Raw genomic sequence first — 57,671 nt, forward strand, 5'->3', positions numbered from 1 at the left:
GAAGAGCCGCAGCCGAAGTTTTCGCGCGCCAACAGGATGCTGGCGCCTTTATAGCGCGGTTTGTTCAGCACGAACGCCGGGTTGGGTTGCTGGCCGGCATCGTCGAGGAAGCGCCAGTCGTTGAACAGGTGCTGGCCGAAACCGGTGCGGGTCACCTTCTGTAAAAACTGCTTGGGAATAATGGCGTCGGTGTCGACGTTGGCCGCATCCAAAGGCACCACTAAGCCGGTATGTTGAGTAAATTTAGCCACGTTAGCCCCTTAGTGAATATCACGGATGTCAGCGAAGTGACCGGCGACGGCGGCCGCGGCGGCCATCGCCGGGCTGACCAGGTGGGTGCGCCCACCGCGGCCCTGGCGCCCTTCGAAGTTACGGTTGCTGGTGGACGCGCAGCGCTCGCCTGGATTCAGACGGTCGTTGTTCATCGCCAGACACATTGAGCAACCCGGCAAGCGCCATTCGAAACCGGCTTCGATAAAGATTTTGTCCAACCCTTCGGCTTCCGCCTGGGCCTTCACCGGGCCGGATCCCGGCACCACGATGGCCTGCACGCCGCTGGCGACCTTGCGCCCCTTGGCGATCGCCGCCGCCGCGCGCAGATCTTCGATGCGCGAGTTGGTGCAGGAGCCGATGAACACTTTGTCGATCGGCACGTCGGTCAATTTGATGCCCGGCTTTAAATCCATGTACGCCAGCGCTTTCTCGGCAGAGGCGCGCTCGACAGGATCGCTGAACGATTCCGGCGCCGGGATCGCCTGATTGACGGCGATCACCTGGCCGGGGTTGGTGCCCCAGGTGACCTGCGGCGCGATCTCTTCGGCGTGCAGCGTCACTACGGTATCGAATTGGGCGTCGGCGTCGGACTTCAGCGTGCGCCAGTAAGCGACCGCCTGCTCCCAGTTTTCACCGGTCGGTGCGAACTGACGCCCCTTCAGGTAGGCGAAGGTGGTGTCGTCCGGCGCGACCAACCCGGCTTTGGCGCCCATTTCGATCGCCATGTTGCACAGGGTCATACGGCCTTCCATGCTCAATGCCTCGATCGCCTTGCCGCAGAACTCCACCACGTGGCCGGTGCCGCCGGCGCTGCCGGTTTTGCCGATCACCGCCAGCACGATGTCTTTGGCGGTAATGCCCTCGGCGGCGTCGCCGGTGACTTCAATCTTCATGGTTTTGGCCCGGCCCTGTTTCAGGGTCTGGGTCGCCAGCACGTGTTCCACTTCGGAGGTGCCGATGCCGAACGCCAACGAGCCGAAAGCGCCGTGGGTGGCGGTGTGTGAGTCGCCGCAGACGATGGTCATGCCCGGCAGCGTCATGCCTTGCTCAGGCCCGATCACGTGCACGATGCCCTGGAACGGGTGATTCAGGTCATACAGCGAAACGCCGAATTCCGCGCAGTTCTTGATCAGCTCCTGCATCTGGATGCGTGCCATTTCGCCGCTGGCGTTGATGTCTTTGGTCTGGGTCGACACGTTGTGATCCATGGTGGCGAAGGTTTTGCCGGGTTGGCGCACCTTACGGCCCATGGCGCGCAGGCCGTCGAACGCCTGCGGCGAGGTGACTTCGTGCACCAGGTGACGGTCGATATACAGCAACGGCGTTTCGTTCGGCGCTTCGTGCACCACGTGGGCGTCGTACAGCTTCTGGTATAAGGTCTTGGCCATGTTATGCCCCCTGAGCTACAAAGCGGGCGATGATGTCGCCCATTTCATCGGTGCTGACGGCTTTGCCGTCACCGGCCAGATCGGCGGTGCGGTAGCCCTGTTCCAACGCCTGGTTGATGGCGCGCTCCACGGCGTCGGCCGCTTCATCGGCGCCCAGGCTGTAACGCAGCAGCAGAGTGGCGGACAGGATCTGCGCAATCGGGTTGGCGATGCCTTTGCCGGCAATATCCGGCGCGGAACCGCCCGCCGGTTCGTACAGGCCGAAGCCTTGCTCATTCAGGCTGGCGGACGGCAGCATGCCCATCGAACCGGTGATCATCGCGCACTCGTCGGACAGGATGTCGCCGAACAGATTGGAGCACAGCAGCACGTCGAACTGGGACGGATCCTTGATCAACTGCATGGTGGCGTTGTCGATATACATGTGCGACAGCGACACGTCCGGGTAATCCCTGGCGACCTGATTGACCACTTCACGCCACAGGATGGAGCTTTGCAGCACGTTGGCCTTGTCGATCGACGTCACCTTGTGGCGGCGCTTGCGGGCGGATTCGAAGGCGATGCGCGCGATGCGTTCAATCTCGAAACGGTGATACACCTCGGTATCGAAGGCGCGTTCCTGCATGCCCTGGCCTTCGCGGCCCTTCGGCTGGCCGAAGTAGATGCCGCCGGTCAGTTCGCGCACGCACAGAATGTCGAAGCCGCGGGCGGCGATATCGGCGCGCAGCGGGCAAAATGCCTCCAACCCTTGATACAGGCGCGCTGGGCGCAGGTTGCTGAACAGTTTGAAGTGCTTGCGCAGCGGCAACAGCGCGCCGCGTTCCGGCTGCTCGGCCGGCGGCAGATGTTCCCATTTCGGGCCGCCCACCGATCCGAACAGGATGGCGTCGGCCTGCTCGCAGCCGGCGACGGTCGCCGCCGGCAGCGGGCTGCCGTGGCGATCGATGGCGATGCCGCCGACGTCGTATTCGGCGGTGGTGATGCGAATGTCAAAGCGTTGACGCACCGCGTCCAACACTTTGCGCGCCTGAGCCATTACTTCCGGGCCGATGCCGTCTCCGGGCAAGACGGCAATGTGATAAGTCTTCGTCATGTTCACACCGTTTCCTGATTATTTTGATGTTTGTTTTGCTGCAGGCGCTGCTTTTCTTTTTCTACCTGCTGTGAGCGCCAAATATTGTTCAACACGTGCACCATCGCCTTGGCGGAGGATTCGACGATGTCGGTCGCCAGACCCACGCCGTGGAAGCGGCGGCCGTTGTAAGAGACCACGATATCCACCTGGCCCAGCGCGTCGCGGCCATGGCCTTTGGCGGTCAACTGGTACTTCACCAGCTCGATCGGGTAATCGGTGATGCGATTGATCGCCTGATAGACCGCATCGACCGGGCCGTTGCCGGTGGCGGCTTCGGCTTTCTCTTCGCCGCCGCAGATCAGTTTCACCGAGGCGGTGGCCATGATGCTGCTGCCGGACTGTACGCTGAAGTAACCCAGGCTGAAGTGCTCCGGCTCTTCCTGCTGTTTGTTGATGAAGGCCAGCGCCTCCAGATCGTAGTCGAACACCTGGCCCTTTTTGTCGGCCAGCTTCAGGAAGGCGGCGTACAGGGTATCCAGGTTGTAGTCCTGCTCCTGGTAGCCCATCTCTTCCATGCGGTGTTTCACCGCCGCGCGGCCGGAGCGGGAGGTCAGGTTTAACTGCACGTCTTTCAGGCCGATCGACTGCGGGGTCATGATTTCGTAGTTTTCGCGGTTCTTCAGCACGCCGTCCTGGTGAATGCCGGAGGAGTGGGCGAAGGCGTTGGAGCCGACGATCGCCTTGTTGGCCGGGATCGGCATGTTGCACAGCTGGCTGACGATCTGACTGGTGCGGAATATTTCCTGGTGGTTGATGTTGGTGTGCACGTTCATGATGTCTTGGCGCACTTTAATCGCCATGATCACTTCTTCCAGCGAACAGTTGCCGGCGCGTTCACCAATGCCGTTCAGGGTGCCTTCCACCTGGCGGGCACCGGCCTGCACTGCGGCGATGGAGTTGCCGACCGCCATGCCCAAATCGTCGTGGCAGTGCACGGAGATGATGGCTTTGTCGATGTTCGGCACGCGGTCATACAGGGTAGTGATGATGCCGCCGAACTGGTTCGGCGTGGTGTAGCCGACGGTGTCCGGGATATTGATGGTGGTAGCGCCGGCGTTGATGGCGGCTTCAACCACGCGACACAGATTGTCGATCGGCGTGCGGCCGGCGTCTTCACAGGAGAACTCCACGTCGTCGGTGTAGTTGCGGGCGCGTTTTACCGAGCGCACCGCCATCTCCAGCACTTCGTCGAACGAGCGCTTCAGCTTCGATTCGATGTGCAGGGTTGAGGTGGCCAGGAACACGTGGATGCGGAACGCTTCGGCGACGCGCAGCGCTTCGGCGGCCACGTCGATGTCTTTGTCCACGCAGCGGGCCAGGCCACAGACGCGGCTGTTCTTGATCTGGCGCGCGATGGTTTGCACCGACTCGAAGTCGCCCGGCGAAGAGACCGGGAAGCCGACTTCCATCACGTCAACGCCCATTCTTTCCAGCGCCAGCGCAATCTGAATCTTCTCTTTTACGCTCAGGCTGGCCTGCAGCGCCTGCTCGCCATCACGCAGCGTGGTATCGAAAATAATGACTTGTTGGCTCATCGGTGCATTCCTTATCGTGTTGATTTCACGCTAAGCGGGCAAAAAAAAACCCGCGCAGTAGCGCGGGTTTCTTATGGGTGATCGGCTGAGTCAGCTCCGAACGTCGTCCACAGGCATACCGCGCAAACAAGATGCGTTGAGTAGTAGGCCTAGTAGACGGTGAGTACGGATCATAAGGGTTCAGCTTCTCTTAAATTGGGTGTCTGCCTAATTTGATACGTGATTGGCCTGGCGATGTCAACACCTGATTGAATGCGGGGACAATGCATCAGTCCATTAGCTAAACAGAGGATCATTCGGCAAAAAAACGACGCCTTAGAGAAAAAAACGGGACCAGTTTGCGTGCTGCTTAGCATAAACGAATCGAATATATACTGCGCTAATTGCTTCTGGATTTCGTTGCGTTAAGATTTGTGATGAAAAAAACAAGGGGATTAATCACGGGGAGCAATAAAATAACATTTTCAATGCAAATGGTTTAAATTGAACTCATATGAATAATTGATTGTTTTAGTCATAATATAACAAAATAATGCGTTTTTATACAAAGTGAGTGGTGTTTTTAGATGGTTTGATTGCTTATGATGTGTTTTTATAGTTTGTCTCATACAGTGCGGCGACGTTGTTCAATTGTATTAATCATTGTTGATACCTAATTATTAGTACTACCCAGGTGACATTCTTCTCGCTGACGGGAAAGCTGCTGACATGTATTCCATATACGACTTATATCGTGTCGATAACACGAGGTTTTTTATCGATTGATGACGGTAATGGCAGGATTTGTCGTGCAAAGATAAGACAATGCGGCGTTTCATTGTTTGTCGAGCATAAGGATTAGATTATCTACACAGGATTTAGTGGAGTGAAATATGGCTGAATATGATTCAGAAATCGCCATGGTCAAAGAGCCGGCGGACATCCATTTGCGCAGCGTCGATCTTAATTTACTGACGGTGTTTGACGCCGTGATGCAAATGCAAAATATTACGCGAGCCGCTAATTCGTTAGGGATGTCGCAGCCGGCGGTGAGCAACGCGGTAGCGCGCCTGAAGGTGATGTTCAACGACGAACTGTTCGTGCGCTGCGGCCGCGGGATCCAGCCCACCATGCGGGCCAGGCAGCTGTTCGGGCCGGTGCGGCAAGCGCTGCAGCTGGTGCAGAATGAGTTGCCGGGATCTGAGTTTGAGCCGCTGACCAGCACGCGAGCGTTCTCCCTGTCGCTGTGCAGCCCGCTCGATTTGCGTCTGGGCGCCGGGATAATCAATCACGTCAAACAGATAGCGCCGCAGCTTAACCTGCAAATAAAGTCATACATTAACAATAATATTGAACGTCAATTGCGTTATCAGGACGTAGAGTTTGTCATCGGCTACAGCCGTTTCGAGTCGGCGGAGTTTCGCAGCCTGGCGATGTTCGACGACGAATTAGTGCTGGCGGTTGCGCAGGCGCACCCGAGAATAGGCGAGGAGGTGACGCCGGAGCATATGCTGGCCGAGCAGCATGCTGCGGTTTCCCTGGAAAGCTTTGGATCGTTCAGTAAACCTTTTTATTTAGACGAGCCGATGCTGCGCGCCGTGACGCAGCAGTGCACGGATCTTTACAGCGTGTTGAATATGGTGTCGCAAACGGAAATGGTAGCGATTGCGCCCGCCTGGTTGGTGCGACAGCAGACGGAGGCGTTGAAAATAAAGGCGGTTCCTTTATGTGGCAATGATAATAAAGCCACCTGCTACCTCTCCTGGCATGAATCCTCAGAGCGGGATAAAGGCCACCAGTGGATGAAATCTGTCCTGATTGAGGCGGGTAACCCAAAGTAAAGCGATAAAGATGGGAGCCATATAAAGATAATATTCAACTGAGCGTTTTTTTCTCATGATAAAAACTAAGAACTATCTGTGTTTTTATTAAGATGTTTCTTGGTTTTGCGGCGATAGAATAACTTATTCTCAGGATAAATTTATTCATTTAGCGAAAACAATTAATATAAATTAATATTCTGATTTTTACTTTCCAGCTGGAATTTTAAACTAACTCGATGTGGCGGCCCGAATGGGCCGCGTTTTATGGCCGCCATCAAACCTTTTCCTTCCCGTTTTGTCCAACCCATGAAAGCGCGAAAGCCGGCCTGAGTTTTGGCTCACACTTCTACGCTGAAATTGCTTTTCCCCCTGCCTGAGAGTAGGTAGACTGCGCGGAAAAAAGTAAACACGTGTAAGCTGAGATGAGGGCCGCAAGGCATCGTTCAGGCTTAACTGTATGATTCATTTCAGGCTTAGAGCACTATGATCACTAATCTGCTGCAATACCATTTGATCCATCGTATACAGCATCAAATCACCCACCGAGCCGATCGCACAGCATTTCGCCAATGGTCGCCCAACGGCGAGCTTCAACTGACCTGGGGAGCAGCGGCTGCCCGCATTGATCGCATTGCTGCCGGGCTGCTGGCGCTGGGCGCCGAAGTGCAAGAACGTATCGGTATCTTCGCCAATAACACGATGGCCTGGTCGTTGACCGATCTCGCGATCCTGCACCTGCGTGGCGTCAGCGTACCGCTCTATTCCACCAATACGCCGGCGCAGGCGGCCTTCGTCATCAACGACGCTGACATTCGCATTCTGTTCGTCGGCGAGCAGGCGCAGCTGGATGCCGCCATCGCACTGCGTGGCGTCTGCCCACAGCTGAGTCATATCATCGTGTTCGACGAGGGCGCCGATCTGCGCGGCTGCGAGATCGCACAACACCTGAGCGCCTTCGAGCGCGCTGCCGATCCGGCGGCTTTTATCGCTCAACGTCGGCAGCGCATTGAAGAGTGCGACCTGCAGGATCTCTTTACCCTGATCTATACCTCGGGCACCACCGGCGAACCGAAAGGGGTAATGCTGGACTACCGCAACCTGGCGGCGCAGCTCTACCTGCATGATGAGAGACTGACGGTCGGCGATGAGGATGTGTCGCTCAGTTTCCTGCCGCTGTCGCACGTGTTCGAGCGTGCCTGGAGCTTCTTTGTCATGCATTCCGGCGCGCAGAATGTTTTCCTGCCGAACACCGACTGGGTACGGGAAGCGATGGGGCAGGTGCGGCCGACGTTAATGTGCGCGGTACCGCGTTTCTACGAGAAGATTTTCAGCGCGGTGCATGAAAAAGTGGCGCGTGCCCCTTGGCTGCGCCGTGCGCTGTTCCACTGGGCGATCGTCTGCGGGGAGCGCAAGTTCCTGCAAGAGCGGGCCGGCAAACCGTTGGGCAAACTGTTCGAACTCTCTCACCGCTGGGCCGACAAGCTGGTATTGAGCAAGCTGCGCGGCATTCTCGGTGGCCGGGTGCGTTTCTTGCCGGCGGCGGGCGCCAAGCTGGATGACAATGTGATCCTGTTTTTCCAGGCGATGGGCGTCAACATCAAGTACGGCTACGGCATGACCGAAACCTGTGCGACCGTGTCCTGCTGGGAAGAGGGGCATTTCCGCTTCGGCTCTATCGGTAAACCGCTGCCGGAGGTCGAGGTGCGCATCGGTGAAGAAAATGAAATTCAGGTGCGCGGGCCGATCGTGATGCGCGGCTATTTCAACAAACCGTTGGAAACCGCCGCGACCTTTACCGCCGACGGCTGGCTGAAAACCGGCGACGCCGGGGCGATCGATGAAGAGGGCAATCTGTTCATCACCGAGCGCCTGAAAGATTTGATGAAAACCTCCGGCGGCAAATACATAGCGCCGCAGATGCTGGAAGGCACGCTGGCGCAGGACCGCTTTATCGAGCAGGTGGCGATCATCGCCGATGCGCGCAAGTTCGTTTCCGCGCTGATCGTGCCGTGCTTTGAGTCGCTGGAAGAGTACGCGAAGTCAGTCAACCTGAAATACCAGGATCGCCTGGAGCTGCTGCGCAACGGCGAGATCCTCGCGATGTTCGAAAAGCGTCTGCGCGAGATGCAAAAGGAGCTGGCGCGCTTCGAACAGGTGAAGAAGTTCACGCTGCTGCCGGCGGCTTTTTCCATGGAGTTGGGGGAGCTGACGCCCACGCTGAAGCTGCGCCGCAAAGTGATCCTGCAGCGCTATCAGCGCGAAATCGACTCGATGTACCAGGAACAGGCCTGACGCCGCCGCCGGGCCATGTGCCCGGCGAAAAAAGCGGCATATCCATCACCTGATTTAGTTCTGTAATTTCCCTCCTGTTCGAAACAATGCCTAGCCTGATTCCCCAGGGGCTAGCGCATTGTTTTTATAAAGCTGCGATCTCCAGCTGCTTGGCAATAACCCCGCCACCGCTAAGCCATTTTGCCGTTTGCCTGCCCCAAATTCTGACGTTATGTTAATTCGATAGCCACAACCCATAAGAACTTTGGGGCATTGCCCCGCAGCAGGCGCTACGTTCCGGCGCCAGAGAAGAATAAGCAAGCCTGGAGGCAAACCCATGGAGATGTTGTCAGGAGCCGAGATGGTCGTCCGATCGTTGATCGATCAGGGCGTTAAACATGTATTCGGCTACCCCGGCGGGGCGGTGCTCGATATCTACGACGCCCTGCATACGGTTGGAGGGATCGATCATATTCTGGTGCGCCACGAGCAAGGTGCGGTGCACATGGCCGACGGTTATGCGCGCGCCACCGGTGAAGTGGGCGTGGTGCTGGTGACCTCCGGCCCCGGCGCCACCAACGCCATTACCGGTATCGCTACCGCTTATATGGACTCGATCCCGATGGTCGTCCTGTCGGGGCAGGTGCCCAGCTCGCTGATCGGCTACGACGCCTTCCAGGAGTGCGATATGGTGGGGATTTCTCGGCCGGTGGTGAAACACAGTTTCCTGGTGAAACGTACCGAAGACATCCCGGCGGTGTTGAAGAAGGCCTTTTACCTGGCTTCCAGCGGCCGCCCCGGCCCGGTGGTGATCGATCTGCCGAAAGACATCGTCGGCCCGGCGGTGCGGATGCCTTATGCCTATCCGCAGGACGTGAGCATGCGTTCTTACAACCCGACGGTGCAGGGCCACCGCGGGCAAATCAAGCGCGCGTTGCAAACTATCCTGGCGGCCAAAAAGCCGGTGATGTACGTCGGCGGCGGCGCGATCAATGCCGGTTGCGAAGCCGAACTGCTGGCGTTGGCAGAGCAGCTGAACCTGCCGGTGACCAGCAGCCTGATGGGACTGGGCGCTTTCCCCGGCACCCATCGCCAGAGTGTCGGCATGCTCGGCATGCACGGCACCTATGAAGCCAATAAAACCATGCACCATGCCGACGTGATCTTCGCCGTCGGCGTGCGTTTCGACGATCGTACGACCAACAATCTGGCCAAATACTGCCCGGACGCCACCGTGCTGCACATCGATATCGATCCGACCTCGATCTCCAAAACGGTGGACGCCGATATCCCGATCGTCGGCGATGCCAAACAGGTGCTGGTGCAGATGCTGGAGCTGTTGGCGCAGGATGACAAGGTGCAGGATCACGATGCGCTGCGCGACTGGTGGCAGTCTATCGAACAGTGGCGCGCCCGCGACTGTTTGGGGTACGACAAAAACAGCGGCACCATCAAGCCGCAGGCGGTGATTGAAACCCTGCATCGCCTGACCAAAGGCGACGCCTATGTGACCTCCGACGTGGGGCAGCACCAGATGTTCGCCGCGCTCTATTATCCGTTCGACAAACCGCGCCGTTGGATCAACTCCGGCGGCCTCGGCACCATGGGCTTCGGCCTGCCGGCGGCATTGGGCGTCAAGCTGGCGCTGCCGGAGGAAACCGTGGTGTGCGTGACCGGCGATGGCAGCATTCAGATGAACATTCAGGAGCTGTCCACCGCGCTGCAATATAACCTGCCGGTGGTGGTGGTGAACCTCAACAACCGCTATCTGGGCATGGTCAAGCAGTGGCAGGACATGATTTATTCCGGCCGTCATTCGCAGTCTTACATGGATTCGCTGCCGGACTTCGTCAAGCTGGCCGAGGCTTACGGCCATGTCGGCATCGCCATCCGCACGCCGGATGAGCTGGAAAGCAAGCTGGCGCAGGCGCTGGCGGAAAAAGAGCGGCTGGTGTTCGTCGATGTGACCGTCGATGAAACCGAACATGTCTACCCGATGCAGATCCGCGGCGGAAGCATGGACGAAATGTGGCTTAGCAAAACGGAGAGGACCTGATCATGCGCCGTATTTTATCTGTCTTGCTGGAAAACGAATCCGGCGCCCTGTCGCGCGTGGTGGGGCTGTTCTCCCAGCGCGGTTACAACATCGAGAGCCTGACGGTGGCGCCGACCGACGATCCGACGCTGTCGCGCATGACGATCCAGACCGTCGGCGACGAGAAAGTGCTGGAGCAGATTGAGAAGCAGTTGCACAAGCTGGTGGACGTGCTGCGCGTCAGCGAACTGGTGCAGGGCGCCCACGTCGAGCGCGAGATCATGCTGGTGAAGCTGCAGGCCAGCGGCTACGGCCGTGAAGAGGTGAAGCGCTGCGCCGACATTTTCCGCGGCCAGATCGTCGATGTGACGGCGACGCTGTATACGGTGCAGCTGGCCGGCACCAGCGACAAGCTCGACGCCTTCCTGAGCGCGGTGCGTGAAGTGGCGGAGATCGTGGAAGTGGCGCGTTCCGGCGTGGTCGGCGTGTCACGCGGCGACAAAATCATGCGCTGAGCGTGGTTTGGCGGCGAATAATCGGGGCGCGGCGTGGCTGCGCCCTTTGTTTTTCGGTATTTTTTGCCCGATTGCTGGCACCTTTCGGCAAAAGCGGTTGCTAGGTAGTGTTTTCTGCTGTTAGATCGCAGAGGCTGGATTGAATAACCGTACGGGATGCCATGGTTAATCCGAGCACAGCCTTCACTTCTATTTTCAGCGTCATTAAGGGGTTAATGTGAAACTGGATGAAATCGCGCGTCTCGCGGGCGTTTCGCGCACGACGGCCAGTTATGTCATCAACGGCAAGGCGAAGCAGTATCGTGTCAGCGATAAAACCGTCGAGAAAGTGATGGCCGTGGTCAGGGAGCATAACTATCACCCGAATGCCGTCGCGGCGGGGCTGCGCGCCGGGCGCACCCGTTCTATCGGCCTGGTGATCCCGGATCTGGAAAATACCAGCTATACCCGCATCGCCAACTACCTGGAGCGCCAGGCGCGCCAGCGGGGTTATCAATTGCTGATCGCCTGTTCCGAAGATCAGCCGGACAACGAAATGCGCTGCATTGAGCACCTGCTGCAGCGTCAGGTGGATGCCATTATCGTCTCCACCGCCTTGCCGCCGGAACATCCTTTCTATCAACGCTGGGCCAACGATCCGCTGCCGATCATCGCGCTGGACCGCGCGCTGGATCGCGAGCATTTCATCAGCGTTGTGGGAGCCGATCAGGAAGATGCCTTTGCGTTGGCGCAGGAGCTGCGCACCTTCCCGGCTGAATCGGTGCTGTATCTGGGCGCCTTGCCGGAGCTTTCGGTGAGCTTCCTGCGTGAGCAGGGCTTCCGTCAGGCCTGGCAAGAGGATCCCCGCCACGTCGATTACCTGTACGCCAACAGCTATGAACGCGAAGCCGCCGGCGCGCTGTTTGCCGAATGGCTGAAAACGCACCCGATGCCGCAGGCGCTGTTTACCACGTCGTTCTCTTTATTGCAGGGCGTGATGGACGTGACGCTGAAGCAACGCGGCCGCTTGCCGACCGAGCTGGCGATCGCCACCTTCGGCGATCATGAACTGTTGGATTTCCTGGAGTGCCCGGTATTGGCGGTAGCGCAGCGCCATCGCGACGTGGCCGAGCGCGTGCTGGAACTGGTGCTGGCCAGCCTGGACGAACCGCGTAAACCCAAACCGGGGCTGACGCGCATTCGCCGCAATCTGTTCCGCCGCGGCAGCCTGAGCCGCAAGTAGTTTGCCTGACAGGGGCCCGCGTTGGCGGGCTCCTGCTTTAGACGTAGTCCGCCACCCGGAACAGCCGCCGGCAGTATTCCAGGAAATAGCCATACACCACGCCCATCGCCATGGAGACCAGCGCATTGCTGGTTACCGCCGCCAGCATTTGTTGGCCGTCGGCGCCTACGCTCCATAGAATGGCGGCATAAACCGGCGACTGGAAGCTGACGTAGGCCAGCAGATCGGCGAGGTTGCGCAGCAGGAACTGGCCGCGCGGGCAGCGGCGCGCCGTGCGGATAAACAGATCGCGATAGCGGCCGTAAGGCCAGGCGATCAGGATGTTGACCGGGATCGACAACAGGCGTGAAGAGAGGGATTGCTGGAAGCTCATGCCTGAGATCAACACTTCTATCGCCATGCCGGCGATAAAGCAATACACCACCAGTGCGAACGTATCGGCAGCGGCGCTACGCCAGTGAGTAGCGGGCGAAAGCATGTGTCACCCCTTCTGGTTAAAATTCTGTTAAATCATTCATTGTTGGATGTTAAGGCTGGTTTTTTGCCTTTTTTATAGTGTACTAATCTGGATTGTGTTTTTTAACTAGGTTTATATTTTTATTTTTAACATTTGTTCGCTTTTTGTCCCGCAGAACAGGGGGGTAGGATGGGGCGGAGAGATTAAAATCGGCGTTTTTAAATAAATCGATTAAAAACATAAGGTTGCGATTTTTCGTTTTTGAAGGGGATTTTTTCCGGCAAAAATTGTGGAAATAAAGGTGTAAGAAAATGAAACCATAATTGTAAACAGGTATTTTGGGAATAATCTTACCAAGTTGATTTGAATCGAAATTACTTCTGCTCGTAATATCCGAGCCATTTATTTTTATCGCGGCCTCATCACGGCGGTGCAAATTGAAGTAAAATAGCGCCCGGTTTTACGGTGAATAACGATTGAGCGTTATTAACTCAAGGAGTTATGGCCTTATTCCGCGATCGGTTCGCCTGGCGCCGAGCCTTGGCGGGCGCGGCTCGCCAGCGGTTACCGCACTGAGATTGCCGAGCTGAAAAATGAGACATGGCTTGCAGAAGGAAGTAATGAGTTAATTAATCGCCAGTTCGTCAGGTTTTTAATCAGATTCTTTCCGCTTAGAAAATTCTCTCCGTTTATCATGGTGTTAATTTTTAATCGTCGAATAATCAGAGTTTCTTTCGCGAGTCAGCTCCCAAAATGACCAGAGAAATATTGCCAAAGCGCTGGCGCTCTGGCTTGACAAGGTTTTCATACCCTCCGTAAACTCCATTGTGTGGGAATTTGTGGGGTAAAGTGGTGAAAACGGTCACTAAGGGGTAGCTCAGGAATGTTCCGTGGAGCGACGATGGTCAACCTCGACAGCAAAGGGCGGCTCGCCGTACCTACCCGATATCGGGAATTGCTCAACGAGGAATCGCAAGGCCAAATGGTCTGTACCATTGACCTCCATCAGCCCTGTCTGCTGCTTTATCCTTTGCCCGAATGGGAAATTATTGAACAAAAATTATCACGTCTGTCGAGCATGAATCCCGCCGAGCGCCGCGTTCAGCGCCTGCTGTTGGGGCATGCCAGTGAGTGTCAGATGGATAGTGCCGGTCGTTTGCTGTTAGCCAGTACGCTGCGGCAACACGCCGGGCTCACGAAAGAAGTGATGCTGGTCGGTCAGTTCAACAAGTTTGAACTGTGGGATGAACAGACCTGGTATCAACAAGTCAAGGATGATATTGACGCTGAACAGTCGACTCAGGAACCGTTGTCTGAGCGGCTACAGGACTTGTCGCTATAAGCATGTTGGAAAACTATAAACACACCACCGTCCTGCTGGACGAAGCCGTCAACGGCCTCAATATCCGCAGCAACGGCATATATATCGACGGTACTTTTGGTCGCGGTGGCCATTCTCGTCTGATTCTGTCCCAGCTGGGGCCGGAAGGGCGCTTGCTGGCGATTGACCGTGACCCTCAGGCGATTGCAGCCGCCAAATCTATTGAAGATCCTCGTTTTACCATCGTACACGGCCCATTTTCCGAGTTGTCGCACTATGTGCGGGAGCGCGAGCTGGTGGGCAAGATCGACGGCGTTCTGCTCGATCTGGGCGTTTCCTCGCCGCAGCTTGACGACGCGGAGCGCGGCTTCTCCTTCATGCGCGACGGCCCGCTGGACATGCGCATGGATCCGTCCACCGGCCTGTCCGCCGCGGAATGGCTGATGAAGGCCGAAGCGGACGACATCGCCTGGGTGCTGAAAACCTTCGGCGAAGAGCGTTTCGCCAAGCGCATCGCGCGCGCCATTGTGGAAAGAAACCGCGTGGAGCCGATGACGCGCACCAAAGAGCTGGCGGATCTGATCGCCGATGCCAGCCCGTTCCGGGAAAAGCACAAGCACCCGGCGACGCGCAGCTTCCAGGCGATCCGCATCTATATCAACAGCGAGCTGGAAGAGATCGAGCGTGCGCTCGACGGCGCGCTGGAAGTACTGGCCCCACAGGGCCGTTTGTCGATCATCAGCTTCCACTCGCTGGAAGACCGCATCGTCAAACGTTTTATGCGTCACCACAGCCGCGGCGCCCAGGTGCCGGCCGGCATTCCGTTGACCGAAGAGCAGCTGCGCGGCATGGGCGGCCGGACGCTGAAAGCGCTGGGCAAAATGATGCCGTCGGAAGCGGAAGTAGCGGACAACCCGCGTGCGCGCAGCTCGGTGCTGCGTATTGCTGAGAGGATGCCCGCGTGATCGGCAACGAACGTCACGGTCTGGTTGGGGTCATTGGCGGCGATCTGCTGCGCAACGCCAAGATCCCCCTGATTTTACTGATTGCGTCACTGGTCTCCGCGATTTTCGTGGTGACTACCGCGCACCGCACCCGCCTGCTGACCGCCGAGCGTGAACAGCTGGTTCTGGAGCGCGATGCGCTGGATATCGAGTGGCGCAACCTGATTTTAGAAGAGAACGCCCTCGGCGATCACAGCCGGGTTGAACGTATCGCGACAGAAAAACTGCAGATGCAACACGTTGATCCATCGCAGGAAAATATCATCGTTAAACAATGAATGGTTTAACCGGAATAATGACACGGAGTAGAAAGGAAACGCATGAAAGCAGCGCGCCCCGGTAAGTTGAGACGCCAGGAAGATCAGGCCAGCTTTGTCAGCTGGCGTTTTGCGTTGCTGTGCGGCTGCATTTTGCTGGCGATGGTTGGCCTGATGTTGCGCGTCGCGTACCTGCAGGTCATCAACCCCGATCGTCTGGTGAAAGAAGGCGACATGCGTTCGCTGCGCGTACAGGAAGTGCCGACCGCGCGCGGCATGATCAGCGATCGCGCCGGCCGTCCGTTGGCGGTCAGCGTGCCGGTGAATGCGGTGTGGGCCGATCCGAAAGAGCTGAACGAGCGCGGCGGCATCACGCTGGATAGCCGCTGGAAAGCGCTTTCCGATGCGCTGAACATCCCGCTGGACCAACTCTCCAACCGCATCAACGCCAACCCGAAAGGGCGCTTTGTTTATCTGGCGCGCCAGGTTAACCCGGCGATCGGCGACTACATCCACAAACTCAAGCTGCCGGGGATCTACCTGCGGCAGGAGTCGCGCCGTTACTATCCGGCGGGGCAGGTGACGTCGCACATCATCGGCGTGACCAACATCGACGGGCAAGGCATCGAAGGCGTCGAGAAGAGCTTCGACCGCTGGCTGACCGGGCAACCGGGCGAGAGAACGGTGCGTAAGGATCGCTTCGGCCGGGTGATCGAAGACATCTCCTCCGTCGACAGCCAGGCGGCGCACAACCTGGTGCTGAGCGTCGATGAGCGCCTGCAGGCGCTGGTGTATCGCGAGCTGAACAATGCGGTGGCGTTCAACAAGGCCGAATCGGGCACTGCGGTGCTGATCGACGTGAACACCGGCGAAGTGCTGGCGATGGCCAACAGCCCGTCTTACAACCCGAACAACATGGCCGGTACGCCGAAAGAAACCATGCGTAACCGCGCCATCACCGATATTTTTGAACCCGGTTCAACCGTGAAGCCAATGGTGGTGATGACCGCGCTGCAAAACGGCGTGGTGAGAGAAAACAGCGTGCTGAACACCATCCCGTATCGCATTCAGGGCCACGAGATCAAAGACGTGGCGCGGTACTCGGAGCTGTCATTGACCGGGATCTTGCAGAAGTCGAGTAACGTCGGTGTTTCAAAGCTGGCGTTAGCGATGCCGTCCTCAGCGTTAGTAGATACTTACTCTCGTTTTGGGCTGGGAAAAGCGACCAATTTGGGGCTGGTCGGAGAAAGCAGTGGCATATACCCAAAAAAACAACGGTGGTCTGACATAGAGAGGGCCACCTTCTCTTTCGGCTACGGGCTGATGGTAACTCCGTTACAGTTGGCGCGAGTCTATGCAACGATCGGCAGTCTGGGCGTGTATCGCCCATTGTCGATCACCAAGGTTGACCCTCCGGTCGCCGGCGAACGCGTTTTCCCTGAACCTCTGGTGCGCACCGTGGTGCACATGATGGAAAGCGTGGCCTTGCCGGGCGGCGGCGGCGTGAAAGCCGCCATCAAGGGATATCGTATCGCCATCAAAACCGGTACCGCGAAAAAAGTGGGCCCGGACGGCAAATACGTCAACCGATACATCGCTTATACCGCCGGCGTCGCGCCGGCAAGTAACCCCCGTTTTGCCCTGGTGGTCGTCATCAACGACCCGCAGGGTGGGAAATACTATGGTGGCGCAATCTCCGCGCCGGTGTTCGGCGCCATCATGGGCGGCGTATTGCGTACCATGAACGTCGAGCCTGACGCGTTGCCCACCGGTGACAAAAGCGAATTAGTGATTAACAAGAAAGAGGGTTCAGGTGGCAGATCGTAATTTGCGCGACTTACTCGCCCCGTGGGTGCCGACGGCACCCGGGCGCGCGCTGCGGGAAATGACATTAGACAGCCGTGTGGCGGCTGCCGGGGATCTGTTTGTCGCCGTGGTCGGCCATCAAACGGATGGGCGCCGCTATATTCCGCAGGCCATCGCGCAGGGCGTCGCCGCTGTGATCGCCGAGGCTGACGGTCAGGCCGAAGACGGCGCCATCGTTGAGATGCACGGCGTGCCGGTGATCTACCTGAGCCAACTGAACCAGCGCCTTTCCGCGCTGGCCGGGCGTTTTTACCATCAGCCGGGCGAGCGCTTGCGCCTGGTCGGCGTGACCGGTACCAACGGCAAAACCACCACCACGCAGCTGCTGGCGCAGTGGAGCCAACTGCTGGGCGAAACCAGCGCGGTGATGGGCACCGTCGGCAACGGCCTGCTGGGCCAGGTGTGTCCGACCGAGAATACCACCGGTTCCGCGGTGGATGTTCAACACGTATTAAACGATTTGGCGGAACAGGGCGCGACCTTCGCCGCCATGGAAGTTTCTTCCCACGGTTTGGTGCAACACCGGGTAGCGGCGCTGCCGTTCGCTGCGGCGGTCTTCACCAACCTGAGCCGCGATCACCTGGATTACCACGGTGATATGGCCAATTACGAAGCGGCCAAATGGTCGCTTTTCGCCGCCCACAACGTGGGGCAGGCGATCATCAACGCCGACGATGAAGTCGGTCAGCGCTGGCTCGGCAAATTGCCGGATGCGGTAGCGGTGACGATGCAGGGCAACCTGCAGCCGGGCTGCCAAGGCCGCTGGCTGAAAACCACGGCGGTCGACTATCACGACAACGGCGCCACGGTTCGTTTCAGCTCCAGCTGGGGTGACGGCGAGATCGAAAGCCGCCTGATGGGCGCGTTCAACGTCAGCAACCTGCTGTTGGCATTGGCGACGCTGCTGTCGTTGGGCTACCCGCTGGAGGCGCTGGTGGAAACCGGCAGCCGTCTGCAGCCGGTCTGCGGCCGCATGGAAGTGTTTAACGCGCCGGGCAAACCGACGGTCGTGGTGGATTACGCCCACACGCCGGATGCGCTGGAGAAAGCGCTGGAGGCCGCGCGTCTGCACTGTCAGGGGCAGCTGTGGTGTGTGTTCGGCTGCGGCGGCGATCGCGACAAGGGCAAGCGTCCGCTGATGGGCGGCATCGCCGAGCAGTTCGCCGATCGCGTGGTGATCACCGATGACAACCCGCGTACCGAAGAGCCGCGCGTGATTATCAACGACATCCTGACCGGATTGCTGGACGCCGGGCAGGCGCTGGTGATCCACGGCCGCGCCGAAGCGGTGACCAGCGCCATCATGCAGGCGCAGGAGCAGGATGTGGTGCTGGTGGCGGGCAAAGGCCACGAAGATTATCAGCTGGTGGGCAACCGCCGCCTGGATTATTCCGACCGCACGACGGTCGCACGGCTGCTGGGGGTGTTGGCATGATCCCTGTCTCTCTTCAGACACTGGCTGAGGTATTGAGCGCTGAACTGGTGGGCGCCGATTGCCAAATTGTCGAGGTGACGACAGACACCCGCAAGGTGACCGCCGGTTGCCTGTTTGTGGCGCTGAAAGGCGAGCGTTTCGATGCGCACAACTTCGCGGCGGATGCCGTAGCCGCAGGCGCCGGGGCGCTGCTGGTCAGTAAGCGCTTATCAGTGGACGCGCCGCAGTTGGTGGTGCAAGACACCCGTCTGGCGCTGGGCCAGCTTGGCGCCTGGGTGCGTCAACAGGTGCCGGCGCGCGTGGTAGCGCTGACCGGTTCCTCGGGCAAGACATCGGTGAAAGAAATGACCGCCGCCATTCTGCGCGAATGCGGCGAAGTGCTGTATACCGCCGGCAACTTCAACAACGACATCGGCGTGCCGCTGACGCTGTTGCGTCTGGAGCCGCAGCATGATTTTGCCGTGATAGAGCTGGGCGCTAACCACATTGGCGAAATTGCTTACACCACCGCATTGACGCGTCCGCAGACCGCTTTGGTGAACAACCTGGCGGCTGCGCACCTGGAAGGTTTCGGCTCGCTGGCCGGCGTCGCCCAGGCGAAAGGTGAAATCTTTACCGGTCTGCCGGCCGACGGCGTGGCGATCATCAACGCCGATAACAACGACTGGCCGCACTGGCAGAGCATGCTGGGCGGCAAAACCGTCTGGCGCTTCTCGCCACAGGCCGCCGAAGGCGTGGACTTCTTCGCGGACGACGTGCGGGTGAACGGCGCAGGCACGCAGTTTACGCTGCACAGCCCGTTCGGCACCGCCGAGATCGCGCTGCCGCTGCCGGGGCGTCACAACGTGGCCAACGCGCTGGCGGCCACGGCGCTGGCGATGTCGGTGGGCGCCACCCTGGAAGCGGTGCGTCAGGGGTTAAAACAATTGCAGGCGGTGCCGGGGCGTTTGTTCCCGGTGGCGCTGGCCGAAGGCAAGCTGCTGCTGGACGACAGCTACAACGCCAACGTCGGGTCGATGACCGCGGCGGCGCAGGTGCTGGCGGAGATGCCGGGCTACCGCGTGATGGTGGTCGGCGATATGGCCGAGCTGGGTGCAGAGGCGGAGGAGTGCCACCGTCAGGTGGGTGAAGCCGCCCGTCTGGCCGGGGTCGACAAAGTCATCAGCGTCGGCGGGTTGAGCCGTGTGCTGAGCGAAGCTTCCGGCAACGGCGAACATTATCAGGACAAGACAGCAGTGATCGCGCGCGTGGCGGAATTACTGTCGGAACATGCGGTCATCACCGTGTTAATCAAAGGTTCACGTAGTGCCGCAATGGAGCAGGTAGTACGCGCGTTACAGGAGAAAGCACCATGTTAGTTTGGCTGGCCGAGCATTTGGTCAAGTATTACTCAGGCTTCAACGTCTTTTCTTATCTGACGTTCCGAGCCATTGTCAGCCTGCTGACCGCGCTGTTCCTGTCGCTGTGGATGGGCCCGCGGGTGATCAAGCGTCTGCAAGAAATGTCCTTCGGGCAGGTGGTGCGCAACGACGGCCCCGAGTCGCACTTCAGCAAGCGCGGCACGCCGACCATGGGCGGCATCATGATCCTGACCTCCATCACCATTTCGGTGCTGATGTGGGCCTACCCGTCCAACCCGTATGTCTGGTGCGTGCTGTTCGTGCTGGTGGGTTACGGCATCGTCGGTTTCGTCGACGACTACCGCAAGGTGGTGCGTAAGGACACCAAAGGGCTGATCGCCCGCTGGAAGTATTTCTGGCAGTCGGTGATTGCGCTGATTGTCGCATTCGCCATGTACGCCGTAGGAAAAGACACGCCAGCCACCGAGCTGGTTGTGCCGTTCTTTAAGGACGTGATGCCGCAGCTGGGTTTGCTGTACATCCTGCTGGCCTATTTCGTCATCGTCGGCACCAGCAACGCGGTCAACCTGACCGACGGCCTGGACGGCCTGGCGATTATGCCGACGGTATTCGTGGCGGCCGGTTTCGCGCTGGTGGCCTGGGCGACCGGTAACATGAACTTCGCCAACTACCTGCATATTCCGTATCTGCGTCATGCCGGTGAGTTGGTGATCGTCTGCACCGCCATCGTCGGCGCCGGCCTTGGGTTCCTGTGGTTCAACACCTACCCGGCTCAGGTATTTATGGGCGACGTCGGTTCGCTGGCGCTGGGCGGCGCGCTGGGCACCATCGCGGTGCTGCTGCGCCAGGAGTTCTTGTTGGTGATCATGGGCGGCGTGTTCGTGGTAGAGACGCTGTCGGTGATCCTGCAGGTGGGATCGTTCAAGCTGCGCGGACAACGCATTTTCCGCATGGCGCCGATTCACCACCACTATGAATTGAAAGGCTGGCCGGAGCCGCGCGTGATCGTGCGCTTCTGGATCATTTCGCTGATGCTGGTGCTGATTGGCCTGGCAACGCTGAAGGTGCGCTAATCATGGCAGACTATCAGGGTAGAAAAGTCGTCATCATCGGGTTGGGTCTCACCGGCCTGTCCTGTGTCGATTTCTTCATGGCGCGCGGTGTAACGCCGCGCGTGATGGATACCCGTATCGCGCCGCCAGGGTTGGACAAACTGCCTGAAAGCGTGGAGCGCCATCTGGGCGATTTGAATCAGGACTGGCTGCTGGCGGCGGATCTGATCGTCGCCAGTCCGGGCGTCGCGTTGGCGACCCCGGCATTGAGCGCCGCAGCGGACGCCGGCGTGGAAATCGTCGGCGACGTCGAACTGTTCTGCCGCGAGGCGCAGGCGCCGATCGTAGCGATCACCGGCTCCAACGGCAAAAGCACCGTCACCACCCTGGTGGGCGAAATGGCGAAAGCCGCCGGTTGGGCGGTAGGCGTGGGCGGCAATATCGGCCTGCCGGCGCTGAGCCTGTTGCGTCAGGAATGTCAGCTGTACGTGCTGGAGCTGTCCAGCTTCCAGCTGGAAACGACGTATAGCCTGCGAGCGGCGGCGGCGACCATCCTGAACGTGACCGAAGATCATATGGATCGTTATCCATTTGGCCTGCAGCAGTATCGCGGCGCCAAGCTGCGCGTGTATGAAAACGCCGCGGTGTGCGTGGTGAACGCGGACGATGCGCTGACCATGCCGGTGCGCGGCGCTGACGAACGCTGCGTCAGCTTCGGGGCGGACGTGGGCGACTATCACCTGAACCGTCAGCAGGGGGAAACCTGGCTGCGGGTGCGCGGTGAGAAGGTGCTGAATACGCGCGAGATGAAGCTGACCGGCCGCCACAATTACACCAACGCCCTGGCGGCGCTGGCGTTGGCGGATGCGGTCAATATCCCGCGTGCCTCCAGCCTGAAGGCGCTGACCACCTTTACCGGCCTGGCGCACCGTTTCCAGCTGGCCTGGGAGCACAACGGCGTGCGTTGGATCAACGATTCCAAAGCCACCAACGTCGGCAGCACCGAAGCGGCGCTGAACGGCCTGCAGGTGGACGGCACGCTGCATCTGCTGCTGGGCGGCGACGGCAAGTCCGCCGATTTCTCGCCGCTGGCGCGCTATCTGCAGGGCGACAATGTGCGTCTGTATTGCTTTGGCCGCGACGGCGCCCAGCTGGCGCAGCTGCGGCCGGAAGTGGCGACGCTGACCGAGACCATGGAGCAGGCGATGCGCACCATCGCCGGCCGCGTACAGCCCGGCGATATGGTGCTGTTGTCGCCGGCCTGCGCCAGCCTCGATCAGTTCCGTAATTTTGAAGTGCGCGGCGATGAGTTCGCCCGCCTGGCGCAGGAGCTTGGCGGATGAAACTACGCTTGCCGAACTTCGGGCTGACAGAACGGATGAAAGACTGGGTGACCGGCGCGCGTGACAACGACGCGGTCAACATGGTGCTGTACGATCGCACCCTGCTGTGGCTGACCTTCGGGTTGGCGATCATCGGCTTCGTGATGGTGACTTCGGCGTCGATGCCGATCGGCCAACGCCTGGCGGACGATCCGTTCCTGTTCGCCAAGCGTGATGCGTTGTACCTCGGCCTGGCGTTCGGCTTGTCGCTGGTGACGCTGCGCATCCCGATGGAAGTTTGGCAGCGCTACAGCAACGTGATGCTGCTGATGTCGATCGTGATGCTGCTGATCGTCCTGGTGGTGGGGAGCTCGGTAAACGGGGCCTCGCGCTGGATCGCGCTCGGCCCGCTGCGTATTCAGCCGGCGGAGCTGTCCAAGCTGTCGCTGTTCTGCTATCTGGCTAGCTATCTGGTGCGCAAGGTGGAAGAGGTGCGCAGCAACTTCTGGGGCTTCTGTAAGCCGATGGGCGTGATGGTGGTGCTGGCGGTGCTGCTGCTGGCGCAACCGGATCTCGGCACCGTGGTGGTGCTGTTCATCACCACGCTGGCAATGCTGTTCCTGGCCGGCGCGAAAATGTGGCAGTTCCTGGCGATCATCGGCTCCGGCGTGTTTGCCGTGGTGCTGCTGATCATCGCGGAACCCTACCGTATGCGCCGCGTGACCTCGTTCTGGAACCCGTGGGCCGACCCGTTCGGCAGCGGCTACCAGCTGACCCAGTCGCTGATGGCGTTTGGCCGCGGTGAGTTCTGGGGGCAGGGGCTCGGCAACTCGGTGCAGAAACTGGAGTATTTGCCGGAAGCGCACACCGACTTCATCTTCTCCATTTTGGGTGAAGAACTGGGCTATATCGGTGTGGTTTTAGCCCTGTTAATGGTATTCTTCGTCGCTTTTCGCGCGATGTCCATCGGGCGCCGCGCGCTGGAGATCGACCAACGCTTCTCCGGCTTCCTGGCCTGCGCGATCGGCGTGTGGTTCAGCTTCCAGGCGCTGGTTAACGTCGGCGCCGCCGCAGGCATGCTGCCGACCAAAGGTCTGACGCTGCCGCTGATCAGTTACGGCGGCTCGAGCCTGCTGATTATGTCGACGGCGATCGTGCTGTTGCTGCGAATTGATTATGAAACGCGCCTGACCAAGGCTCAGGCGTTTGTGAAGAGGTAAGGGATGAGCGGGAAACCTAAGCGTTTAATGGTGATGGCAGGCGGTACCGGCGGGCATGTGTTCCCGGGGCTGGCGGTCGCGCATCATCTGATGGCGCAGGGCTGGCAGGTGCGCTGGCTCGGAACCGCAGACCGAATGGAAGCCGATCTGGTGCCGAAGCACGGGATCGAGATTGATTTTATCCGCATCTCCGGCCTGCGCGGCAAGGGCCTGAAGGCCCAGTTGACGGCGCCGCTGCGGATCTGGCAGGCGGTGCGTCAGGCGAAAGCCATTATGCGCAGCTATCAGCCGGATGTGGTGCTGGGGATGGGCGGTTACGTTTCCGGCCCCGGCGGCCTGGCGGCCTGGCAGTGCGGCATCCCGGTGGTGCTGCACGAGCAGAACGGCATCGCCGGTTTGACCAACCGCTGGCTGGCGCGCATCGCCGCCAAAGTGATGCAGGCCTTCCCCGGCGCGTTCCCGAACGCCGAGGTGGTGGGCAACCCGGTGCGCACCGACGTGTTGGCGCTGCCACTGCCGGCGGAGCGGTTGCAAGGGCGCGAAGGTCCGATCCGCGTGCTGGTGATTGGCGGAAGTCAGGGCGCGCGCGTGCTGAATCAGACAGTTCCTGAAGTCGCGGCGCGTTTGGGCGATAGAATTACGCTCTGGCATCAGGTTGGCAAGGGCGCGCTGGAAACGGTGCTGCGCGACTACGAAAGGGTAGGGCAGACGCAGCACAAGGTGACCGAGTTCATCGATGACATGGCCGCCGCCTATGCCTGGGCCGACGTGGTGGTCTGCCGCTCCGGCGCGTTGACCGTCAGCGAAATCGCGGCGGCGGGGCTGCCGGCGATCTTCGTGCCGTTCATGCATAAGGATCGTCAGCAGTACTGGAATGCGCGTCCGCTGGAAGAAGCCGGCGCGGCGAAAATTATCGAACAGCCGCAGTTTAACGCCGATGTGGTGGCCCAACTGCTGGCGAGCTGGGATCGCAAGACGCTGCTGGCCATGGCCGAGAAAGCGCGCGCGGTCGCCATTCCGGACGCCACCGAGCGCGTGGCGGCGGAGCTGGTGCGGCTCGCCAAGTAACGAGTGCAGGGGTTCGGTGCGCCGAACCTGAATAAAAGCAATGTGATGTAGGGCCGGGGTACCGGATCCGGATTAGAGAGAGTGATGAATACACAACAACTGGCGAAACTACGTACTATCGTGCCCGAGATGCGTCGCGTCCGGCACATTCACTTTGTCGGCATCGGTGGCGCCGGCATGGGTGGTATCGCCGAAGTGTTGGCAAACGAAGGGTATCAGATCAGCGGCTCCGACCTGGCGCCGAATCCGGTGACCCAACAGTTGAGCGCGCTCGGAGCGACGATTTATTTCAATCACCGTCCGGAAAACGTGCTGGATGCGAGCGTGGTGGTGGTCTCTACCGCCATCTCCGCCGACAACCCGGAGATCGTCGCCGCTCGTGAAGCGCGCATCCCGGTGATCCGCCGCGCTGAAATGCTGGCGGAGCTGATGCGTTTTCGTCACGGCATCGCTATTGCCGGCACGCACGGCAAAACCACCACCACGGCGATGGTCTCGAGCATTTATGCCGAAGCCCGCCTGGACCCGACCTTCGTCAACGGCGGGCTGGTGAAGGCGGCGGGCACCCACGCGCGACTGGGGTCCAGCCGTTATCTGATCGCGGAGGCGGATGAGAGCGATGCGTCGTTCCTGCATCTGCAGCCGATGGTGGCCGTGGTCACCAACATCGAAGCCGACCATATGGACACCTACCAGGGCGACTTCGAGAACCTGAAACAGACGTTTATCAATTTCTTGCACAACCTGCCGTTCTACGGCCGCGCGGTGATGTGCATTGACGATCCGGTGGTGCGTGAGCTGTTGCCGCGCGTGGGTCGCCATATCACCACCTACGGCTTCAGTGAGGATGCGGATGTGCGCATCGAAGACTACCGGCAGATTGGGCCGCAGGGGCACTTTACCCTGAGCCGCCAGGATAAGCCGTTGCTGACGGTGACGCTGAACGCGCCGGGCCGCCACAATGCGTTGAACGCAGCGGCGGCGGTGGCGGTAGCGACCGAAGAAGGCATTGACGACGAAGATATTCTGCGCGCGCTGGCGGGCTTCCAGGGCACCGGGCGCCGCTTCGATTTCCTCGGCGAGTTCCCGCTGGAACCGGTCAACGGCAAAGCGGGCAGCGCGATGCTGGTGGACGATTACGGCCACCATCCGACTGAGGTGGACGCCACGCTGAAAGCGGCGCGCGCCGGCTGGCCGGACAAGCGTTTGGTGATGATCTTCCAGCCGCACCGTTATACGCGCACCCGCGATCTGTACGACGATTTCGCCAACGTGCTGTCGCAGGTGGATGTGCTGCTGATGCTCGACGTGTACGCCGCCGGCGAAGCGCCGATCCCGGGCGCGGACAGCCGTTCGCTGTGCCGCACCATCCGCAGCCGCGGCAAGCTGGATCCGATCCTGGTTTCCGATGCCGATAGCGTGCCGGAAACCCTGGCGCAGCTGCTGCAGGATGAAGACTTGGTGCTGGTGCAGGGCGCCGGCAACGTGGGCAAAATCGCCCGTAAACTGGCCGAGCTGAAGCTGCAGCCGCCGAAGAAAGAGGAGGAGCACCATGGCTGATAAAGTTGCAGTTCTGCTGGGCGGCACCTCCGCCGAACGCGAAGTTTCCCTGCAATCCGGCGCCGCGGTGCTGGCCGGGCTGCGCGAAGCCGGTATCGATGCGCACGGTGTCGATACCCGCGATTTCCCGGCGACCCAACTGAAAGAGCAAGGGTTCACCAAAGTGTTTATCGCGCTGCACGGGCGCGGCGGCGAGGACGGCACCCTGCAAGGGCTGCTGGAGTTCCTCGAACTGCCTTATACCGGTAGCGGCGTGATGGCCTCGGCGCTGACCATGGACAAATGGCGCACCAAGATGGTGTGGCAGTCGATGGGCTTGCCGGTAGCGCCTTACGTGGCGCTGAATCGCCAGCTGTACCTCGGTGCCGAAAAAGCGGCGCTGCTGGCGCGTGTGGCGGATCTCGGTTTGCCGCTGATCGTCAAGCCGAGCCGTGAAGGCTCCAGCGTCGGTATGAGCAAGGTCACCGAAAGCGCGGCGTTGGAAGCGGCGTTGGAAGAGGCCTTCCGCCATGACGACGATGTGCTGGTGGAGAAGTGGTTGAGCGGCCCGGAATACACCGTGGCGATGCTGGGCGATCAGGTTCTGCCGTCAATCCGCATCCAGCCGGCCGGCGTGTTTTACGACTACCAGGCCAAGTACATTTCGGACGACACACAGTACTTCTGCCCGAGCGGTTTAAACGCCGAGCAGGAAGCCGAGATGGCGGCGTTGGCGCTGCGCGCCTACCGCGGTCTGGACTGTAGCGGCTGGGGCCGCGTCGACGTGATGCAAGACAGCGATGGCCGCTTCTATCTGCTTGAGGTGAACACCTCTCCGGGCATGACCAGTCATAGCCTGGTGCCGATGGCGGCGCGCCAGTTTGGATTAAGCTTCTCGCAGCTAGTGGCGAGAATTTTGGAGTTGGCCGACTGATATGTCGCAAGCTGCCCTGAATGCGCGCGATCGCGAGGTGGATAACGGCCCGCGTCGCAGCAATGGAACCCAGTTGGCGGGAATGATTTTCCTGCTGATGGTGTTGGGAACGGTCGTGTGGAGCGGTTGGGCGGTGCTTGGCTGGATGAAAGACGCCAGCCGCCTGCCGCTCTCAAGGCTGGTGGTGACCGGCGAACGCCATTACACCACCAACGATGATATTCGTCAGGCGATCCTGGCGCTGGGCGCACCCGGCACCTTTATGACGCAGGATGTGGACGTCATCCAGCAGCAGATCGAACGTCTGCCGTGGATCAAGCAGGCCAGCGTGCGCAAACAATGGCCGGATGAGCTGAAGATCCATTTGGTGGAGTACGTCCCGGTGGCGCGCTGGAACGATTTGCACATGGTGGACGCCGAGGGCAAAGCGTTCAGCGTGCCGGCGGAGCGGGCGGGCAAGCAGAAGTTGCCGCTGCTCTACGGGCCGGAAGGGAGCGAGCAGGATGTGCTGGAAGGCTATCGGGCGATGAGCGCCACGTTGGCGGCCAGCAAATATACGCTGAAAATGGCGGCGATGACCGCGCGCCATTCCTGGCAGCTGGCGCTGGACAACGATGTCCGGCTTGAGCTGGGGCGCGATGACCGCAACGGGCGTTTGCAGCGGTTTATCGAGCTTTACCCGGTATTGCAGCAGCAGGGCCAGGCGGAGAGCAAGCGTGTCAGCTATGTCGATCTGCGCTACGAGTCCGGTGCTTCGGTAGGGTGGGCTCCGGTGTTGGTCGATCCGCAGGCGCTTGGCGGTCAGCAAAACAGTAATCAGCAACAGAATCAGGCACAGGCAAAACAACAATGATCAAGTCGACGGACAGAAAACTGGTAGTTGGACTGGAGATCGGTACTGCAAAAGTCTCCGCGTTGGTAGGGGAAGTTCTGCCCGATGGCATGGTCAACATTATCGGGGTGGGCAGCTGCCCGTCTCGCGGTATGGATAAGGGTGGCGTAAACGACCTGGAATCGGTGGTGAAGTGCGTACAGCGCGCCATCGATCAGGCCGAGCTGATGGCGGACTGCCAGATCTCTTCGGTGTACCTGGCGCTGTCGGGCAAACACATCAGCTGCCAGAACGAAATCGGCATGGTGCCGATCTCGGAAGAGGAAGTGACGCAGGACGACGTGGAGAATGTGGTGCACACCGCCAAATCGGTGCGCGTGCGCGACGAACACCGCATCCTGCACGTGATTCCTCAGGAATACGCCATTGATTATCAGGAAGGCATCAAAAACCCGGTTGGGCTGTCCGGCGTGCGCATGCAGGCCAAGGTGCATCTGATTACCTGCCATAACGATATGGCGAAGAACATCGTCAAGGCCGTGGAACGTTGCGGCCTGAAAGTTGACCAACTTATTTTCGCCGGTCTGGCCGCGAGCTACGCGGTGCTGACCGAAGATGAACGCGAACTCGGCGTTTGCGTGGTGGATATCGGCGGCGGCACCATGGATATGGCGGTGTATACCGGCGGTGCGCTGCGCCACACCAAAGTGATCCCTTATGCCGGGAACGTGGTCACCAGCGATATCGCCTACGCCTTCGGCACCCCGCCGACCGACGCGGAAGCGATTAAAGTTCGACACGGTTGTGCGCTTGGGTCGATTGTTAGCAAGGATGAGAATGTAGAGGTGCCTAGCGTCGGGGGACGTCCTCCGCGCAGTCTGCAAAGACAGACGCTGGCTGAAGTCATTGAGCCACGCTACACCGAACTGTTGAATCTGGTTAACGATGAAATTTTGCAATTGCAGGAGCAACTGCGTCAGCAAGGGGTGAAGCATCATCTGGCGGCAGGTATCGTGCTGACCGGTGGCGCCGCCCAGATTGATGGCCTGGCAGCCTGTGCGCAACGGGTGTTCCACACTCAGGTACGCATCGGCCAACCCTTGAACATCACGGGGCTGACGGATTATGCGCAGGAGCCTTACTACTCGACGGCGGTAGGTCTGCTGCACTATGGAAAAGAGTCTCACCTGAGCGGTGAGACAGAAGTAGAAAAACGCGCCTCGGTGGGCAATTGGTTTAAACGTATCAATAGCTGGCTGAGAAAAGAGTTTTAATGTTTCAACAAAGAGATCATGCTGAGTAATCTTTTTATGATCTCGCAGCGACAGGCACAAAACGGAGAGAAACTATGTTTGAACCAATGGAACTAACCAATGACGCGGTGATTAAAGTCATCGGCGTCGGCGGCGGCGGTGGCAACGCCGTTGAACACATGGTGCGCGAGCGCATCGAAGGTGTTGAATTCTTCGCTGTGAACACGGACGCCCAGGCGCTCCGCAAAACGGCGGTTGGCCAAACCATCCAGATTGGTAGCGGTATTACCAAAGGTCTGGGTGCGGGCGCGAACCCTGAGGTGGGTCGCAATTCAGCGGAAGAAGACCGCGAAGCCCTGCGCGCAGCGCTGGACGGCGCAGACATGGTCTTCATCGCGGCCGGCATGGGCGGCGGTACCGGTACCGGTGCGGCGCCAGTGGTGGCTGAAGTGGCTAAAGATTTGGGTATTCTGACCGTGGCCGTGGTGACCAAGCCTTTCAACTTCGAAGGCAAAAAGCGCATGGCATTCGCGGAGCAGGGTATCGCTGAACTGTCCAAACACGTGGACTCGCTGATCACCATCCCGAACGACAAGCTGTTGAAAGTTCTGGGGCGCGGCATCTCTCTGCTGGACGCGTTCGGCGCGGCCAACGACGTGCTGAAAGGCGCGGTGCAGGGTATTGCCGAACTGATCACCCGTCCGGGCCTGATGAACGTCGACTTCGCCGACGTGCGCACCGTGATGTCCGAAATGGGCTACGCGATGATGGGTTCTGGCGTGGCTTGCGGTGAAGACCGCGCCGAAGAAGCGGCCGAAATGGCGATCTCCAGCCCACTGCTGGAAGACATCGACCTGTCCGGCGCGCGCGGCGTGCTGGTCAACATTACCGCTGGCTTCGATCTGCGTCTGGATGAGTTCGAAACCGTGGGTAACACCATCCGTGCGTTCGCGTCCGACAACGCCACCGTGGTTATCGGTACCTCGCTGGATCCGGAAATGAACGACGAACTGCGCGTAACCGTGGTTGCAACCGGTATCGGTATGGACAAACGTCCTGAAATCACCCTGGTGACCAATAAGCAGGCCAGCCAGCCGGTGATGGATCACCGTTATCAACAGCACGGCATGTCGCCTCTGCCGCAGGAAGTGAAACCTGCCGCCAAGGTGGTCAACGACCAAGCTGCGCAGCCGAATAAAGAGCCCGACTATCTTGATATTCCAGCCTTCCTGCGTAAACAGGCAGACTAAGAATATCCTGAGAATTTGGAATCTCCGCTCTTTGTGCTAAACTGTCCCGCCGGCCATGCTGTATGCTTGGCTGGTAGGATGGATAACATTGCGAGATAAAACGATGATCAAACAAAGGACATTAAAACGTATTGTTCAGGCGACTGGCGTCGGTTTGCATACCGGCAAGAAAGTCACGCTGACAATGCGCCCAGCGCCGGCTAATACCGGGGTCATCTATCGTCGCACTGACTTGAATCCACCGGTTGATTTTCCGGCTGATGCAAAATCCGTGCGTGATACCATGCTCTGTACTTGCCTGGTGAATGAGCATGACGTGCGTATTTCGACCGTTGAGCACCTCAACGCTGCGCTGGCTGGGCTGGGCATCGACAATATCGTCATCGAAGTCGATGCCGCTGAAATCCCAATCATGGACGGCAGCGCCAGTCCGTTCGTGTTCTTGCTGCTGGATGCCGGCATCGAAGAACTGAACTCGGCGAAGAAATTCCTGCGTCTGAAAGAGACCGTGCGTGTTGAAGATGGCGACAAATGGGCCGAGCTGTCCCCGCATAACGGGTTCCGCCTGGACTTCACCATCGACTTCAATCACCCGGCTATCGACGCCAGCTCTCAGCGCTACCGTCTTGATTTCTCGGCTGAGTCGTTCGTGCGTCAAATCAGCCGCGCGCGCACCTTCGGGTTCATGCGCGATATCGAATATCTGCAGTCCCGCGGCTTGGCCCTGGGCGGCAGCTTCGATTGCGCCATCGTGGTAGATGACTACCGCGTGCTGAACGAAGACGGTCTGCGTTTCGAAGACGAGTTCGTACGTCACAAAATGCTGGACGCCATCGGCGACCTGTTCATGTGCGGCCACAACATCATTGGCGCGTTCACCGCGTTCAAGTCTGGGCACGCGCTGAACAACAAACTGCTGCAGGCCGTACTGGCCAAGCAGGAAGCGTGGGAATACGTGACCTTCCAGGACGAAGCCGAAATGCCGTTGGCATTCAAGGCACCGTCTACCGTATTGGCGTAAGGTCTGAATTCCTCGCCTGCTGCGGATAACGGCAGGCGCATCCTCTGAGAGCCTGAGAATTCAGGCTCGTGATGCCGTCTGATGTTTTGCAGTTGTGTCGCTGATTACTTATCACGACTGGTTGTGTTGGTACCCTCTCCGGCCAATGCAGCCAGCCGTTCCAATATCTTGCGCAGTTTCTCCGGGCTACGGCTCGCCAATCCCCTCAGCTCTTCCGCACTTTCCAGACTCAAATGACGCATTGGCACGGGTTTTTCCGGCGCTTTCTCGGCGTTTTGCACCTGGTTGCTGCCTTTCGCCATCAAGGCCGGATTAATCCTGATGTCGATCGACGACAATGATGGTAGAATTTGCGCTCGTAGTGCAGACAGCAAAGCGGGTTGTTCGTAGCGCAAGCGCATCATCCAACTGGCATTTGCCGTTTCGAGCACTAAAATACCCTGTCGGAAATTCGCGACGCGGCACCAGGGATGCAGGGGAGCGGGCAACAGGCCCTTCACTGCACGGTTAAGCTTGAGCAGCGCCACCGCGCGTTGCTGGACGTTATGTAGCGGCCCTTTGCTGCCGGCAGACGCGTCGTCGAACAGGACATCTAATAATTGTGGACGGCTATCGCGCATAATGGGCTCCGGCGGATTATAAACTCGTGATCGGTATTCTAAATCGTTGGCGACAATTTGGCAGACGTTATTTCTGGCCCCATCTCCTGTTAGGGATGGTTGCGGCCACGCTTGGCGCGTCTTCCAATTTGTCCGGCGCTCCCGATCAGGCCGCGCTGCCGAATACGTCGTCCAGCCTTAACCGGCAAAATTCGGCCAACGGCACCTTCAACAGCCTGGCCCTGCTGCAGGACGCGCACCGCCGCCCTACCTTCAGCGTAGATTATTGGCAGCAGCATGCACTGCGCACCGTCATTCGTCACCTCTCTTTCGCGCTGGCGCCACAGGCGGTTTATGCGCGGGTACAGGAGAGCGAAGCCGAAGCGGAACCGCCTTTGCAGGTAGCGCAACTGGCGCTGCTGTCTACCCTCAATGCGCTGCTGACGCATGAGCCGAAGCCGCCGACCATCATTCGCCACACCCACCTCGAGGTGCTGCCAACGCTGGCACGGCACCAGACCGGCCTGTGGGTGGCTCAGGTGCAGGGCATTCGCGCCGGGCCCGTCGTTCTCGTCTGACTCCGCCCTTAGGGCACAAAAACCATAAATAATAGCAAGTTGACTGCCGCATTCGGCCGTCATGACAGAGATATCAAACATCATGTTAGTGAAATTATTAACCAAAGTTTTTGGCAGCCGTAATGATCGTACCCTGCGCCGCATGCGCAAAGTGGTTGAGCAGATCAACCGCATGGAACCGGACATGGAAAAACTGTCCGATGACGAGCTGAAAGCGAAAACCAACGAGTTCCGCGCACGCCTGGAAAAAGGCGAGTCGCTGGAAAGCCTGATCCCGGAAGCCTTCGCCGTGGTGCGCGAGGCGAGCAAGCGCGTGTTCGGCATGCGTCACTTCGACGTGCAGCTGCTGGGCGGCATGGTGCTGAACGACCGCTGCATCGCCGAGATGCGTACCGGTGAAGGTAAAACCCTGACCGCGACGCTGCCGGCCTACCTGAACGCCCTGAGCGGCCGCGGCGTGCACGTCGTGACCGTCAACGACTATCTGGCGCAGCGTGACGCCGAAAACAACCGCCCGCTGTTCGAGTTCCTCGGCCTGAGCATCGGCATCAACCTGCCGGGCATGCCGGCGCCGGCCAAGCGTGAAGCTTACGCCGCCGACATCACCTACGGCACCAACAACGAATACGGCTTCGACTACCTGCGCGACAACATGGCGTTCAGCCCGGAAGAGCGCGTGCAGCGCAAACTGCACTATGCGCTGGTGGATGAGGTGGACTCCATCCTGATCGATGAAGCGCGTACGCCGCTGATCATCTCCGGCCCGGCCGAAGACAGCTCCGAGATGTACATCAAGGTCAACAAGCTGATCCCTAAACTGATCCGCCAGGAAAAAGAAGACTCCGACACCTTCAAGGGTGAAGGGCACTTCTCGGTGGATGAGAAGGCGCGTCAGGTACACCTGACCGAACGCGGCCTGATCCTGATCGAAGAGATGCTGGTAGAGGCTGGCATCATGGATGAAGGCGAATCGCTGTACTCGCCGACCAACATCATGCTGATGCACCACGTTACCGCCGCGCTGCGCGCCCACGTGCTGTTCACCCGCGACGTTGACTACATCGTGAAAGACGGCGAAGTGATCATCGTCGATGAACACACCGGCCGTACCATGCAGGGCCGCCGCTGGTCCGACGGTCTGCACCAGGCGGTGGAAGCCAAAGAAGGCGTGGAGATCCAGAACGAGAACCAGACGCTGGCTTCGATCACCTTCCAGAACTACTTCCGTCTGTACGAGAAGCTGGCCGGGATGACCGGTACCGCCGATACCGAAGCCTTCGAATTCAGCTCGATCTACAAGCTGGACACCATCGTGGTGCCAACCAACCGTCCGATGATCCGTAAGGACATGCCGGATCTGGTGTACATGACCGAGAAAGAGAAGATCGGCGCCATCATCGAGGACATCCGCGAGCGTACCGCCAAAGGCCAACCGGTGCTGGTGGGTACCATCTCAATCGAGAAATCCGAGGTGGTGTCCCGTGAGCTGACCAAAGCGGGCATCGACCACAAGGTGCTGAACGCCAAATTCCACGCCATGGAAGCGGACATCGTCGCTCAGGCCGGCCAGAGCGGTGCGGTAACCATCGCCACCAACATGGCAGGTCGTGGTACCGATATCGTGCTGGGCGGCAGCTGGCAAGCCGAAGTGGCGCTGCTGGAAGCGCCGACCGAAGAGCAGATCGAAGCCATCAAAGCCGCCTGGAAAGAGCGCCACGACGCGGTGTTGGCGGCGGGCGGCCTGCATATCATCGGCACCGAGCGCCATGAATCGCGCCGTATCGATAACCAGCTGCGCGGCCGTTCCGGTCGTCAGGGCGACGCCGGTTCATCCCGCTTCTATCTGTCGATGGAAGATGCCCTGATGCGTATCTTCGCCTCGGATCGCGTGTCCGGCATGATGCGTAAACTGGGCATGAAAGAAGGCGAAGCGATTGAGCACCCGTGGGTGACCAAGGCGATCGCCAATGCCCAGCGTAAGGTAGAAAGCCGCAACTTCGACATCCGTAAGCAGCTGCTGGAGTACGATGACGTCGCCAACGATCAGCGCCGCGCTATCTACAGCCAACGCAACGAATTGCTGGACGTGTCCGACGTGAGCGAAACCATCGCCAGCATCCGCGAGGACGTGTTCAAGAGCACCATCGACAACTACATCACGCCGCAATCGCTGGAAGAAGAGTGGGACATTCAGGGGCTGGAAGAGCGCCTGAAGAACGACTTCGATCTGGAGATGCCGATCGCCCAGTGGCTGGACAAAGAGCCGGAGCTGCACGAAGAGACGCTGCGCGAACGCATTCTGGAGAACGCCAAAGAGCAGTATCAGCGTAAGGAAGAAGTGGTCGGCAGCGAGATGATGCGCAACTTCGAGAAGGGCGTGATGCTGCAGACGCTGGATTCTCTGTGGAAAGAGCATCTGGCGGCGATGGACTACCTGCGCCAGGGTATCCACCTGCGCGGTTACGCGCAGAAGGATCCGAAGCAGGAGTACAAGCGTGAATCCTTCAACATGTTCGCCACCATGCTGGAATCGCTGAAATATGAAGTGATCAGCGTGCTGAGCAAGGTACAGGTGCGGATGCCGGAAGAGGTGGAAGCGCTGGAACAGCAGCGCCGTGAAGAGGCCGAGCGCCTGGCGCAGCAGCAACAGCTGAGCCACCACGACGAGAACGCGCTGGTGACTGAAGATCCGAACGCGCCGGCGACCGCCGAGCGTAAAGTGGGCCGCAACGATCCTTGCCCATGCGGTTCCGGCAAGAAATACAAGCAGTGCCACGGCCGCCTGCAGTAATGCCGGCCGCGGTTAACCGATAACACCCAGGGGTTCAGCTTGCTGAGCCCCTGTTTTTTGGCACCCATCAGGAGGGTGAGATGAAACATCTGAATATCGCCGTGGGCATTATCCGCAATGCTCAACAGGAGATCTTTATTACCCGCCGCGCCGCCGATGCGCACATGGCCGGCTTTTGGGAGTTTCCCGGCGGCAAAATCGAACAGGGTGAAACGCCTGAACAGGCGCTGAGCCGTGAACTGCGTGAAGAGACCGGTATCGAAGCCGAGCGCGCCGAACTGCTGGAGGTGGTGGAGCATCGCTTCAGCGATCGCATCGTGACGCTGAATTTTTATCTGGTGGAGTCCTGGGCGGGTGAGCCGTTCGGCCGTGAGGGGCAACCGATGCGCTGGGTAAAACAGGCGGACCTGCGTGAAGACGAGTTCCCGGAAGCCAACGTCGGCATTATTCAGCTGCTGGTGGCACAGGCGAACGCCGCGCAATAACCAGTTTGGCCTGGCGTCCGCCAGGCCAACAGCGGGCGATCAGCGATCGTCCATTTCGCTCCAGTCTTCGCTTTCCGACAGATCGCTGTTGCTCGGAATGCGCTTCTCTTCATCGGCCCACTCGCCGAGATCGATCAGCTGGCAGCGTTTGCTGCAAAACGGCCGGAATGGGCTGACTTCACCCCAAACCACGCCGGTGCCACAGGTTGGGCATTTTACTACGGTCGTCATAACGGTTCCTTACGCCTTCTGACAGTAATGAGAAGGCTTTCTTTCATAAGTTCAACAACAGGCCAGTTCGAACGTCAGGCGTTCAGGCACCGCGCCATGTTCGCTATCCAGCGGCAGGAAACGAATGGCATAACGCGTCTTATGGCCGGAAATCTGCGGATAAAGCTGCGGCGCCAGATGGAGGCGCAGGCGCAGCAGATCCGCTCCTTCGGCGTTGTCCTGGAAAAAGCCGTTCAGGCTGATTTGATTGCGGAACGGCCCGGATTGGCGGATCAGATCCAACACCATGATCAGCGCCTGGTTCAGCGGATCCAGCGACTGCAGCCAGGCGGCGACGTCGGCATCGCGATCCTGCTGCGGCGCGTGCATCCACATATGCAGGGTCGGCAGATCGAAGCTGCAGCAACCGCCAGGAATGTTCAGCCGCTGACGCACCAGGCCGATCAGCCGATCTTCGCGCAGCGCCTGGCCGAGGCGCGGCGCCGCCATCAGCGCCGATGAGCGCGACTTCAGCTGGCCGCGCAGCTGGTCGATCAGCGCCATATCCACGCCCGGCACATCGGCCCAGGCCAACAGTTTCTGCTGCTGGCGCTCCAGCTCTTTGAGCAGTTCGGTGCGCACTTCGCCGCGTTCCAGCACGTCCAGCAAGTCGGAGACGGTGCGAAAGAAGGTGAGGGCGATGGCGGTTTCACTCAGGGCGCGTTGGCCGTGCAGCTGTTGCAGCAGGAATTCGATGCGCAGCCAGGTGCGCATCTTCTCGTTCAGCGGGTGTTCAAAGAGAACGGTTGGGGAAACATCACTCATGCAGTTTAATCCTGTTGGGGCGCTGTTGCCGCCAGTTCAAGGTAGCGACGATGCAGAGCGGCGACCTGTGGCTCTATCCCCTGAGCGGCGCCGCTGTTGTCAATAATGTCATCCGCCACGGCGAGGCGCTGCTGGCGCGTGGCCTGGGCGGCGAGAATGCTCTGCGCTTGCTCACGGCTTACGCCGTCGCGCGCGATGGTGCGAGCCAGCTGGGTTTCGGCGTCGACGTCGATCACCAGCACCCGATCGGCGCGATCCTGCAGGCGGTTTTCCACCAGCAGCGGCACCACCCACAGCGCGTACGGGCTGGTGGCCTGCGCCAGTTGGCGCTGGGTTTCACGGTGTATCAGCGGGTGCAGCAGCTGGTTCAGCCAGGTTTTGTCATCGGGATGGCTGAAGATACGCTGACGCAGCGCAGCGCGATCCAACGCACCGTCCGGCAGCAACATTTCATTACCAAATCGTTCGGCGATCGCGGCCAAGGCAGGGGTGCCCGGCTCGACGACCTGACGGGCGATCACGTCGGCATCGACAAGGGTTGCGCCGTGGCGCGCAAAGGCGTTCGCGACGGTCGTCTTGCCGCTGCCTATGCCCCCGGTCAACGCAACAATGTAGGCCATGGTGTTAGGTGCATCCGATGTTCATAAAAAAATAATAGTCGAATCATAAAGCGATCGCGCAGAAGTGCAAGTCGGCAGGCGGCGCTTGCGCATCGGCACCGATTGGGTGGCGAGAAAAAACGCAGCGGCACGGCAAAAATGAGCGGGCAATCACACTGCGATTATGCAGGTAAATTTGTCGGATTGTAGCGTAAATAAAGGCGAATTCGCAGTCTTGTTCGGCGATTATTAGCGCGTATTATAACGTCACTGGAACTGGCATTAATCTCGCCGCCGTCTTTTTGCGCCACTGGAAAGCCGTCGGGTAGAGGTTCGAATATCCTCCTTGCGATCCGTCGCCATTAACCAGGAAATCATAAGTCATGCGTATTGAAGAAGATTTGAAGTTGGGCTTTAAAGACGTGTTGATCCGCCCTAAGCGTTCCACGCTGAAAAGCCGCTCCGAGGTTGAACTGGAACGTCAGTTTACCTTCAAGCATTCAGGTTGCAGCTGGTCCGGCGTGCCGATTATCGCCGCCAACATGGACACTGTGGGCACCTTCCGCATGGCCGAGGCCCTGGCTTCTTTCGACGTTCTCACCGCCGTACACAAACACTACAGCGTCGAGCAATGGGCTGACTTCGTGCAGCGCATGCCGGAATCGGTGCTGCGCCATGTGATGGTCTCCACCGGCACCTCCGAAGCCGACTTCGCCAAAATGCAGCAGATCCTGGCTCTGTCTCCGGCGCTGAAATTCATCTGTATCGACGTGGCCAACGGCTACTCCGAACACTTCGTCGCCTTCCTGCAGAAAGCGCGCGAAGCCTGCCCGAATCACGTCATCTGCGCAGGTAACGTGGTAACCGGCGAGATGGTGGAAGAGTTGATCCTCTCCGGCGCCGACATCGTTAAAGTCGGCATCGGCCCGGGGTCGGTATGCACCACCCGCGTGAAGACCGGTGTGGGCTACCCGCAGCTGTCGGCGGTGATCGAATGCGCCGATGCGGCCCATGGGCTGGGCGGCCAAATCGTTAGCGACGGCGGTTGCTCGGTGCCGGGCGATGTCGCCAAAGCTTTCGGCGGCGGCGCGGACTTCGTGATGCTGGGCGGCATGCTGGCCGGCCACGACGAGTGCGAAGGCACCGTGGTGGAAGAGAACGGCGAGAAGTTCATGCTGTTCTACGGCATGAGCTCTGAATCGGCGATGAAGCGCCACGTCGGCGGCGTAGCAGAGTATCGCGCGGCCGAAGGCAAAACCGTCAAGCTGCCGCTGCGCGGCGAGGTGGAGTTTACCGTGCGCGATATCCTCGGCGGCTTGCGTTCCGCCTGCACCTACGTCGGCGCCGAGCGTCTGAAAGAGCTGACCAAGCGCACCACCTTTATCCGCGTGGCGGAGCAGGAAAACCGCGTCTTCGGCAGCAAATAAGCCGCAGCTTGCATTCGGGTGCCGCGCACCGCGGCGCCCGCTATCCTCTTCTTTATCCCAGCACGCTGCCCAGTTGAAAGATAGGCAGATACATGGCGATCACCAAAGCGCCGACAATCCCGCCCACCACCAGCATCAACAGCGGCTCCAGCGTTTGCGCCAGCGTATCGGCCAGCTCGAGCGTCTGCCGTTCATACCACTGCGCCAACTTATCCAGCAAGGCGTCCAGCGAACCGGACTCCTCACCCACCCGCACCAGCTGCCGGCACAGTGGCGGAAACAGCGGTTGCAAACCCAGGGCCTGATGAAACGCTTCGCCTTCGGCGATCTGCCGTTGCACCTGCTCCAGCGCCTGCCGGTACAGCGGATGATCCGCCGCCAGCGCCGCCGCGTTCAAGCCTTCTACCAGCGTCAGCCCCGCGCGTTGGGTCATGGTCAGGATACGAAATGTTTGGCTCAGCGCGCCGCCACTCACCAGCCGGGCAATCAGCGGCAGGCGCAGCAAGGCGGCCTGTTCGCGTTGGCGCCACGGAGGGCGCGGATGCAGCCAGCGGCAGTAGCCGAACAGCAACGCGCCGAGCAGCGGCGCCAAATAGGGGCCAACGGCGATCAGCAGCGCGGACAACCCCAATAATCCTTGGGTAAACCAGGGCAGCTGCGCATCGAACGACTGATAAACTTTGGCAAATTCCGGCAGCACCATCACCAGCATCAGCACGCTGACCAGCAGCGCCACCGCGCAGATGAAGAGGGGATACCGCAGCGCTTTGGTCACCTTGCGGCGCAGCAGCAACTGGGCCTCCTGTTGTTGTGCCAGCTGCAGGCAGCAGCGATCGAGGTTGCCGGTCAGTTCGCCGATGGCGATCAGCTGGCGATAGATCAGTGGAAAAACGCTTGGTTGTGCGGCAAGGCTTTCGGAGAGCGGCTGCCCTTCGCGCACGTGGTCGGCCAGCTGGCGCAGCAGGCAGCGCCAGGCTGCCGAAGGATGCTCTGCTGCCAGCAACTGCAGCGTATTGACCAGCGGCAGCCCGGCCTGCAACAGGGTGGCGAGCTGGCGGGTGAAGTGGATTAACGGTTCTCCGCGCCATTGGCCGGGCGTGACGCGTTTGCCGTGCCCGATCCGCCAAGGTTGCAGGCCTTGTTCGATCAGCATCCGGCTCACCTGCCGTTTTTCATCGCTCATCAGTTCGCCGCGGCGTAAGGTGCCCTGAGCGTCGAAAGCCTGCCACAGAAATAACCGGCGCGCTTTCATGGCGTGGTTACGCCGAGTTGGACGACGTCGATCACGCGGTACAGTTCTTCCAGCGAGGTCGTGCCTTCGGCGGCCAGCGCCAGACCCGCCTGCAGCAGCGAAAGCTGCCCCTGTTCGCGGGCGATATCCGCCAGCAGACTGGGAGCGGCGTTCGCCAGCAATGCCGCCTGAATTTCCGGCGTAATGGCCAACAGTTCATACACGCCGATGCGCCCATAATAGCCGCCGAAGCAGTGCTCGCAGCCGTCGGCGCGCCAGGCGATCAGCGGTTCCGGCCAGAGCGCGGTGGGAAAATGCGCCGGCTGGCTTTGCGGGTAGCGGCAGTGGCGACACAGCCTGCGCACCAGCCGCTGGGCGACGACCAGCTTCAGGCAGCCGGCGAGCAGGTAGCCGGGGATACCCATGTGCATCAGCCGCGTCAGGGTTTCAGCCGTGGAGTTGGTATGCAGCGTCGACAGCACCAGGTGGCCGGTTTGCGCGGCCTTGACCGCGATCTCGGCGGTTTCCGCATCGCGGATCTCGCCGATCATGATGACGTCCGGATCCTGGCGCAGCAGGGCACGCAGCACTCGGGTGAAGTTCAGCTCGGTTTTGGCGTTGATCTGGGTCTGATTGACGCCGAACAGCGGGATCTCGACCGGATCCTCGACGCTGCACAGGTTGCTTTGCGCATCATTCAACTGGCGCAGCCCGCTGTACAGCGTTACCGTCTTGCCACTGCCGGTCGGGCCGGTCACCAGGATCAAACCTTGCGGGCAGGCCAACGCTGCCGCGTAGCGCGCCAGATCCGTCCGGCTCATGCCCAGTTGATCCAGCGGCAGCTCTTGCTGCTCGCCCTGCTGAACGCGCAACACCACCTTTTCGCCGTGCAACGTCGGCAGGGTGGCGATGCGCATGGCATAGCGCGCGCTGTCCAGCGTCAGGCTGAGCTGCCCGTCCTGAGGTTGACGGCGCTCGGCGATATCCAGTTGGCCGAGGATCTTCAGCCGGGCAATGAGGCGCGCAGCCAGCTGCGGCGGCGGTGAGGCAAGGGTTTGCAGCACGCCGTCGATGCGCAGGCGAATGCGAAAATGCTGCCGAAAGGGCTCAAAGTGAATGTCCGAAGCGCGGCGCTGAATGGCCAGGCGCAGCGTCTGGTTGATGAACTGTACCACCGGCGCATCGCCGTCGTCGGGGTAGGCGATGTCGGTCGTGTCCTCTTCGGCCGTCAACGGCGCCGGGAGCGGCTCGTGGTGCTGGTTCAGCGCCATCTCCAGCCTGGCCGCCGGCCATTGTTCCAAATGGATGCGCTTGCCGGTGGCGAAGCGCAGCGCCGCCAGCAGCCCCTGCGGCGCTTCTTCGCTGAGCGCGACCGTCAGGGTGGTCGGGTCTTCGCTCAGCGCCAGCGCCTGATAGCGCCGGCACAGGGCGTGAACCTCTTCGCTGATTTGCGCGTTCATCGCCGTTACTCCGCCGCGTTGTCGAAGCGGAAGACTTCCTGGCACACCTCAACCAGCGTCGCGTTTTCGCTGCTGCACAGCCGGGTCCAGCGGGTCAGCCCATCGGCGTTCGACTTGGGGGTTAATGCCACCGCCAGGCCCTGCAGCGTTTGGCTGCCGGTCAGCGTGATCACGCCTTTGACGACTTTCACCCCGCTGACATAGCGCGACGTGCCGCCGGTGGGAATGCCTTTGCTGCCGGCCTCGCAGCCGGTGGGGGCGCCTTCGTCCAGCACGCACAGCTCGACCGCCAGTTTATACGGCGCCATGGTTTGCAGCATGTCGGTCATTGCCGCTTTCTGGATGTAGCGCTGGTAGGCAGGGATGCCGATGGCGCTGAGGATGGCGATGATGGCGATCACCACCATCAGTTCTATCAGGGTAAAGCCGCGTTGCGTTTCCATGCGTTGTTTCCTCCATTGGGGTGTGGAAGACAACGGTAGCGGCTTGCTCGGGGGCTCGGCGAGGGGCTTTTGCGCGTTTCTCGGCGCGCTTCCATCAGTAATGATGTGGTTTGCAGCGGTGAAAAAAACGGTGAGAGGAGGTTCGCAATTTTACGGTAATGCCCCCGGCAGCGGCCGGGGGCGAGGGGATCATTTGAAGCGCATCGACAGATCGAGCGCGGTCACATGCTTGGTCAGCGCGCCGACCGAAATGTAATCCACGCCGGTTTCGGCGAAGGTGCGCAGCGTCTCGCGGGTGACGTTGCCGGACACTTCCAGCTGGGCGCGGCCCTGGGTTTGGGCGACTGCCTGACGCATCATCTCTACGCTGAAGTTGTCCAGCATGATGATATCGGCGCCGGCATCCAGCGCCTGCTGCAGTTCATCGAGCGACTCGACTTCCACTTCCACCGGCACGTCGGCGTGCAGCCAGAAGGCTTTTTCCACCGCGTTTTTGATCGAGCCGGAGGCGATGATGTGGTTTTCCTTGATCAGGAAGGCATCGGACAGCCCCAGCCGGTGGTTGCTGCCGCCCCCGCACAGCACGGCGTATTTCAGCGCGGTGCGCAGGCCGGGCAAGGTCTTGCGGGTATCGAGCAGGCGAGTCCGGGTGCCTTCCAGCAGGGCCACATAGCGGCTGACCTCGGTCGCCACGCCGGAAAGCGTCTGCACGAAGTTCAGCGCGGTGCGCTCGCCGGTCAGCATCACCCGCGCCGGGCCGCGCAGCCGGCAGAGCGGTTGGTTCGGCGTCAGACGGTCGCCGTCCGCCACCAGCCACTCCACCTGCACCTGATTGCCCAACTGAATAAAGACTTCGTTCAGCCAGCGGCGGCCACAGAACACGCCGGCTTCGCGGGTGATGACGGTGGCTTCGGCCTGTTTGTCTGCCGGTAACAATTGCGCGGTAATATCGCGCCCTGCGTCGACTTCACCCCCCAGGTCTTCGCGCAGCGCCTGGGCGACGGCATAGGGAATATCACTTTCAATTCGTTCAAGAAGCTCGGTGCGGCGACTGTCGGCACTGTAGCGGCGTGTCGGCATGGAAAACTCCGAAATGGACGGTTAGATCGTAGGGGAACATGCTACTCTGTTGCAGGAATAAGTACCACCGCAGAGAGGTGTCTGATGCAGTTGGAAAATGGCTGGATTGTTGGGGTGACGCGAGTGCTCTCGCCGCACTGCGATCGGCGCCCGGATGACGAGCCGCCCTCGCTGCTGGTCATCCACAACATCAGCTTGCCGCCCGGCGAGTTCGGTGGCCCCTATATCGACCAGCTGTTCACCGGCATGCTCGACCCTGCGCAGCACCCTTATTTCGCCGATATCCATCAGCTGCGGGTGTCGGCGCATTGCCTGATTCGCCGCGACGGGGCGATAGTGCAGTATGTGCCCTTCGACCAGCGCGCCTGGCACGCGGGCGTTTCCCTGTATCAGGGGCGCGATCGGTGTAACGATTTCTCCATCGGCATCGAGCTGGAAGGGACTGACCAGTTACCCTACACCGAAGCGCAATATCGCACGCTGCAGGCGGTCACCGTGCTGCTGGCCGAACATTATCCACCGCTGGCGGCCAATATCGCCGGGCATTGCGATATCGCCCCCGGCCGCAAGACCGATCCCGGGCCGGCGTTCGATTGGGATCGCTATCTGGCATCTCTGGAACAACGCGGCGCGCCCGCCGACGCTATGCTTGAGACAAGAAAAAGGGAGAGGAATCGCTAATGACGCTGTTTACGCTGTTGCTGGTTTTGGCCTGGGAGCGCCTGTTCAAGCTGGGAGAACACTGGCAGCTGGATCATCGCCTCGAAGTGGTATTTCAGCGGCTGCATCGGGTTTCGCTGGCACAGACGCTGGCGATGACCGCCGCCTGGATGGTGATCGTCTGGGGCGTTCTGTGGTTGTCGCACGGGCTGTTCTTCGGCGTGGTGACGCTGCTGCTGTGGATCGTCATCGATCTGCTGTGCGTCGGCGCTGGCATTAAGCGCAAACACTACCGCGCCTACCTGAAAGCGGCGCGGCAGGGGGATATCCACGCCAGCGATCAGATGGCGGAAGAGCTGGCGTTGATCCACGGCTTGCCGGTGGACTGCAGCGAAGAGCTGCGCCTGCGCGAGCTGCAAAACGCGCTGCTGTGGATTAACTTCCGTTATTACCTGGCACCGCTGTTCTGGTTTGTGGTCTGTGGGCCGTACGGGCCGATCGCGCTGGCGGGGTATGCCTTCCTGCGCGCCTATCAAACCTGGCTGGCGCGCCACAATACGCCGCTGGAGCGTTCGCAATCGGGCATCGATCACCTGCTGAACTGGCTGGACTGGATCCCGGTGCGTTTGGCTGGAGTGGCCTACGCGCTGTTTGGCCACGGTGAACGCGCGTTGCCTGCCTGGTTCGCCTCGCTGGGGGATCGGCATTCGTCGTCGTATCAGGTGCTGACGCGGCTGGCCCAGTTCTCGCTGGCGCGCGATCCGCATATGGATCCGGTGCAAACGCCGCGGGCGGCGGTGACGCTGGCGCGCAAGGTGACGATGATCATCGTGGTGGTGGTGGCGCTGTTGACCATTTACGGCACGCTGCTTTAAGCCGCTGAGAAAAACAAAACGGGCGCCGAGGCGCCCGTTTTGTTTGGCCATTCGGCCGGGATTACAGCTTGGCGAAGCAGCGACGCGCGGCGTCGATGGTGCGCTGGATGTCTTCCTTGCTGTGCGCCACGGACATGAAGCCCGCTTCGAAGGCGGACGGCGCCAGATACACCCCTTCTTCCAGCATCAGGTGGAAGAAGCGCTTGAAGCGTTCCACGTCGCACTGCATCACGTCCTGGTAGCAGGTGACCGCCGGCGCGTCGGTGAAGAACAGGCCGAACATGCCGCCGACGTTGTTGACCACCAGCGGAATATTCTCCTCCTGCGCCGCGTGCAGCAGGCCAGCGGCCAGCATCTCGGTCAGTTCGGTCAGCGTCTGGTGCACGCCGACCTGTGAGACTTCGGTCAAACAAGCGTAGCCCGCCGCCATGGCGATCGGGTTGCCGGACAGGGTGCCCGCCTGGTAGACCGGGCCGGTCGGCGCCAGCGCGTCCATCACCTCGCGACGGCCGCCGAAGGCGCCCACCGGCATGCCGCCGCCGATGATTTTGCCGAGGCAGGTCAGATCCGGCTCGACGCCGTAATAGGATTGCGCGCCGGCCAGCGCGACGCGGAAGCCGGTCATCACTTCGTCGATGATCAAGAGCGCGCCGTACTTGTCGCACAGGGCGCGCAGGCCCGGCAGGAATTCCGGCAGAGGCGGCACGCAGTTCATGTTGCCGGCGACCGGCTCGACGATGATACAGGCGATTTCGGACGGGTACTGTTCGAAGGCGGCGCGCACCGAATCCAGACCGTTATAGGTGCAGGTCAGAGTGTGCTTGGCGAAGTCGGCCGGCACGCCCGGTGAATTCGGCTGGCCGAGGGTCAGCGCGCCGGAGCCGGCTTTCACCAGCAGGCAGTCGGCGTGGCCGTGATAGCAGCCTTCGAACTTGATGATTTTATCGCGGTTGGTGTAGCCGCGCGCCAGGCGGATGGCGCTCATGGTGGCTTCGGTGCCCGAGTTCACCATGCGCACCATATCCATCGTCGGCACCAGCTCAGTGACCAGCTGCGCCATTTTGACTTCCATCTCGGTCGGCGCGCCAAAGCTCAGGCCGCGCTGCGCCGCTTCGATTACCGCGTCGCGGATCGCCGGGTGGTTATGCCCCAGCACCATCGGCCCCCAGGAACCGACATAGTCGATATAGGCCTTGCCGTCGGCATCGAACAGGTAAGCCCCGTCTGCCCGCTCGATAAACAGCGGCACACCGCCCACGCCGGTGAATGCACGCACCGGAGAGTTTACCCCGCCGGGGATCAACTGTTGCGCCTGGGCGTACAGACTTTCGGACTTGCTGTGTAGGCTCATAAATCGGCTCCTGGATTCTCTTTTGAATGATTTGACCGCGCTATTCTAGAGGAGAGCGCCGCGTTATGAAACGATCACAGTCAGATACCATTAACGGCAGCGCCCGCCGCCAGGTTGGGGTAGAATTATCGCCCTGCCTATTTGTATTACAAATTACCTGACGAATCACTCGCGATGACAGAATCACAATCACAGCCCGTAGGGACGTTGAGCCCGCGTCTGCGCCGCAGCGATGCGGTGCGTCAGTTTATTCGCCGCGATAAAACCCCGGTGGCGATCCTGGTGATGGCCGCGCTGGTGGGGGCGCTGGCCGGCTTGCTCGGCGTGGCCTTCGATAAAGCGGTGGAGTGGGTGCAGCAGCAGCGGCTGGCTTCGCTGGCGCAGGTCGCCGACTCCTGGCTTCTGGTGTGGCCCCTGGCGTTTATCCTGTCCGCCGCGCTGGCGGCGCTGGGCTATTACCTGGTGCGGCGCTTTGCGCCTGAGGCGGGCGGCTCGGGCATTCCGGAAATCGAAGGCGCGCTGGAAGAGCTGCGGCCGGTACGCTGGTGGCGCGTGATCCCGGTGAAATTCATCGGTGGCATGGGCACGCTGGGGGCGGGCATGGTGCTGGGGCGCGAAGGGCCCACGGTGCAGATGGGCGGCAACGTCGGGCGTATGGTATTGGACGTGCTGCGCATTCGCGGCGCCGAGGCGCGTCATACGTTGCTGGCGACCGGGGCCGCCGCCGGCTTGTCCGCCGCGTTCAACGCGCCGCTGGCCGGCATCCTGTTCATCATCGAAGAGATGCGGCCGCAGTTCCGCTACAACCTGATCTCGATTAAAGCGGTGTTTATCGGCGTTATCATGTCGAGCGTGGTGTTCCAGCTGTTTAACGGCCAGGGGGCGGTGATCGCGGTCGACAAACTTTCTTCGGCGCCCATCAATACCCTGTGGCTCTATCTGGTGTTGGGGGCAATCTTCGGCGCGGTGGGCGTGGGGTTCAACGCGCTGATCTTCCGTACCCAGGACATGTTCGCGCGCCTGCACGGCGGCAGAATGCGCAATGTCTTGCTGATGGGCGGGCTGCTCGGCGGCGTGTGCGGCATTCTGGGGCTGATCCAGCCGGAGGCAGCGGGCGGCGGCTTTGGGCTGATCCCGATCGCCGCGGCGGGCAACTACAGCGTCGGCATGTTGATGTTTATCTTTATCACCCGCATCTTCACCACGCTGCTGTGTTTCGGTTCCGGCGCGCCGGGCGGCATCTTCGCGCCGATGCTGGCGTTGGGCACGCTGTTCGGCACCGCCTTCGGGCTGGCGGGGGCGCATCTGTTCCCGCAGTACGGCATCGAGGCGGGCACCTTCGCCATCGCCGGCATGGGGGCGCTGTTCGCCGCCACGGTGCGCGCCCCGCTGACCGGCATCATGCTGGTGCTGGAAATGACCGACAACTACCAACTTATTTTACCGATGATCATCACCTGCCTCGGCGCCACGGTGGTGGCGCAGCTGCTCGGCGGCAAGCCGCTGTATTCGTCGATCCTGGCCCGCACGCTGCAAAAGCAGGAGGCGCAGCTGGCGCGGGAGGCGGCGCAGAAAACAAGTAAGGAAAATACAACAAATGCGGTGAATACTTGAACGCAACACTCAGGTATCGGATAATCGTTAATATTAATCAGGCAGCCATAGTCGCGATCTGATGCTGAACAATGTTGGGAGTAAAGAGTATGAGTGATCAAACGGCACTGCCCCTGCAATTTACCGAGGCAGCAGCAAACAAGGTGAAGTTCCTGATTGCTGACGAAGAAAACCCGAACCTGAAGTTGCGGGTTTATATTACCGGCGGCGGCTGCAGCGGATTCCAGTACGGCTTCACTTTTGACGACAAGGTCAACGATGGCGACATGACCATCGAGAAGCAGGGCGTGGCGCTGGTGGTCGATCCGATGAGCCTGCAGTACCTGGTCGGCGGTTCGGTGGACTACACCGAAGGGCTGGAAGGATCGCGCTTTGTGGTGACCAACCCGAATGCCAAAACCACCTGCGGTTGCGGTTCGTCGTTCAGCATCTGAGTTTGCCTGCCAGAATATCAACCCGCTCGCCTTACGGCCGGCGGGTTTTTTTATGCCTACCATTCCACGAGGATCACTGCCGTGCCGTTCTCCTGCGCCGGCCGGTCGCGAGTGATGTGCGGCGGCTCAGCGTTCGAGAATAAAGGCGGGCAGCTTGAGATGCCAACGAATGGCCGCCAGCCGAATGGCCAGGGTGATGAGCATGCCCAGCATCATGGCCTGTTGCAGCGGCATATTGAAGGTGTAAAACGCCGTGGCGTGCACGATGCCGCCGATGATGCAGGCGGTGGCGTAAATTTCGGTGCGCAGGATCATCGGGATCTCGCGCGCCAGCACGTCGCGGATAATGCCGCCGCCGACGCCGGTGATTACCCCCATGCTGATCGCCACCAGCGGGCCGGTGCCGGCCGCGAAGGCCTTGTTGACGCCGATGCCGACGAACACCGCCAGCCCGACGGCGTCCAGCACCGGCAGCACCCACTTCGGCAGGCGGCGCGGCTGGCGCACCAGCAGCAGCGTCAAGACGCAGGTGATCATCGCCACCACCAGATCGGTGGGATCCTTGACCCAGAATACCGGGCCGTTGGCCAGCGCCATGTCGCGGATGGTGCCGCCGCCGACCGCGGTGACCACGCCCAATACCAGCACGCCGAACGGATCCATGCGCAGCTTGCCGGCCAGCAGTACGCCGGAGACGGCGAACACCGCCGTGCCGAGAATATCCAGCCAGAACACCAGCATCAGCGGATCTCCGCCAGCTGGCGGCACAGCTGCTGCGCCGCCAACAGGATGCGCGGCCCGCCGCGATTGAACCAGTCTTCGTTCAGCGCGATCACCGGCACCTGCAGCTGCGGCGCCCAGAAGGCTTTCACATTGGCGGCCTCTTTCGCCCCGCCGGTGATGACGATGGCCTGCGGCTGACGCGCCAGCACCTGCTCGCGGCTGATCTGCGGCCAAGGGGTGCGGCTGTCGGCGAAGACGTTCTGCCCGCCGCACAGCGCCAGCACCTGGCTTTGCAGCGTGGCGCCGGAGCTGGTGAACAGCGGCTGGGTGCCGAACTGCAGCAACACGCGGCGTGGCACGTTAGTGGCGTACTGTTGCTTGAGAGCGGCGAACTGGCGGCGAAGGCCTTCTGCGGCCTGATGCGCCTGGTCCGGGTGCGGGCTGTAGCGCGCCAGCTTGTCCAGCAAGCCGGCGATCCCTTCGAGATTGTTGGCGTCCGCATAGAAGATTGGGATGCCGAACGCGACGAGCTGATCCAAGGCGCGTTGCGGATTGCCGCCGCGCCAGGCGAGGATCAGATCCGGCTTGAGCGCCAGAACCCGCTCCAGATTGATGCCCTGCCAGGAGGCCACCTGCTCCAGCCTGGCGGCCTGCGGCGGGTAATCGGAATAGGCGCTCGCCGCCACCAGCACATCGCCCATGCCGGCGGCATAGGCGAGTTCGGTGGCGTTGGGCGCCAGGCTGATCACCCGCTGAGCGGCGCCGGCCGGCAGGGCCAGCCAGAGCGCCAACAGGCAGAACATCGAGGTGAAGCGCAGTCTCACATCAACCGCGCTTGGCCAGGGTTTGCAGCATGGCGTTGACCATCAGCGTGGACTGCTTGGCCGCTACCACCAGGAACTCGTCAAAGCTCATGTGCGATTCGCTGTCGGCGACGTCGGAAATGGCGCGCACCACCACGAACGGCGTGCCGAACAGATGGCAGACGTGAGCGATCGCCGCGGCTTCCATTTCCACGGCGGCGACGCGCGGGAAGGTGGCGCGGATGCGCGCCAGCGGTTCGGCGCCGTTGATGAAGGCGTCACCGCTGCAGATCAGGCCGCGCACCGCGTGCAGATCCAGCTGTTTGATGCAGCTTTCCGCCAGCGCGATCAGCGCATCATCGGCGACGAACGCCGCCGGGCAGCCGGCCATCTGGCCCGGCTCGTAGCCGAAGGCGGTGACGTCGGCGTCGTGGTAGCGCACTTCTTCCGACACCACGATATCGCCCACGCGCAGCGTGCTGGCCAGGCCGCCGGCGGAGCCGGTATTGATCACCACGTCGGGGCTGCAGTGCTCCAGCAACAGGGTGGTGCCCATGGCCGCAGAGACTTTGCCGATGCCGGATTTCAGCAGGGCCACGTCAACGCCGCCGATCTGGCCGGTGTAGATTTCGCAGCCCGCGCGCTGGATGGTTTGACGGTTTTCGATTTGATCGCGCAGCAGGGTGACTTCCTGCTCCATTGCGCCGATGATGCCTACTTTCATAAATAACACTCGCTGATTGGCCGTGAGAATTGCGGCATAGTCTATCATGGCTGTGTAAGAGAGATAATGCGTTGCATCCGCTGCCGGGAATTGTTATCACGGGGGCAGGGCGCAACGGCGGAGAAACAGATGTCCGGGATCGACTTCAAGCAAAAAATCAGCTTCCAACGGCCTTTCAGCAAACCGATCGAGGCCGAGGAAGAGTACGACATCGTGCGGCAGTTCGAGAGCGATCGCGGGCGCATCGTCAACTCGGCGGCCATTCGCCGTCTGCAGCAAAAAACTCAGGTATTTCCGCTGGAGCGCAACGCGGCGGTGCGCAGCCGCCTGACGCACTCGATGGAGGTGCAGCAGGTCGGGCGCCATATCGCCAAAGAGATCCTCAACCGCTTCAAACAGGCGGGGAAGATCGACGAACTCGGCCTGACCCGGCTGCTCGATCCGTTTGAAAGCATCGTGGAAATGGCCTGCCTGATGCACGACATCGGCAATCCGCCGTTCGGTCACTTCGGCGAATCGGCGATCAATGACTGGTTCGCCCAGCGGCTCGATCCCGCCAGCTGCGGCAGCGAGCCGGGCAGCCACGATCGCTGCCAGGTGGCGACGCTGCGCCTGCATGAAGGGGAGAGCGATCTGAACCGGCTGCGTAGCCGGATCCGTCAGGATCTCAGCCACTTCGAGGGCAACGCCCAGGCGATCCGCATGGTGTACAGCCTGTTGAAACTCAACCTGACCTACGCGCAGGTCGGCTGCATTTTGAAATACACCCGCCCGGCCTACTGGGCGAGCGACATCCCCGCCAGCCACAGTTACCTGATGAAAAAGCCCGGCTACTATCTGGCGGAAGAAGCCTTCGTCGATCGGCTGCGGCGTGAGCTGCATATGGGCGAGTTCGATCGTTTCCCGCTGACCTACATTATGGAGGCCGCCGATGATATCTCTTACTGCGTGGCCGATCTGGAAGACGCGGTGGAGAAGAGCATTTTCACCGTCGAGCAGCTGTATCAGCACCTGATTCAGGAGTGGGGCGAGGTGGCGCCGGGCGATCTGTTCGACAAGACCGTCGCCAGCGCGTTTCGCAAGATCGATCGCGGCGGCGCGCGGCGCAGCGCGGAAGATCAGTTCTTCATGTATCTGCGGGTGTTTACCGTGGCACGGCTGGTGCCGCACGCGGCGCAGCGCTTTATCGACAATCTGGACGCGGTTTATCAGGGCAGCTTCAATCAGGCGCTGCTGGAGGATTCCAGCCCGGCCTATCGGCTGCTGAAAATATTTAAAAATGTGGCGTTCAAGCATGTGTTCAACCACCCGGAGGTCGAGCAGCTCGAGCTGCAAGGCTACCGGGTGATCAGCGGCCTGCTGGACATTTACAGCCCGCTGTTGGCGATGTCGCTGGCGGACTTCAGCCTGCTGGTGCGTGAAGACAGCCACCGCGCTTACCCGATCGAAACGCGCCTGTTCCACAAGCTGTCCACCAAGCATCGGCTGGCGTATGCGGAGGCGGTAGAAGGGCTGCAGCATTTATCGCCGGAGCAGCAAGCCATTCGGGAATATTATTTCCGCGCGCGTTTATTGCAGGACTATATCAGCGGAATGACCGACCTTTATGCCTATGATGAATATCGTCGATTAATGGCGGCGGAATAATTAAGCTGAGGAATAATTATCAGCAATTCCAACCGGTTGGCTGTCTTGATTTTTGTAAAGACGGACAATATTTGTTTACTATTGCCAATCATCTGTGCCGGAACTTCAGGCTATTAATTAACTCTGAATAAGCACGCAAGACGGCCATTCTTTTTTGAACGACTTTATAAGAGACACACAGATGAAAAAAACCGCATTAGTTCTGAGCGCATTGGCATTCAGCATCGGCATGGCGATGGGCCCGGTGACGGCCAGCGCCGCTGAAACCGCCTCTTCCAGCACCCAGCAGTTGCCGAGCCTGGCGCCGATGCTGGAAAAGGTCATGCCTTCCGTGGTGAGCATTAACGTTGAGGGCAGCACCACGGTCAATACGCCGCGCATGCCGCAGCAGTTCCAACAATTCTTCGGTGAAGATTCGCCGTTCTGCCAGGACGGTTCGCCGTTCCAGGGCTCGCCGATGTGTCAGGGCGGTGAACAGCCTGGGCCGGATGGCCAGCCGCAGGGCACGCAGCAGAAATTCCAGGCGCTGGGCGCCGGGGTGGTCATCGATGCCGCCAAGGGCTATGTGGTGACCAATAACCACGTGGTGGATAACGCCAACAAGATCCAGGTGCAGCTGAGCGACGGCCGCCGTTTCGACGCCAAGGTGATCGGCAAGGATCCGCGTTCCGACATCGCCCTGATCCAGCTGAAAGACTTCAAGAATCTGACGGCGATCAAGATGGCGGATTCCGATCAGCTGCGCGTCGGCGATTACACCGTAGCGATCGGCAACCCCTACGGGCTGGGCGAAACCGCCACCTCGGGCATCGTTTCCGCCCTGGGGCGCAGCGGCCTGAATATCGAAAACTACGAAAACTTTATCCAGACCGATGCGGCGATCAACCGCGGCAACTCCGGCGGCGCGCTGGTTAACCTGAACGGCGAGCTGATCGGCATCAACACGGCGATCCTGGCGCCGGACGGCGGCAACATCGGTATCGGCTTCGCCATTCCGAGCAACATGGTGAAAAACCTGACGGCGCAAATGGTCGAGTATGGCCAGGTGAAACGCGGCGAGCTCGGCATCATGGGCACCGAGCTTAACTCTGAGCTGGCCAAGGCGATGAAGGTCGACGCGCAGCGCGGCGCTTTCGTCAGCCAGGTAATGCCGAAATCTTCCGCCGCGAAGGCGGGCATCAAGGCCGGCGACGTGATCGTCACCATGAACGGCAAGGCCATCTCCAGCTTCGCCTCGTTCCGGGCGGAGATCGGCACGCTGCCGGTCGGCAGCAAAATGTCGCTGGGCATTATCCGCGACGGCAAACCGGTGACCATTGACGTCACGCTGGAGCAAAGCGCGCAGACCCAGGTGGCCTCGGGCAATATCTACACTGGCATCGAAGGCGCCGAGCTGAGCAATGCCCAGGTCGGCAACGTGAAAGGCGTCAAGGTCGACAGCGTGAAAGCCGGCAGCGCCGCGGCGCGCATCGGCCTGAAAAAGGGCGATGTGATCCTGGGCGTGAACCAACAGCCGATCCAGAACCTGGGCGAGCTGCGTAAAATCCTCGACAGCAAGCCGTCGGTGCTGGCGTTGAATATCCAGCGCGGCGAGAGCCAGCTGTACCTGCTGGCGCAGTGATAAACGTCAGGCGCTAAAAGCAACAAAGGCACGCTATGGCGTGCCTTTTTGCATTATGGCCTGAGGATTCAGGCCGGTTGCGCCAGATGCGCGCGCGCCGCGTGGATCACCAGTTCAATCTCATCCAACAGCTCCAGCCACTCCGGCTCCAGTTCGTCGTTGGTGATGCCCTGGCGCAGCTGCCGCTCGAGGTAGAAACACAGCTGCTTGAGGCGCGGCACGCCGCTGTAGCTGCAGCTGCCGTGCAGCTTATGGACCAGGTCGAGGATCTCGTCGTCGTGTTGCCCCTCGAGCAGCGCCTGCACCCGTTCGCGCACCTGCGGCAGGAAATCGAGCAGCATTTGCAGCAGATCGCGCGCCAGATCCGGCTTATTGGCCGCCTGACGCAGCGCCAGCGGCCAGTCGAGCGACAGCGGCGCGTCATCGGAGACGGCGTTTTCCATTTCGCCACTGTGATAGCGCGACAGCACGCGGGTCAGCATTTTCTCGTCGATCGGCTTGGCCAGGTAGTCGTCCATCCCCGCCTGCAGCAGATGCTCGCGTTCGCCGCTGGCGGCATGGGCAGTGACGGCGACGATCGGCGTGGAGTTGTGGTGCGGCAGTTGGCGGATCAGTTCGCTGGCGTGAATGCCGTCCATCTTCGGCATTTGAATGTCCATCAGGATCAGATCCAGCACGTTGTTGCGCGCCAGCGCCAGCGCCTCCTCGCCGCTCTCGCACAGCAGCGTTTTTTCCACCTGTTCGCCCAGCAGCGTGCCGATCAGCTTCAGGTTGGCCGGGTTGTCGTCGACCGCCATCACCGTCAGCGGCAGACGTTTACGCTCAGGCGGGGCGGCGAGCCGATCGGGCGCCTCCATTCTCAGCAGAGGGAACAGACGCGTGCTGGTGATCGGCTTGATCAGGCAGCCGAGCGCGCCTTGTTGTTTAAGCAGCTCGGCATCGATCTGCGCCTGGCACGGCAGCGCCAGAATGACCCTATCGGCCAGCTTCAGCGAGGCCAGCAATTTGTCCTGATGCTGCGCCATGTTGTCGCGGAACGGGATCGGCACGCCGGCCAGCAGGAAGTCATAGTGGCTTGGTGGCAGCTGGCCCAGCGTCGGCGAGTGGGTGATCACCAGCTGCGTGACGCTGAGCATGTTGAGCGTCGCCTGCGCCGCCGTCGGGTTGGACTCGATATAGGCCAGCGTTTTGCCGTTCAGATCCGGCAGGCTCGGCGCCAGCGACAGCATGCCCTCATTCAGATCCAGCGTGATATGGAACCAGAAGGTCGAACCGCGGTTCAACTGGCTGTGGAAGCAGATGTCGCCGCCCATTTCCTTCACCAGCTTTTGCGTGATCACCAACCCCAGCCCGGTGCCGCCGTGGCGGCGGGAGATGCTGGCGTCCGCCTGGCGGAATGCCTGGAACAGCTGCGACTGCTGGCGTTCGGAGATGCCGATGCCGGTATCGTGGATCTGCACTTCCACTTCTACCCGGCGCTCCAGCTGTTTGCGCAGCTCGACGCGAATGTCGATATTGCCGGTTTCGGTGAATTTGATGGCGTTGCCCAGCAGGTTGGTGATGATTTGCTGCAGGCGCAGCGAGTCGCCGATCACCTGCTCCGGCACGTCGTTGTGCACATCCAGCGTCAGCTCCAGGCCCTTGTCGTGGGCGCTGGGCGCCAGCAGCACCACCACTTCGTCCAGCGTTTCACGCAGGGCGAACGGAATATGCTCCAGCACCAGCTTGCCGGCCTCCAGCTTGGAGAAGTCCAGCACGTCGTTGATGATGGTCAGCAGGTTGTTGGCCGAGCGCTCAATGGTCTGCAAATAGTCGGTCTGGGTCGCGCTCAGATCGGTTTTCAGCATCTGGCGGGTGAAGCCGATCACACCGTTGAGCGGAGTACGCAGCTCGTGCGACATGTTGGCCAGAAATTCGGACTTGATGCGCGCCGCCTCCTGCGCACGTTTTTTCGCCAGATCCAGTTCGACGTTCTGGATCTCCATCTGCTCCAGCGTTTCGCGCAGGTCGGACGTGGCCTGATCGATGTTTTGCTGCATCTCTTCGTGATAAGCGGTGAGCGACATCGCCATCGAGTTGATGCCGTTTTTCAGCATGTGCAGCTCGCCGAGCATGTAGCCCTCCACGCGGCTGTCGAGCTGGCCGCGGCGGATGCGGTCGACGGTGTTCACCATATTGCGGATCGGGCCGGTCACGTCGCGCATCAGCCGGTAAGCGAACAGGATGGCGATACACATGCACAGCAGCAACAGCAGGGTAGAGACAAAGACCTCTTTATATTGCTGCAGCCGCACCGACTGCAGATCCAGCTCGATCGCCACATAGCCCAGGTTGTTGTCGGGATGGCTGCCGCCGTCGGCGGTTTCATCCGGATACTGGCTTTCCGACAGGATCGGCGTGCGCAGGATCAGCGAATCGCCGCGTCGGGTGAGCATCAGATCGGTGGGCAACGGCACGCCTTTCGGCAGCTGCAGCTGAGCGAAGTTGTGATGATAATTGGAGGTGACGAACAAATTGTTCTGCGCATCGAACACGGTGATCGAACGCACGATGTCCGAATGGCGGCGGTGCAACAGGCTGACCAACTGCCTGACCGATTCGCGGCTGCGGAACGTCATGCCGTACTCGCTGGCCACCGCCAGCGGCTCGATGATGCTGGCGCCGGCGTCGACCAGTTGTTCCTGCAGCTCGTTATAGCGGTGCACCACGAAGAAGGTGCTGAGCAGCAAACCAATCAGCAAGGTCGGTGCCAGAATCAGGATCATCATGCGCGCACGCAGGCTGTATTTGGTCATGGGATTCCAATGTGGGAGAATTGACAGCTGACACTAGCTTAATGAACCAGCACACAATCGACAAATATGGCGCAATTCTACTCTCCCAAACGCCGCGTGACGACCCGGCAGAGCTCACAAATCTTCACCGTGACGGTGAGCGATCTCGATCCTTTCGGCCAGGGCGTGGCGCGCCACGACGGCAAAGCGGTGTTCGTGCCGGGCGTATTGCCGGGCGAGCAGGCGGAAATCCAGCTGACCGAAGACAAGCGTCAGTTCGCCAAAGGCAAGCTCAAACGCCTGCTGAGCCGCAGCCCGCAGCGGGTAGAACCGCGCTGCCCGCATTTTGGCGTGTGCGGCGGCTGCCAGCAGCAACATGCGGATGAGGCACTGCAACAGCAGAGCAAGGCGGCGGCGCTGGTGCGCATGATCGCCCGCGAAACCGGAGTAACCCCGCAACAGGAACCGGTGATCGCCGGCCCGGAATACGGCTATCGCCGCCGCGCCCGCCTGAGCCTGGCATGGCAGCCGAAGCTGCAGCGCCTGATGATGGGCTTTCGGCAGGCGGCCTCCAGCGAGCTGGTGGCGGTGGAGCACTGCCCGGTGCTGCGGCCGGAGCTGGAGCAGCTGCTGGCGCCGGTGCGCGCCTGCCTGAGCGGGCTGCAGGCGGTGCGGCGGCTGGGGCATGTGGAGCTGGTGCTGGCGGATAACGGCCCGCTGCTGGTGCTGCGTCATCTCGACGCGCTGAAAGAGGCGGATCGGCAGGCGCTGTTGGCGTTTGGCGAGCGGGAAAAGGTCGCCGTTTATCTGGCGCCGGACAGCGAACGGGTGGAAAAACTGTGCGGTGAAACGCCGTATTATCAGGTTGACGGGCTACGCTTAGACTTCAGTCCGCGCGACTTTATTCAGGTCAATGACGTCGTAAACCAACAAATGGTGGCGCAGGCCCTTGAATGGCTCGACATTCAACCCAATGATCGGGTGCTGGACCTGTTCTGCGGCATGGGTAATTTCACCCTGCCGCTGGCGCGCCGCGCTGCCGCGGTGGTGGGCATCGAAGGTGTTGCCACGCTGGTAGCGAATGGGCAATATAATGCACATAAGAATAAGCTGAATAATGCGTCGTTCTTCCATGAGAATCTGGAGGATGACGTTGCGCGGCAACCTTGGGCAGCACAAGGGTTTGATAAGGTGATGCTGGATCCCGCCCGCGCCGGTGCGGCCGGGGTGATGTCACACATTGTAAAACTGGCGCCGGCGCGGGTGGTGTATGTTTCCTGTAACCCCACCACGCTGGCTCGCGACAGCAACGTGCTGTTGAACGCCGGTTATCGTCTTGCGCGCGTGCG

General features: G+C 60.5%; 50 protein-coding genes (2 of these 50 running past the window's edge). 32 read left to right on the top strand and 18 right to left on the bottom strand.

Annotated features, from left to right (window positions below; genetic code table 11):
- The 4 genes in view from leuD to leuA are tightly spaced (at most 9 nt apart) and all read right to left on the bottom strand, a layout consistent with a single transcriptional unit that may run on beyond the window.
- On the bottom strand, positions 1–251 hold the 5' portion of the coding sequence (gene leuD, locus ACJ8PN_RS12680) for a 3-isopropylmalate dehydratase small subunit (RefSeq protein ID WP_004932829.1). 352 nt of this gene lie to the left of the window's left edge; only the first 251 of its 603 coding nucleotides appear in the window; it begins with the start codon at positions 249–251; the stop codon falls past the left edge of the window.
- Between the two features lie 9 nt (positions 252–260).
- Complete coding sequence (gene leuC, locus ACJ8PN_RS12685; RefSeq protein WP_048232639.1) at positions 261–1,661, bottom strand: 3-isopropylmalate dehydratase large subunit; 1,401 nt, start codon at positions 1,659–1,661, stop codon at positions 261–263.
- A 1-nt stretch (position 1,662) separates the two neighbouring features.
- Positions 1,663–2,754, bottom strand: coding sequence for a 3-isopropylmalate dehydrogenase (leuB, locus tag ACJ8PN_RS12690; protein WP_004932823.1), 1,092 nt, complete (start codon positions 2,752–2,754; stop codon positions 1,663–1,665).
- 2 nt (positions 2,755–2,756) lie between these two features.
- Complete coding sequence (leuA, locus tag ACJ8PN_RS12695) at positions 2,757–4,331, bottom strand: 2-isopropylmalate synthase (protein WP_004932820.1); 1,575 nt, start codon at positions 4,329–4,331, stop codon at positions 2,757–2,759.
- Positions 4,332–5,203: 872 nt separating this feature from the next.
- Between leuA and leuO the strand changes: the two genes are divergently transcribed.
- The 5 genes from leuO (at position 5,204) to cra (ending at position 12,176) form a co-directional block, all read left to right on the top strand.
- The gene (leuO, locus tag ACJ8PN_RS12700) at positions 5,204–6,151 is read left to right on the top strand and encodes a transcriptional regulator LeuO (RefSeq protein WP_004932811.1); all 948 of its coding nucleotides are present in this window, start codon (positions 5,204–5,206) and stop codon (positions 6,149–6,151) included.
- Between the two features lie 465 nt (positions 6,152–6,616).
- Entirely contained in the window at positions 6,617–8,425 is a 1,809-nt protein-coding gene (locus ACJ8PN_RS12705; protein ID WP_171453316.1) for an AMP-dependent synthetase/ligase, read from the top strand.
- Between the two features lie 316 nt (positions 8,426–8,741).
- The gene (ilvI, locus tag ACJ8PN_RS12710) at positions 8,742–10,460 is read left to right on the top strand and encodes an acetolactate synthase 3 large subunit (RefSeq protein WP_442534988.1); all 1,719 of its coding nucleotides are present in this window, start codon (positions 8,742–8,744) and stop codon (positions 10,458–10,460) included.
- Positions 10,461–10,462: 2 nt separating this feature from the next.
- Positions 10,463–10,954: an acetolactate synthase small subunit gene (gene ilvN / locus ACJ8PN_RS12715; RefSeq protein ID WP_004932806.1), complete on the top strand. Its 492-nt coding sequence runs from the start codon at positions 10,463–10,465 to the stop codon at positions 10,952–10,954.
- 217 nt (positions 10,955–11,171) lie between these two features.
- Positions 11,172–12,176: a catabolite repressor/activator gene (gene cra, locus ACJ8PN_RS12720; protein WP_171453317.1), complete on the top strand. Its 1,005-nt coding sequence runs from the start codon at positions 11,172–11,174 to the stop codon at positions 12,174–12,176.
- A gap of 37 nt (positions 12,177–12,213) precedes the next feature.
- Here the strand turns inward: cra and ACJ8PN_RS12725 are convergent, their stop codons facing one another.
- Positions 12,214–12,654, bottom strand: coding sequence for an L-alanine exporter AlaE (locus ACJ8PN_RS12725; RefSeq protein ID WP_004932798.1), 441 nt, complete (start codon positions 12,652–12,654; stop codon positions 12,214–12,216).
- A gap of 862 nt (positions 12,655–13,516) precedes the next feature.
- Here ACJ8PN_RS12725 and mraZ point away from each other — a divergent pair.
- The 16 genes from mraZ (at position 13,517) to lpxC (ending at position 31,368) form a co-directional block, all read left to right on the top strand.
- Positions 13,517–13,975 carry a division/cell wall cluster transcriptional repressor MraZ gene (gene mraZ / locus ACJ8PN_RS12730; protein WP_004932796.1) on the top strand — a complete coding sequence of 153 codons (459 nt, stop codon included), beginning with the start codon at positions 13,517–13,519 and terminating at the stop codon, positions 13,973–13,975.
- 2 nt (positions 13,976–13,977) lie between these two features.
- Entirely contained in the window at positions 13,978–14,919 is a 942-nt protein-coding gene (gene rsmH, locus ACJ8PN_RS12735) for a 16S rRNA (cytosine(1402)-N(4))-methyltransferase RsmH (protein ID WP_004932794.1), read from the top strand.
- On the top strand, positions 14,916–15,236 hold the full coding sequence (gene ftsL / locus ACJ8PN_RS12740) for a cell division protein FtsL (RefSeq protein WP_015376645.1): 321 nt from the start codon (positions 14,916–14,918) through the stop codon (positions 15,234–15,236). The genes rsmH and ftsL overlap by 4 nt, the downstream gene beginning before the upstream one ends.
- A 42-nt stretch (positions 15,237–15,278) precedes the next feature.
- Entirely contained in the window at positions 15,279–17,042 is a 1,764-nt protein-coding gene (locus tag ACJ8PN_RS12745) for a peptidoglycan glycosyltransferase FtsI (RefSeq protein ID WP_004932790.1), read from the top strand.
- Positions 17,029–18,516: a UDP-N-acetylmuramoyl-L-alanyl-D-glutamate--2,6-diaminopimelate ligase gene (murE, locus tag ACJ8PN_RS12750; protein WP_442534989.1), complete on the top strand. Its 1,488-nt coding sequence runs from the start codon at positions 17,029–17,031 to the stop codon at positions 18,514–18,516. The genes ACJ8PN_RS12745 and murE overlap by 14 nt, the downstream gene beginning before the upstream one ends.
- Entirely contained in the window at positions 18,513–19,874 is a 1,362-nt protein-coding gene (gene murF / locus ACJ8PN_RS12755; RefSeq protein WP_437189329.1) for a UDP-N-acetylmuramoyl-tripeptide--D-alanyl-D-alanine ligase, read from the top strand. Before murE ends, murF begins: the two co-directional genes overlap by 4 nt.
- Positions 19,868–20,950, top strand: a complete 1,083-nt coding sequence (gene mraY / locus ACJ8PN_RS12760) for a phospho-N-acetylmuramoyl-pentapeptide-transferase (protein ID WP_004932782.1) — start codon at positions 19,868–19,870, stop codon at positions 20,948–20,950. Before murF ends, mraY begins: the two co-directional genes overlap by 7 nt.
- A gap of 2 nt (positions 20,951–20,952) precedes the next feature.
- Positions 20,953–22,272, top strand: a complete 1,320-nt coding sequence (gene murD / locus ACJ8PN_RS12765; protein WP_025301569.1) for a UDP-N-acetylmuramoyl-L-alanine--D-glutamate ligase — start codon at positions 20,953–20,955, stop codon at positions 22,270–22,272.
- Entirely contained in the window at positions 22,269–23,471 is a 1,203-nt protein-coding gene (gene ftsW / locus ACJ8PN_RS12770; protein ID WP_004932776.1) for a cell division protein FtsW, read from the top strand. Before murD ends, ftsW begins: the two co-directional genes overlap by 4 nt.
- 3 nt (positions 23,472–23,474) lie before the next feature.
- The gene (gene murG, locus ACJ8PN_RS12775) at positions 23,475–24,539 is read left to right on the top strand and encodes an undecaprenyldiphospho-muramoylpentapeptide beta-N-acetylglucosaminyltransferase (RefSeq protein WP_437189328.1); all 1,065 of its coding nucleotides are present in this window, start codon (positions 23,475–23,477) and stop codon (positions 24,537–24,539) included.
- Between the two features lie 84 nt (positions 24,540–24,623).
- Positions 24,624–26,099: a UDP-N-acetylmuramate--L-alanine ligase gene (gene murC / locus ACJ8PN_RS12780; RefSeq protein WP_028127852.1), complete on the top strand. Its 1,476-nt coding sequence runs from the start codon at positions 24,624–24,626 to the stop codon at positions 26,097–26,099.
- Entirely contained in the window at positions 26,092–27,012 is a 921-nt protein-coding gene (locus tag ACJ8PN_RS12785) for a D-alanine--D-alanine ligase (RefSeq protein WP_171453321.1), read from the top strand. The genes murC and ACJ8PN_RS12785 overlap by 8 nt, the downstream gene beginning before the upstream one ends.
- A gap of 1 nt (position 27,013) precedes the next feature.
- Positions 27,014–27,865 (top strand): cell division protein FtsQ, encoded by an 852-nt coding sequence (gene ftsQ, locus ACJ8PN_RS12790; protein ID WP_004932761.1) that lies wholly within the window; start codon positions 27,014–27,016, stop codon positions 27,863–27,865.
- Positions 27,862–29,118, top strand: a complete 1,257-nt coding sequence (gene ftsA, locus ACJ8PN_RS12795) for a cell division protein FtsA (RefSeq protein ID WP_004932758.1) — start codon at positions 27,862–27,864, stop codon at positions 29,116–29,118. Before ftsQ ends, ftsA begins: the two co-directional genes overlap by 4 nt.
- Positions 29,119–29,192: 74 nt before the next feature.
- Entirely contained in the window at positions 29,193–30,347 is a 1,155-nt protein-coding gene (gene ftsZ / locus ACJ8PN_RS12800; RefSeq protein ID WP_004932757.1) for a cell division protein FtsZ, read from the top strand.
- Between the two features lie 103 nt (positions 30,348–30,450).
- On the top strand, positions 30,451–31,368 hold the full coding sequence (gene lpxC / locus ACJ8PN_RS12805; RefSeq protein ID WP_004932754.1) for a UDP-3-O-acyl-N-acetylglucosamine deacetylase: 918 nt from the start codon (positions 30,451–30,453) through the stop codon (positions 31,366–31,368).
- A gap of 104 nt (positions 31,369–31,472) precedes the next feature.
- Here the strand turns inward: lpxC and ACJ8PN_RS12810 are convergent, their stop codons facing one another.
- Positions 31,473–31,988 carry a DUF721 domain-containing protein gene (locus tag ACJ8PN_RS12810; protein ID WP_004932751.1) on the bottom strand — a complete coding sequence of 172 codons (516 nt, stop codon included), beginning with the start codon at positions 31,986–31,988 and terminating at the stop codon, positions 31,473–31,475.
- A 26-nt stretch (positions 31,989–32,014) separates the two neighbouring features.
- Here ACJ8PN_RS12810 and secM point away from each other — a divergent pair, with 26 nt between their 5' ends.
- The 3 genes from secM to mutT all read left to right on the top strand — a co-directional run bounded on the left by secM (position 32,015) and on the right by mutT (position 35,821).
- Positions 32,015–32,545 (top strand): secA translation cis-regulator SecM, encoded by a 531-nt coding sequence (gene secM, locus ACJ8PN_RS12815; protein ID WP_004932747.1) that lies wholly within the window; start codon positions 32,015–32,017, stop codon positions 32,543–32,545.
- A gap of 82 nt (positions 32,546–32,627) precedes the next feature.
- Complete coding sequence (secA, locus tag ACJ8PN_RS12820; RefSeq protein ID WP_004932741.1) at positions 32,628–35,336, top strand: preprotein translocase subunit SecA; 2,709 nt, start codon at positions 32,628–32,630, stop codon at positions 35,334–35,336.
- An 80-nt stretch (positions 35,337–35,416) separates the two neighbouring features.
- Positions 35,417–35,821, top strand: coding sequence for an 8-oxo-dGTP diphosphatase MutT (mutT, locus tag ACJ8PN_RS12825; protein ID WP_171453322.1), 405 nt, complete (start codon positions 35,417–35,419; stop codon positions 35,819–35,821).
- 39 nt (positions 35,822–35,860) lie between these two features.
- On the opposite strand, the gene yacG is transcribed toward mutT, so the two are convergent.
- Genes yacG through coaE form a run of 3 tightly spaced genes read right to left on the bottom strand, consistent with a single transcriptional unit; the run spans position 35,861 to position 37,476 of the window.
- A complete protein-coding gene (yacG, locus tag ACJ8PN_RS12830; RefSeq protein ID WP_004932737.1) occupies positions 35,861–36,052 on the bottom strand; it encodes a DNA gyrase inhibitor YacG in 192 nt (63 codons plus the stop codon).
- Positions 36,053–36,103: 51 nt separating this feature from the next.
- A complete protein-coding gene (gene zapD, locus ACJ8PN_RS12835) occupies positions 36,104–36,856 on the bottom strand; it encodes a cell division protein ZapD (protein WP_004932732.1) in 753 nt (250 codons plus the stop codon).
- Positions 36,857–36,861: 5 nt separating this feature from the next.
- Positions 36,862–37,476: a dephospho-CoA kinase gene (coaE, locus tag ACJ8PN_RS12840; protein ID WP_004932729.1), complete on the bottom strand. Its 615-nt coding sequence runs from the start codon at positions 37,474–37,476 to the stop codon at positions 36,862–36,864.
- A gap of 362 nt (positions 37,477–37,838) precedes the next feature.
- On the opposite strand from coaE, the gene ACJ8PN_RS12845 reads away from it, so the two are divergent.
- The gene (locus ACJ8PN_RS12845) at positions 37,839–38,882 is read left to right on the top strand and encodes a GMP reductase (RefSeq protein ID WP_015376656.1); all 1,044 of its coding nucleotides are present in this window, start codon (positions 37,839–37,841) and stop codon (positions 38,880–38,882) included.
- A gap of 52 nt (positions 38,883–38,934) precedes the next feature.
- Here ACJ8PN_RS12845 and hofC read toward each other — a convergent pair whose 3' ends face one another.
- From hofC to nadC, 4 genes are all read right to left on the bottom strand, one after another.
- Entirely contained in the window at positions 38,935–40,134 is a 1,200-nt protein-coding gene (gene hofC, locus ACJ8PN_RS12850) for a protein transport protein HofC (protein ID WP_351107344.1), read from the bottom strand.
- Complete coding sequence (gene gspE / locus ACJ8PN_RS12855; RefSeq protein ID WP_351107341.1) at positions 40,131–41,573, bottom strand: type II secretion system protein GspE; 1,443 nt, start codon at positions 41,571–41,573, stop codon at positions 40,131–40,133. The genes hofC and gspE overlap by 4 nt, the downstream gene beginning before the upstream one ends.
- A 5-nt stretch (positions 41,574–41,578) precedes the next feature.
- Positions 41,579–42,016 (bottom strand): prepilin peptidase-dependent pilin, encoded by a 438-nt coding sequence (gene ppdD / locus ACJ8PN_RS12860; RefSeq protein ID WP_171453325.1) that lies wholly within the window; start codon positions 42,014–42,016, stop codon positions 41,579–41,581.
- A gap of 189 nt (positions 42,017–42,205) precedes the next feature.
- Entirely contained in the window at positions 42,206–43,096 is an 891-nt protein-coding gene (gene nadC / locus ACJ8PN_RS12865) for a carboxylating nicotinate-nucleotide diphosphorylase (RefSeq protein WP_004932717.1), read from the bottom strand.
- A gap of 84 nt (positions 43,097–43,180) precedes the next feature.
- Between nadC and ampD the strand changes: the two genes are divergently transcribed.
- Both ampD and ampE read left to right on the top strand, forming a co-directional pair.
- Entirely contained in the window at positions 43,181–43,777 is a 597-nt protein-coding gene (ampD, locus tag ACJ8PN_RS12870) for a 1,6-anhydro-N-acetylmuramyl-L-alanine amidase AmpD (protein ID WP_351107338.1), read from the top strand.
- Entirely contained in the window at positions 43,777–44,631 is an 855-nt protein-coding gene (gene ampE / locus ACJ8PN_RS12875) for a beta-lactamase regulator AmpE (protein ID WP_171453328.1), read from the top strand. The genes ampD and ampE overlap by 1 nt, the downstream gene beginning before the upstream one ends.
- A gap of 61 nt (positions 44,632–44,692) precedes the next feature.
- On the opposite strand, the gene hemL is transcribed toward ampE, so the two are convergent.
- Complete coding sequence (gene hemL / locus ACJ8PN_RS12880; RefSeq protein WP_442534990.1) at positions 44,693–45,982, bottom strand: glutamate-1-semialdehyde 2,1-aminomutase; 1,290 nt, start codon at positions 45,980–45,982, stop codon at positions 44,693–44,695.
- Positions 45,983–46,156: 174 nt separating this feature from the next.
- Between hemL and clcA the strand changes: the two genes are divergently transcribed.
- Both clcA and erpA read left to right on the top strand, forming a co-directional pair.
- Entirely contained in the window at positions 46,157–47,596 is a 1,440-nt protein-coding gene (gene clcA, locus ACJ8PN_RS12885; protein WP_442534991.1) for a H(+)/Cl(-) exchange transporter ClcA, read from the top strand.
- Between the two features lie 89 nt (positions 47,597–47,685).
- The gene (erpA, locus tag ACJ8PN_RS12890) at positions 47,686–48,030 is read left to right on the top strand and encodes an iron-sulfur cluster insertion protein ErpA (protein WP_004932708.1); all 345 of its coding nucleotides are present in this window, start codon (positions 47,686–47,688) and stop codon (positions 48,028–48,030) included.
- Positions 48,031–48,156: 126 nt separating this feature from the next.
- Here the strand turns inward: erpA and ACJ8PN_RS12895 are convergent, their stop codons facing one another.
- The 3 genes from ACJ8PN_RS12895 to mtnN are packed head-to-tail and all read right to left on the bottom strand — an operon-like array spanning position 48,157 to position 50,280.
- The gene (locus ACJ8PN_RS12895) at positions 48,157–48,771 is read right to left on the bottom strand and encodes a TRIC cation channel family protein (RefSeq protein WP_351107332.1); all 615 of its coding nucleotides are present in this window, start codon (positions 48,769–48,771) and stop codon (positions 48,157–48,159) included.
- On the bottom strand, positions 48,771–49,556 hold the full coding sequence (btuF, locus tag ACJ8PN_RS12900) for a vitamin B12 ABC transporter substrate-binding protein BtuF (protein WP_442535001.1): 786 nt from the start codon (positions 49,554–49,556) through the stop codon (positions 48,771–48,773). The genes ACJ8PN_RS12895 and btuF overlap by 1 nt, the downstream gene beginning before the upstream one ends.
- A 22-nt stretch (positions 49,557–49,578) precedes the next feature.
- Complete coding sequence (gene mtnN, locus ACJ8PN_RS12905) at positions 49,579–50,280, bottom strand: 5'-methylthioadenosine/S-adenosylhomocysteine nucleosidase (RefSeq protein WP_004932702.1); 702 nt, start codon at positions 50,278–50,280, stop codon at positions 49,579–49,581.
- 129 nt (positions 50,281–50,409) lie between these two features.
- Here mtnN and dgt point away from each other — a divergent pair, with 129 nt between their 5' ends.
- Both dgt and degP read left to right on the top strand, forming a co-directional pair.
- Positions 50,410–51,927: a dGTPase gene (gene dgt / locus ACJ8PN_RS12910; protein ID WP_044029676.1), complete on the top strand. Its 1,518-nt coding sequence runs from the start codon at positions 50,410–50,412 to the stop codon at positions 51,925–51,927.
- 181 nt (positions 51,928–52,108) lie between these two features.
- Positions 52,109–53,548, top strand: a complete 1,440-nt coding sequence (gene degP / locus ACJ8PN_RS12915; protein WP_171453332.1) for a serine endoprotease DegP — start codon at positions 52,109–52,111, stop codon at positions 53,546–53,548.
- A gap of 68 nt (positions 53,549–53,616) precedes the next feature.
- Here degP and barA read toward each other — a convergent pair whose 3' ends face one another.
- Positions 53,617–56,343: a two-component sensor histidine kinase BarA gene (barA, locus tag ACJ8PN_RS12920; protein ID WP_171453333.1), complete on the bottom strand. Its 2,727-nt coding sequence runs from the start codon at positions 56,341–56,343 to the stop codon at positions 53,617–53,619.
- 66 nt (positions 56,344–56,409) lie between these two features.
- Between barA and rlmD the strand changes: the two genes are divergently transcribed.
- Positions 56,410–57,671, top strand: partial view of a 23S rRNA (uracil(1939)-C(5))-methyltransferase RlmD gene (gene rlmD, locus ACJ8PN_RS12925; RefSeq protein WP_351107327.1) — the 5' portion only. It continues 88 nt past the right edge of the window; only the first 1,262 of its 1,350 coding nucleotides appear in the window; it begins with the start codon at positions 56,410–56,412; its stop codon lies off the right edge, out of view.

It is taken from the genome of Serratia sp. CY76391 (assembly GCF_052166695.1).
GTDB lineage: Bacteria > Pseudomonadota > Gammaproteobacteria > Enterobacterales > Enterobacteriaceae > Serratia > Serratia nematodiphila.

Coding starts and splice junctions, on each gene's coding strand:
- leuC (WP_048232639.1), bottom strand. CDS start 1,661: ATGGCCAAGACCTTATACCAGAAGCTGTACGACGCCCACGTGGTGCAC.
- leuB (WP_004932823.1), bottom strand. CDS start 2,754: ATGACGAAGACTTATCACATTGCCGTCTTGCCCGGAGACGGCATCGGC.
- leuA (WP_004932820.1), bottom strand. CDS start 4,331: ATGAGCCAACAAGTCATTATTTTCGATACCACGCTGCGTGATGGCGAG.
- leuO (WP_004932811.1), top strand. CDS start 5,204: ATGGCTGAATATGATTCAGAAATCGCCATGGTCAAAGAGCCGGCGGAC.
- ACJ8PN_RS12705 (WP_171453316.1), top strand. CDS start 6,617: ATGATCACTAATCTGCTGCAATACCATTTGATCCATCGTATACAGCAT.
- ilvI (WP_442534988.1), top strand. CDS start 8,742: ATGGAGATGTTGTCAGGAGCCGAGATGGTCGTCCGATCGTTGATCGAT.
- ilvN (WP_004932806.1), top strand. CDS start 10,463: ATGCGCCGTATTTTATCTGTCTTGCTGGAAAACGAATCCGGCGCCCTG.
- ACJ8PN_RS12725 (WP_004932798.1), bottom strand. CDS start 12,654: ATGCTTTCGCCCGCTACTCACTGGCGTAGCGCCGCTGCCGATACGTTC.
- mraZ (WP_004932796.1), top strand. CDS start 13,517: ATGTTCCGTGGAGCGACGATGGTCAACCTCGACAGCAAAGGGCGGCTC.
- rsmH (WP_004932794.1), top strand. CDS start 13,978: ATGTTGGAAAACTATAAACACACCACCGTCCTGCTGGACGAAGCCGTC.
- ACJ8PN_RS12745 (WP_004932790.1), top strand. CDS start 15,279: ATGAAAGCAGCGCGCCCCGGTAAGTTGAGACGCCAGGAAGATCAGGCC.
- murF (WP_437189329.1), top strand. CDS start 18,513: ATGATCCCTGTCTCTCTTCAGACACTGGCTGAGGTATTGAGCGCTGAA.
- mraY (WP_004932782.1), top strand. CDS start 19,868: ATGTTAGTTTGGCTGGCCGAGCATTTGGTCAAGTATTACTCAGGCTTC.
- murD (WP_025301569.1), top strand. CDS start 20,953: ATGGCAGACTATCAGGGTAGAAAAGTCGTCATCATCGGGTTGGGTCTC.
- ftsW (WP_004932776.1), top strand. CDS start 22,269: ATGAAACTACGCTTGCCGAACTTCGGGCTGACAGAACGGATGAAAGAC.
- murG (WP_437189328.1), top strand. CDS start 23,475: ATGAGCGGGAAACCTAAGCGTTTAATGGTGATGGCAGGCGGTACCGGC.
- murC (WP_028127852.1), top strand. CDS start 24,624: ATGAATACACAACAACTGGCGAAACTACGTACTATCGTGCCCGAGATG.
- ACJ8PN_RS12785 (WP_171453321.1), top strand. CDS start 26,092: ATGGCTGATAAAGTTGCAGTTCTGCTGGGCGGCACCTCCGCCGAACGC.
- ftsQ (WP_004932761.1), top strand. CDS start 27,014: ATGTCGCAAGCTGCCCTGAATGCGCGCGATCGCGAGGTGGATAACGGC.
- ftsA (WP_004932758.1), top strand. CDS start 27,862: ATGATCAAGTCGACGGACAGAAAACTGGTAGTTGGACTGGAGATCGGT.
- ftsZ (WP_004932757.1), top strand. CDS start 29,193: ATGTTTGAACCAATGGAACTAACCAATGACGCGGTGATTAAAGTCATC.
- lpxC (WP_004932754.1), top strand. CDS start 30,451: ATGATCAAACAAAGGACATTAAAACGTATTGTTCAGGCGACTGGCGTC.
- ACJ8PN_RS12810 (WP_004932751.1), bottom strand. CDS start 31,988: ATGCGCGATAGCCGTCCACAATTATTAGATGTCCTGTTCGACGACGCG.
- secA (WP_004932741.1), top strand. CDS start 32,628: ATGTTAGTGAAATTATTAACCAAAGTTTTTGGCAGCCGTAATGATCGT.
- mutT (WP_171453322.1), top strand. CDS start 35,417: ATGAAACATCTGAATATCGCCGTGGGCATTATCCGCAATGCTCAACAG.
- yacG (WP_004932737.1), bottom strand. CDS start 36,052: ATGACGACCGTAGTAAAATGCCCAACCTGTGGCACCGGCGTGGTTTGG.
- zapD (WP_004932732.1), bottom strand. CDS start 36,856: ATGAGTGATGTTTCCCCAACCGTTCTCTTTGAACACCCGCTGAACGAG.
- coaE (WP_004932729.1), bottom strand. CDS start 37,476: ATGGCCTACATTGTTGCGTTGACCGGGGGCATAGGCAGCGGCAAGACG.
- ACJ8PN_RS12845 (WP_015376656.1), top strand. CDS start 37,839: ATGCGTATTGAAGAAGATTTGAAGTTGGGCTTTAAAGACGTGTTGATC.
- hofC (WP_351107344.1), bottom strand. CDS start 40,134: ATGAAAGCGCGCCGGTTATTTCTGTGGCAGGCTTTCGACGCTCAGGGC.
- gspE (WP_351107341.1), bottom strand. CDS start 41,573: ATGAACGCGCAAATCAGCGAAGAGGTTCACGCCCTGTGCCGGCGCTAT.
- ppdD (WP_171453325.1), bottom strand. CDS start 42,016: ATGGAAACGCAACGCGGCTTTACCCTGATAGAACTGATGGTGGTGATC.
- nadC (WP_004932717.1), bottom strand. CDS start 43,096: ATGCCGACACGCCGCTACAGTGCCGACAGTCGCCGCACCGAGCTTCTT.
- ampD (WP_351107338.1), top strand. CDS start 43,181: ATGCAGTTGGAAAATGGCTGGATTGTTGGGGTGACGCGAGTGCTCTCG.
- ampE (WP_171453328.1), top strand. CDS start 43,777: ATGACGCTGTTTACGCTGTTGCTGGTTTTGGCCTGGGAGCGCCTGTTC.
- hemL (WP_442534990.1), bottom strand. CDS start 45,982: ATGAGCCTACACAGCAAGTCCGAAAGTCTGTACGCCCAGGCGCAACAG.
- clcA (WP_442534991.1), top strand. CDS start 46,157: ATGACAGAATCACAATCACAGCCCGTAGGGACGTTGAGCCCGCGTCTG.
- erpA (WP_004932708.1), top strand. CDS start 47,686: ATGAGTGATCAAACGGCACTGCCCCTGCAATTTACCGAGGCAGCAGCA.
- ACJ8PN_RS12895 (WP_351107332.1), bottom strand. CDS start 48,771: ATGCTGGTGTTCTGGCTGGATATTCTCGGCACGGCGGTGTTCGCCGTC.
- btuF (WP_442535001.1), bottom strand. CDS start 49,556: ATGTTCTGCCTGTTGGCGCTCTGGCTGGCCCTGCCGGCCGGCGCCGCT.
- mtnN (WP_004932702.1), bottom strand. CDS start 50,280: ATGAAAGTAGGCATCATCGGCGCAATGGAGCAGGAAGTCACCCTGCTG.
- dgt (WP_044029676.1), top strand. CDS start 50,410: ATGTCCGGGATCGACTTCAAGCAAAAAATCAGCTTCCAACGGCCTTTC.
- degP (WP_171453332.1), top strand. CDS start 52,109: ATGAAAAAAACCGCATTAGTTCTGAGCGCATTGGCATTCAGCATCGGC.
- barA (WP_171453333.1), bottom strand. CDS start 56,343: ATGACCAAATACAGCCTGCGTGCGCGCATGATGATCCTGATTCTGGCA.